Below are 57,323 nucleotides of genomic sequence, written 5' to 3' on the forward strand. Positions count from 1 at the left end.
CCGCGCCTGTCATCCGCATCCCAATCCGCGGTACACGTCATGACCCAAGGTAGGAGCCGTATGCGGTAGCTCCGCACGTACGGATCTGAGCGGGGGGCGCTGGGAAACCAGCGTCCCTACCGCGACCTATCAAAATCGCGCCCGGGCGACTCCAGGGCTTGTGAATTGACGTAGAAAGGCGCGGCGAGAGCGTGGCCACCCCCTCCGAAATTCATACCGATGGCACCCCCGCCGTTATGGCGAACGTATCAATGCACCCGGAATGATGGTCGTGCCGACCACTCTCGCGAGGCGCACATTGCTCCATGCCAGAACGTTGAGCACTCCAGTTCTGACAGCCGCTATACGGAAGCCAGGGGCTCCACCCGGAGCAGCGAAATAGCAATTGGTGAACGCGACATTGGTTGTCGTGCCGGGACTTGCGAAGATGAAAACAGTGCGATCGCCGTTCCAGAAAATGCAGTTGTTGTAAGTTACAGTTCCCGAGAAATTATCAGCCCACTGCATACAATCTGAACTGACAAAGCCAGGCTGAGGCTCGTTATCATTGTAGCACTTGAAGCTACAATTGGTGAAGTTGACCGTCGCGTTGTCTCCCAGGTACGGGTACGCTTGGAATGCGTCAGAGTGATCGCCGACCTTAGCGACACAATTAAAGAAGCACTGGTCCATATTCGTGATGCCGCCGCCGTTCTGGCGGGGACCTTCACGCCAATCGATTCGGCACTGGACAAAGTTGCTTACAAGAGAGCCGCTCGATTGGATCGCAAAGCACGCATCGCCATTCTTGTAATTGGGACTGTCGATCCAATCTTTGTTGGCTTGCGTACCAGACGAGAATGGACCGCCGGGTCCTGGAACATTGCCGGCGAACCTCGCGTCGCTGAGTGACATCGGGATCGTGATTTCAGACGGTGGCGGCGCGGCCGCCGCTGATGGACGAATAACGCAGGGACCCGCAATAATCAGTCCCGAGGCTCTCTTTATAAATTTCCTGCGATCCATGTTTGGCCTTGCCTCCGGCTTGTACGTCATGACGCAGCACGCCCAATCGCCATTTGCGCCCCGCAATCGTACTTCCCCCGACCGAGAGATGGTAGCCGAGCCGCTCGAAGAGTGATTAGCCGTCGCCATGGGCGCCGGCATACGCGCTCAGCGGCCTCGGGAGGCCGCTCAGAGGGCCGTCTGGGGTTGGGCGGAGGGCCGATGCCTCGTCCGTGCCTATGGAGGGTTACGGCGGCCCCGCCCAGTCGTCCCCGACCATCGGCCGGTGCATCAACGGCGGGCTCGGCTGAGCGGAGCGCTCCATTGCTCCGCCGTCCACTCTACGCCGCCGCGTAATCATGTGAGGTTTGTGAAGACGGATAGTCGCCACATTTGCGTCGAGGCAGCCTGTCCCGGAAGCGCTAGGGACGCGGGTCTTGAAGTCCCGGCGTGCGCCGGAATTGAGCTAGGCCTGAGCGGGGGGGAATCGGATAATCTCGCTACGAACGTAACCTGCCGCTACGACTTGGCGCCGACTACGCCTGTATGCCCGCAAAGGGACGAACCGTGACCGAACGCTGCGCTTGCACGGCTATGGGTGGCGAGCTTTTTCATTTGGAAACGGCTGCCAAGCTATCGATATCATTAGAGGCCGTTTTCGACATTTTTTCCAAATGCACCTTGAAATCATTGAATAATCAAACTGATTTTGATTCCGCCATTCGGAGGTTCGATCCCTCCCGCCCCAGCCAGGTCAAAAAACATCAGTAAAATAATGGCTTACCGGTTCGAAATATCCGAAGATCGATTGCGTTGACGAAGTCGAACCTCAGAAACTCGAAAAGCGCTCGCCCTCGCTGTTTAAGTCGGCTGAAACCTCAATCACTGCGTACCCCTTCAGTGCGTGGTTTCACGTCGGGCCGTTGCTCGATGTAGCGCGCGATCTCGCTTCTCATCACCACCACCGAGTGGCCGTGTTTTCCTTGCTCTGAGATCGCCGCGTGCGATCACGCGGTCGAGTTTCGCAAGCGAAAGGATGCGATCGGCTAATCAAATTAGAAGCAGGGCCTTCTCGTTCGTGGCACCACCAGTTTTGATTCCTCAGCCGATAGGAAACTGGACTCAAAAAAGGGGCGGTCGTCCGACCGGTGTCGCGCGAGGGACGCGCGGAAATTGCCTTGGCGGTAGAGCGCTTCATCCCTAAAATCTTGCCACCGCCGCCAGGTGGTTCGGTAATTGAGCTCAGTCACTGCGGAGTAGAAGCTATGTCCAAGCCGGAAAGCTTCCCAATCGACAAGATTTACGTTCCCGTGAAGAGGAAGAAAGCACTCAAGCCTGAGCTCGTTCAAGAAATCGCGGAAAGTATTTTAGAAATCGGACAACAAGTCCCCATTCTCGTTCGGCCCGACGAAGGCCGGTTTGTTCTGGTCGAGGGACTGCATCGGTTCGAAGCCTGCAAGGCTCTTGGCGAAGGAACTGTCATCGGGGTCCTGGTCTCGGCTGAGATCGTGCACCAAAAGACGCTTTTGTCGGACAGCGCCGAAGCAGAAGCAGAGCGCGACAAGATGGCGCGATTGAAAAAACTGCGCCTCGAAAAGGAGGCTGCCGCGCGATTAGCCGCTGCTTCGGAGGCCGCCATAGAGACGCAGTCTGCAGAGCTTTTGCGAAAACCTTCGGAGAAGGGTATCCGGAACGTTCCCAAGGCATCACGAAGCCAATTAGATCGCAAGACTTCAGGATCGACACCAAGAACGTTGTCGGAATGGCTCACGCAACAAAAGAGCAATGGCGGTCGTTATTAACCGCCAGCTCCGCCGCGACCCACCGGCCTCGAGCAAGCTTGGGCTAGTGGCCATCTACGCAATCGTCTTGAGGTAAAGGCTCGGGTCGAAATATTTGTTGGCCGGGGTGAAATCCTTGATGCCGGCGTTCGCCATGAAGAAATCGGTGGATTGCTGCAGCCAGTTCGTAATCGTGTTGTCGGAGTATCGGTACAGCCGATCTCGAAGCATCCAAGCTTCTTGAAATTCCGCTTGGTTCTCCGGTCGCGGAGGTGCGGCGGGTCTTCAACACCGCTAGCGATCGCGTCATTTACCTCGGCGAAGTGACCTATCGCGGCGACTTCATTCGCATCGATATGGATCGATCGAGCAAACGCAAAGCCAAGCGTCGCGTCGGCAGGCTTAGGCGATGACTTTGCCGGGATTCATGAGATTGTGGGGATCGAAGGCTTGCTTCAGGAGCCTCAGCGCGTTCAGCTCTGCTGGTGATTTGTAGCGGAGCATCTCCGATCGACGGAGTTGGCCCACGCCGTGTTCTGCGCTGATCGAACCGCCGAGATCGGCGACGATGTCGTGCACAATCCGGTTGATTTCGCTCCGACGTTCATTGAACTGACTGGAGCTAATGCCCAGCGGCGGCATCGGATTATAATGAATATTGCCGTCGCCGAGATGGCCGAACGCAAAGGGACGGATGCCCGGGATTGCGTCCGCCAGCGCAGCGTCGGCACGCGCGATGAACTCAGGCACCTGCGACACCGGGACCGAGACGTCGTGCTTGATGCCGGCGCCACCCGCTTTCTGTGCTTCGGCCTGGCCTTCGCGAAGGGCCCAGAGACGGCGGCGCTGCGCCTCCGAATCCGCAAGCACGCCGTCGATCACCAGGCCTTTTTCCAGCGCCTCGGACAGCATTTGCTCGATCGGATCACGCAGCGAACCCGGCTCGCCCTGGCCGGCAGCCTCGATGAGCACATACCATGGATGTTCCTCGGCAAAGGGTGAAGTCTGTCCCGGCAATGCCACCAAGACCCACTTCATGCATTCGCGCCGCATCAGCTCAAACGCGCTCAGGCTCTCGCCGACGTGGCTGCGGGCAAGGTGGAGGAGATCAAGTGCCGCCGCCGGCGTCGGGACAGCAACGAAAGCCGTGACGATGTCTCGCGGTCTCGAAAACAGCCGCAGTGTGGCGGCCGTGATGATGCCGAGCGTGCCCTCGGCTCCGATAAAGAGTTGTTTGAGATCATAGCCGGTCGAGTCCTTGCGCAAGCCCCGCAGCCCGCTCCACATGCTGCCGTCGGGAAGTACGACTTCGAGCCCGAGCGTCAGAGCGCGCATGTTGCCGTAGCGCAGGACCTGCGTTCCTGCCGCGTTGGTCGAAAGGTTGCCGCCGATCTGGCAGGATCCTTCGGAGGCGAGGCTGAGCGGAAACAACCGGTCGACATCGGCTGCGTGCGCCTGCACCTCTGCGAGCGTCATCCCAGCCTCGACCGTTATGGTGTCGTTCTGCGCGTCGACCGCGCGTAGGGCGCGCATCCGCTCCAGCGAAATGATCACGCTGCGGGGATCGATTGGCTGAGCACCGCCCGCCAGGCCGGTGTTGCCCCCCTGAGGTACCATCGAAATGCCTGCCTTTCGGCATGCGGTCACAACGGCAGAAACTTGGGCGGTGGAGGAGGGGCGCGCGACATATTGCGCGGGTCCCCGGAACGCGCCGTCGAAAGAAACACAATAGCGCTCGAACTCAGCATTCGGCTCGGCCAGGCCTTGGGGCCCAAGAATTGCGCGCAGTCGGTCGCCAAGGTCGTTCGTCAGCATGTCTCCCGTCGCGATGATGTGCACAACGCCGTCTCCCCTTCAGTCAGGTAAAGTCAAAGGCGCCGCGGTGGCGGCGTGTGAGTTGCGCGAGCGCGTCGAGCGATGGTGCGCCGAGCTGTCCCATCGCGGTCTCCAGCTCTTCCTTCAAGAGTCCGGCGACATAGACTGCGCCTCTTTCCCCGAGTCCGCCGAGCCCGAGCAGGAATGCGCGCCCCGCAAATGTACCGCTGGCGCCGAGCGCGATAGCGCGCGCGACGTCAAGGCCCGATCGTATGCCGCTGTCGAACAGGATGGTGGCTCTGGTCCCGACCCTTGCAGCGATAGCGGGCAGGACGTCGATCGCAGCAGGCGCAGCATCGAACTGGCGACCACCATGATTGGAGACCAGGATGCCATCCACTCCCGCTGCAAGCGCCTGTTCGGCATCCTCGGGATGCATGACACCTTTCACGACCAGCGCGCCTGACCAGGCATCCCGCATCCGCTTGATGACATCCCAGGAAAACGTGCCCTTGATCTGGCTCTGTACAAAGCCGGCGGTGTTCGCCAGCGTCGCCGGCTTTTCGACGTAACGCTCCATGTTGCGAAAGGCCGGCGTACCCGCCGTGGCGAGCGCAAGCAGCCACGGCGGCGACAGAGCCACATCCAGGATGGTTCTTGGCGTGGGACGGAATGGGACCACCAGGCCGTTGCGCAGATCACGAGGACGCTTGGAGCGAACCGGCGCATCCAGCGTCGCCGCCAGCACCCGCACGCCGGCCGCGCCCGCCCGCTTGATCAGATCGAAGGTGACGGCGTGGTCGTCGGCCGGCAGTCCGTAGAGCTGAAACCAGGCATAGGGACCGGCAAGCTCGGCGACATCCTCGATCGTGGCGGTGGCGAGCGTGCCGGCAATGTAGGGAATCCTTGCCTTGCCGGCTGCGCTTGCGAACATCCGCGTGGCGCCGGGCCAGATGATGCCGTCGACTCCCACAGGAGAGATGCCGATCGGCGCCGCGCAACGGACGCCGAACAGCTCAACCTCAGTGCTAACGGGACCAGGCTTGCCGTAGCGGGGGACCAGCTCCACCGCATCGAGCGCCAGTCGATTGCGCCGGGTGTTCAGATCGTCACCCGTTCCGCCGTCGAGAAAATCGAAGGCAAAGCGCGGGATGCGGCGACGGGCGCGGCGCTCGATGTCATCCAGCGTGGGCAAACGCTGACGCAAGCGAGCCTCGGGGCTTGTTCCGCTGCCGGCACCCCAGGCTTGCGTGCGCGGTGAGGAGCGGCGAAGATCGCCGGTCATGAGAAAGCGTCCTTGGTTGCGTGACCCCCGCTTCTCATAGGATGCGTCTCGTCATCACCGCAAATAATTAGAGATGATGACCGCGATAGCTTCTGATGATTGCCGGCAGGATGGCTACCGCGACGTGGTGCGCCGTATAGCCCGGCGCCTTCCGGTATCTCCGGAAGCCGGCTGCACATAGTTGCTTGCCGATGTCGCGGCCTCGAGCAGGTCGTGGCGGATGATGTCCAGCACGGCTCTGGCGGCGGCGGACACCATTCGGCGCGGATGATGAACCCAGGCGATCGATCGGACGATGCGCGGTTCGGCAAAGCGGTGCGCTCTCACCCTGCCGTCCGCAAGCGACTGTTGAAGTGCAATCGTAGGCAGCACGGTCACGAGATTGGTGGTGGCGATCACGTCGCACACCGCGGGTAGCGTGTCGAGCTCCAGCCTCGGCTTCAATTCGATGCCGGCCGTGGTGGCGTGCTCCTCGAGGATCATGCGCAGGCCGTGCCGTTTCGATGGCATGACCAGGTCGAACTCGGCGAGATGCCCGAAACGCAGGTTGGTCGGTGGCTTGATCGGCGCATCCTTTCGGCAGGCGAACACCATCTCTTCGTCCATTACATGGTGCGTGGCGAGCGAAACCCGCCGGCGCGGCACGTTGATCAGCGCAAAGTCGAGTTGCCCGGAATTCACCCAGTCGGTCAAGGTTTCCGTGTATCCCTCGCAGGCCGAAAGCGTGATCTCCGGATAGAGATGCGCAACGGTTGCGGACGAACTCGCCATCGTGCTCTGCGCCACCGAGGTAATCAGTCCGACCGACACCCGGCCGGAAATACGGCCGTTGAGCCGCGCCATTTCCTGCTTGGCATATTCGACGTCGCGCACGATGGGAAACACGAGCCGGGAGAACGCTTCGCCGGCGACCGTCAGCGTCATTCCGTTGATGCTCCGCTCGAACAGCTTTTGGCCAAGCTCGGCCTCAAGTTTGGCGATCTGCATGCTGAGTGCCGGCTGTACGATGTTGAGCTGACGGGCTGCACGGGTCACGTTCCTCTCTTCCGCCAGGCAAAGGAAGTATTGCATCTGCCTGAGTTCCATTGGTTTTTTCCTTCCTGTCCTCGACGACGCGCCGGTGCTGTAGGCTGCCGCTGGGCATCATTTTGGATGATTGAGTTTATCATCAATCATTATTTGTACTGATCTTAGCTTGCCTCTACTGTCCGTTCAAACAGCTTGACGCGCCTGCAGCCCGAAATCGGGGCACCGCACCGTCCAGGCAAACAACATTCATTTCGATGGCCGCGACGCCTGGCGTCACTTGCGTCGCGGCAGCAGGGAGCAGAAGCGAAACGTCATGCAGGATCGGACGCCCTCACGGCTGATTATCGGCATCTCCGGAGCCTCCGGCGTCGTCTACGGCGTGCGCTTGCTGCAATTGCTCCGCAACGCCGGTGTCGAAACGCACCTGGTGATGTCGAAGACGGCGGAGCAGACCTTCGCCTATGAAACCGACCTGAAGATCGCCGAGGTGAAGGTGCTGGCCGATTTCAGCCACGCCATCGACGACATGGCGGCTTCGATCTCCAGTGGCTCGTTCCGCACGGCTGGCATGATCATCGCGCCCTGTTCGATGCGATCAATGTCGGAGATCGCGTCCGGCGTCACCACCACGCTCCTGACCAGGGCCGCCGACGTTGTGCTCAAGGAGCGTCGCCGGCTGGTGTTGATGGTGCGCGAGACGCCGCTGCACACCGGCCATCTGCGTACCATGACCGCGCTTTCAGAGATGGGAGCGATCATCGCGCCGCCGGTGCCGGCGTTCTATGCCAAGCCCGACAGCCTGGACGACATGGTCGAGCATACGGTCGGGCGCGTGCTCGACCTGTTCGACATCGACATCGGCGTGGTGCGCCGCTGGGGCGAGGACGAGGCATTGAAGCGTCGTTCGCCGCGAAAAATTGCTCCCTATGCTTGAAGAAGACCACGGAAAGGATCGCCATATGCGGACCGAGAACCTGGCCAGAGCCGCTGCGGCGGAGGCGCCGAAAGACTTGCGATCATGGCTCGCTCACCTCGCCGAGCGCGGCAAGCTCGCCGTCGCCCGCGAGGGAGTGGGGCTTGCCGATGAGCTCGCTGCCGTTTCGAAAGGGCTGGAGCGTGACCGCGCGGTGTTGTTTCCAAAGCCCGGCGGGCACGACATTCCGGTGGTCTCAAATCTGTTCGCGGCTCGCGACTGGGTCGCCGATTCCATCGGCGTCGGCGAGGAGCAATTGCTGACGCGTTTCCTCGCGGCGGCGCGCAATCCGCTGCCGAGCCGTGAAGTGGCAAGCGGGCCGGTGCAGGAGGTTGTCCACAACGAGGTCGATCTCCTCCGGCAGCTGCCGATCCCGAAACATAATGAGCGCGACAGCGGGCCCTACATCACGGCGGGGCTGTTGATAGCGCGCAATCCGCGCAACGGCATTCAGAACGTCTCGATCCATCGCTGCCAGATCAGCGGTCCGAACCGGATCGGCGTTCTGTTGTTGCCACGGCACACGCTGTCCTATTTCCGCATGGCTGAGGAAGCTGGTGAGGCACTCGAAATCGCCATCGTCATTGGGGTTCATCCGGCCCTGCTCCTGGCGTCGCAGGCGATTGCTGCGCTGGACGAAGACGAGATGGCGATTGCCGGCGCGCTGCTCGGTCACCCCGTCGATGTCGTGAAATGCAAGACCAACTCGGTCCGCGTTCCCACCCATGCGGAGATAGTGATCGAGGGACGAATTCTTCCCCGCGTGCGGGAGCCAGAGGGGCCGTTCGGCGAATTTCCCCAGTACTACGGGCCGCGTGCGGATCGCGAGGTGATCGAGGTCGACATGGTCACTCACCGCGCTCAGCCAATCTACCATACCATCGTCGGCGGTGGTTACGAGCATCTCATTCTCGGCGGCGTACCGCGCGAGGCGACGCTGGTGCAGCATCTGCGGCGCAGTTTCCCGAACGTGCTCGATGTACGTCTCACCCGGGGTGGCACCTGTCGGTATCATCTTGCGGTCAAGATCGACAAGATTGCCGACGGCGAGCCGAAGAACATCATCATGGCTGCCTTCGGCGCTCACTATGACATCAAGCAGGTCATAGTCGTCGACAAGGATGTCGACATTGGTGATTCCGAGGAGATCGAATGGGCGGTCGCCACCCGCTTCCAGGCCGACCGCGATCTCCTGGTCGTGTCCGGCGCGCTCGGCTCCAAGCTCGATCCGACAACCGACAAAGGGATCAGCGCCAAGATGGGGCTCGACGCGACCGTGCCGGTCGATGCGCCCGAGCTCGATTTCAAGCGCATCCATGTCAAGGGCGAAGAAGAGGTCGACCTCGCGACGGTCTTGCAAAAAGATCCGAATGCCGCCTTCTCCCGCGTTCTTGCACGAGCGCGATAGGCAAGGGGCTGATCCGAACACGTTAACAACGCAGCGCGCCCGCAAGAGTGCGGTCGCAGGTAACATTGGGAGGTGATTGATGCTCTCTAGGATGATCCGTGCGAGTTTGGTTTTCAGTGCTGTGGCGGCATCGAGCTTGGTGCCCACGTGGGCGAAAGCGGCCGATGACGTCAAGGTCGCCATCAACAACGTGGTCAGCGATGTTGTCTTTCACCTTGCCGCCGAACGCGGGTTCTTTGCCGAACAGAATCTCAACGTCACCCTGGTCAGCTTCGATTCCGGACCGAAGATGATTGCGCCACTGGGTGCGGGCCAGATCGACGTTGGCGCAGGCGCATCTTCCGCAGGGCTCTACAATGCGGTGGCGCGCGGCATCAATGTGAAGGTCGTAGCCGATAAGGGCTCGACGCCACGCTCTTACGATTACATGCCGCTGCTCGTCCGCAAGGCGCTGGTCGACAACGGCACCGTCAAGACCGTTGCAGACCTGAAAGGAATGAAATTCGGCGAGGTTGGTCCGGGAGCCGCGACCAATGCAAAGCTCAGCCACATCCTTGGTGGTGCAGGGCTGACCTACAAGGACGTTACGCACAACTATATCAACTATCCCCAGCAGATCGCAGCCTTCACCACCGGTGCAATCGACGCGGCGATCACGACGGAGCCGTCGGTCACGCAGGCGATCAATAGCGGCGTCGCCGTGAAGTTCGTGGCGGATGGCTATCCGGATCAGCAGGTTGCCGTGCTGCTCTATGGCGGTGACTTCATCGCCAAGCGTCCGGCCGTCGCCGAGCGGTTCATGGTCGCCTACCTCAAGGCGGCGCGCATCTACAACGATGCCACCGCTGGCGGAAAATTCACGGGCAAGGGCGTCGACCAGGTGATTCAGACCATCATGAAAAGCACCGGCCTGAAGGATCCGGAGCTGTTTAAGAAGATGGTGCCGAACGGGATTGATCCGGATGGCAAGGTTAACGTGAAGAGCATGGCGGACGATCTGAAGTTCTTTGCCGACAACGGCTATCTGGAGCGGCCGGGCAAGGTCGAGGACGTCGTCGACGCCTCGTTTGCTGACAAGGCGGTGCAGAAGCTCGGCTCCTACAAGCCTGCCGAAAACTGACGGCAAAGAAGGATACGTCATGGCTATTGCGAACGTGTTGAATAAGCAGGGGCGACCGGAACTGGTGCCGTCGACGCCGCAACTGTCCCTTTCGGGTGTCAGCAAATATTTCGGATCGTCGGGTTTCGTAGCCCTCGACGGCATCACCATCGATATTCCGCAAGGGCAGTTCTTCGTGATCGTCGGCCCGAGCGGCTGTGGCAAGACCACACTGCTGCGCATCCTTGCCGGGCTCGATACTCAGAGTTCAGGCACCGTCGCCGTCAACAGGACCGATGAGAAACGCCCGGTCAATTCCATGATCTTCCAGGGCGACTCGCTGTTCCCCTGGATGACGGTGTTCGATAATGCCGCCTACGGCCTGCGTATGCGGCGTGTCCCTGAGGCGCAGGTGTCCGACACGGTCCGCACGTGGCTCGAGCGGATCGGCCTGTGGCGGTTTCGCGACCGCTATCCCAACCAGCTATCGGGTGGCATGCGTCAGCGTGTGTCGATCGTGCGAGCCTTCGCGAATGATCCGGAAATCCTGTTCATGGACGAACCGTTCTCGGCGCTGGACGAGCAGAACAAGCTGCTGCTTCATGAGGAATTGCTGCGGATCTGGGAAGCGACCAAGAAGACGGTCGTATTCATCACCCACAGCGTCGACGAAGCAGTCACGCTCGGTGACCGCATCATGATCATGACCGCCAATCCCGGGCGCGCCAAGGCCGTGCTCGATGTGCCGTTTCCGCGTCCGCGGAATGTGCTGGAACTCCGGCAAAAACCTTCCTATGGCGATCTCGTGTTCCATATCTGGGAGCAATTGCGCGAGGAGGTACAGCGCGCGCGTCAAAACGCGGAAGGAGAGAAGGCATGAGCGCCGAGGTCAAAGGCCGTGACAGGGTAGTCGGTGTCCTCACGCCCATCGTGCTGTTGGGCCTCTGGGAGCTCGCGGCCCGATTTGGGCTTCTCGATGCGCGCTTCTTTCCGCCGCCATCGGCCATCGTTCATCAGTTTGCCGCGTTGGTCGCTTCCGGCGAGCTTGGCGCCAATGTCCTCGCAAGTCTCAAACGCCTCGCGCTCGGCATGCTGCTCGGCGGCGTGCCCGCGTTGTTCCTTGGTCTTGCCATGGGCATATCGCGGCCGCTGCGTGCAGCGATCGATCCCTTGATCTCGGCCACCTATCCGATCCCGAAGAGCGCCATCCTCCCGCTGGTGCTCTTGATCTTCGGTCTCGGCGAAATGTCGAAGGTGGTCATGGTCGCGCTGGGTGCGTTCTACCCGATCATCATCAATACGGTGGTCGGCGTCGCCAACATCGACAAGATCTATCTCGATGTCGGGCATAATTACCGGGCCAACCGGTGGCAGGTGTTTCGGACCATCGCCTTGCCCGGAGCGTTGCCTTCGATCATGGCCGGTGTCAAACTGGCGGTCGGCATGGGGCTGATCCTGATCGCGATTTCCGAGATGGTCGCCGCCAATGACGGCGTCGGCTACATGATCTGGAATGCCTGGCAGGTGCTGACGGTCGATACGATGTATGTCGGGCTTCTCGTGATCGCGGTGCTCGGATTCCTGTTCTCGATCGTGCTCGATGAGATCGAACATCGTCTCATTCCCTGGAAACGAAGGGCATGATCGATGGCCAGCTTTCTGTCATCAAGCAATCGTCGGGTGAGCAACGATCGATGTTGACGACCTCAGGCCCGCGCAGCGGTGGCGAAATCCTCATCGATACGCTGAAGATCCACGGCGTCGACACGGTATTCTGCCTGCCGGGGGAAAGCTTTCTGGCCGCAATCGATGCGCTGGCCGGTGACGGCAACGCGATCCGGACCGTCGTGACGCGTCATGAGGCTGGCGCGGCTCACATGGCCGAGGCCTATGGAAAGCTGACCGGGCAGCCCGGTATCTGCTTCGTGACACGAGGGCCCGGCGCAAGCCACGCCGCGATCGGCGTGCATACGGCTTCGCAGGATTCGACGCCGATGATCCTGTTCATCGGGCAGGTTGCCCGCGGCATGCTGGGACGCGAAGCGTGGCAGGAAGTCGATTTCCGCCAGATGTTCGGCGGCATGGCGAAGTGGGTCGTGGAGATCGACCGCGCCGAGCGCATTCCGGAATTGGTCAGCCGCGCTTTTCATGTCGCGGTCTCGGGACGCCCGGGTCCGGTCGTGGTCTCGCTGCCGGAGGATATGCTGGCCGAGGAGGTCGTGGCTGCGGATGCCAGGCCGTATCGGCGATCTGCGGCGCATCCGAGTGCTGATCAGCTCTCGCGGCTCGTCGAGATGGTAGCGGATGCGGAGCGGCCGCTTGTTATTGTCGGCGGCGGCGGGTGGAACGCGCGAGCCTGCGAGGACCTCAAGACCTTCATCGAGCTGTTCGATCTGCCCGTTGTCGCGGGCTTCCGGCGGCAGGATATCTTGGATAACCGCCATCCAAACTACACCGGCCACGCCGGGCTTGGACCGAGTGCAGCATTGGTCCGGCGCATTCGCAGTGCTGATCTCATCATCGCGATCGGCGGACGGCTCGGCGAGACGACGACGTCCGGATACACCTTGTTCGAAGTGCCCCGGCCGTCGCAGCGCTTCGTTCACGTGCATGCCGATCCGAACGAGCTCGGCCGTGTCTATCAAGCCGATCTCCTGGTCAACGCTGGCATGCCGGAGTTTGCCGCGGCCGTCGCGCGACTGCAGCCGTCCGACGGATCGCAGGCAACCAGGAGCCTGCAACGGAAGGCCTGGGTTGCGGCAGGCCGTGCCGAATTCGTCTCCGACCAGACGCTGGGATCAATGCCGGGCCCGGTTGATCTGGGCGCAGTGATGCTGCATTTGCGCGAGGTGCTCCCCGCGGATGCGATCATCTCGAATGGTGCCGGCAACTATGCCATCTGGGTGCACAAATTTCACCGTTATGGCGGCTTCAGGACCCAGCTTGCGCCGACCTCTGGATCGATGGGTTATGGCCTGCCGGCGGCAATCGCCGCCAAGCTGGCGCATCCCGAGCGCACTGCTGTCTGCTTTGCGGGCGACGGCTGCTTTCTGATGAGCGCGAACGAGCTCGCCACGGCGGCGCGACACGGCCTCGGCGTCATCGCGATCATCATCAACAACAGCATGTACGGCTCGATCCGCATGCACCAGGAGAAGGAATATCCCGGACGGGTACATGCGACGGCGCTGGACAATCCGGATTTCGCAGCGCTCGCGCGGGCTTTTGGCGGCTATGGTGAACTTGTGCTGGAAACCGATGCCTTTGCCGCAGCGTTTGCGCGGGCCCGGGCCTTCGCCGATGAAAAAAGCAAACCCGCGATACTGGAGCTCAGGATCGATCCGGAAGCGATTACGCCCACTGCAACGCTGACGCAATTACGCGAGCGTGCGCTCGCTGCGCGCGATGTTGCTCCGCAACGATGATGGCGTGCCGTGGCTGCTCTCGGATTGACAGATCATTCGACTTGTGCTGACGGGAAAGGAAGCAACAACGACGTCTGAAGGGAGGCCTTGATGTCGACAGCTCTGCGCATCGCTCATGGCGCCTTCGGCAGGGTCGCGCTGCTGGATATGGATCGTTCCCTGGTGCGCCATGCGCATCCGCATTGCCATGTCCTGCTGAAGGTCGAAGGCGCCGATACACAGTTCCTGGTGGGAGATAGGGTCTATCCGCTGACTGACACATGCGCCGTGCTCGTCGACGGCTGGAAGCCGCACGCCTATGTTCACGATCCCGCGCGGCCGCGGACCCTCATTCTGGCGCTTTATATTGAACCTGAATGGTTGAAGGAGTTCCGGCCCGGATGGGCCGCGAGCGGCGCGCCGGGTTTCTTCGATCAGCCGTCCGGGGAGGTCTCGCCGCGGATCCGGCAACTCACGATGCATCTTGCCACCGACATGATGTCGCATCCGGACTGCGTCCGTGCCCATGAGCAGACCCTCTCGGACCTGATGATCGCGGTGATCGAACGCTTCACACCGTGGCGGAGCTTTCCCAATTCCATCCGCGGCATGAACGCGATGTCGTGCGACTGGCGGATCCGGCGCGCGACGGAAGTGATTCGCGCGCAGGAGGGAGCCCACGCCAATGTCGATCAGTTCGCGAAGGGCGCAGGGCTGTCGCGGGCGCAGTTCTTCCGCCTGTTTGAATCCTCGCTCGGGGTTTCGCCCAAGATCTATCTGAACGTCGTGCGGATGGAGCGGGCGCTTGATGCCGTGATCCACCAGGATACGTCGGTCACTGATCTCAGTGAGCGCTTCGGCTTTCCGGAGCCGGCGCATTTCACCCGCTTCTTCCGCGATCACGCCGGAGTCGGCCCGCGCGAATTTCGCAACGTCTCGCGGCTTGCAAGTTGATATTGCGGCGCACACTCCGAAATGAGACGATTTGGTAGGTCGTGAGATCGGGCGGTATGGCCCGCATGGCTGACATTCTGACAACTGCTCCACGTCGCGTCAGAGAGCGCGATGGAGAGGAGCGTCGGAATGGCGGAGGCCGCGGTTCAGTCCGCATCATCGGTTGATCAGAATACGGCTAAAGACCGGCCTTGGGTCGGCCGTTCGATCGAACGCGTCGAGGATGCCGCGCTGCTCACCGGGCGCGGGCGCTTCATCGACGATCTCGGCACTCCACCGGGGACGCTGCATGCTGCCATCCTGCGCTCCCCACATGCCCATGCCGATATTGTCTCTGTTGACGCTGAGGCGGCGCGGCATGCGCCGGGCGTCGCCGCTGTCCTCACCGGCGAGCAGGTCAAGGCGCTGACGTCGAGCCTCGTCGTTGGCGTGAAGGCGCCGGTGGAATGCTGGCCGATTGCGACCGAGCGGGTTCGCTATGTCGGCGAGCCCGTCGCTGTGGTCGTCGCGAGCGATCGCGCCCGGGCAGAAGATGCGATCGAACTGATCAACGTCGAGTACCGGCCGCGCGCTGCGGTGGTCGATCCGTTGGCGGCGCTCGCTGCCGATGCGCCTGTCCTGCACGATGGTTTTCCCGGCAATCTCGCCAGCGACCGCAGTTTTTCCTATGGCAATCCCGAGCAGGCATTTGCCGAAGCAACGCATCGCTTTTCAATCGACATCCGCTATCCGCGCAATTCCTGCACGCCGATCGAAACCTATGGCGTCGTCGCCACCTACGATGCGGCTGAGAATGCCTATGACATCCTCGCCAATTTCCAGGGTCCTTTCAGCATTCATACCGTGATCTCGCGTGCGCTGAAGGTGCCGGGCAATCGGGTGCGGCTGCGCACGCCACCGGATTCCGGCGGCAGCTTTGGCGTCAAGCAGGGCGTCTTTCCCTATATCGTTTTGATCAGCGCGGCCTCTCGCGCTGTCGGGCGCCCCGTGAAGTGGATCGAAGACCGCCTTGAGCACCTGACGGCCTCGGTCTCGGCGACCAACCGCGCCACGACGCTTTCAGCCGCGGTCACCGCGGACGGCAGGATCCTCGCGCTCGATTGGGACCAGGTCGAGGATTGCGGCGCCCACCTGCGCGCACCCGAACCCGCAACGCTCTACCGCATGCATGGCAATCTCACTGGCGCCTACGACATCCGCCACGTGAAGGTGCGCAACCGCGTCGTTGTCACCAACAAGACGCCGACCGGCCTCAACCGCGGCTTTGGCGGACCGCAAGTCTATTTCGCGCTCGAGCGCCTGGTGCAGCGGATTGCGATCGGCCTCCGTCTTGATCCGCTCGACGTGATCCGGCGCAATCTCGTTCCGGCGAACGCCTTTCCTTATCGCACGGCGACCGGTGCGCTGCTGGACTCCGGAAACTATCAGGAGGCGATCGCCAGAGCTGTCGAGCAGGGCCAACTCGCGGAACTCAAGGCGCGACGCGATGAGGCGCGCGCGCAAGGCCGCCTTTATGGCATCGGCTTTACGGCTGTCGTTGAGCCCAGCGTCTCCAACATGGGCTATATCACGACGGTGCTTACGGCGGCGGAACGTCGCAAGGCCGGACCGAAGAATGGCGCGCAGGCAACCGCAACGGTTGCGCTTGATCCCGTCGGGGGTGTCACGGTCCATGTCGCATCCGTGCCACAAGGGCAGGGTCATCGCACGGTGCTGTCGCAGGTGGTGGCCGATGTGTTCGGCCTCAAGCCGCAGGATGTTCGCGTCAATACGGAGATCGATACCGCCAAGGATGCCTGGTCGATCGCCTCCGGAAACTATGCGAGCCGGTTTGCGGCCGCCGTAGCCGGGACCGCGAAGTTGGCGGCTGAGCGGATCGCGGTCCGTCTTGCGCGCATCGCTGCGAGCCAGCTGAATGTTGAGCCTGCAGATATCATGTTCGCCGGCGGCTTCGTCGCGTCGAAGCGCAATCCGGAGAACCGCATCGCTTTTTCCAGAGTCGCGGCGCTCTGTCATTGGTCGCCGGGTTCATTGCCTGATGATGCCGGCCAGACCATTCGCGAAACCGTGTTCTGGACGCCGCCGGAGCTGACCCCGCCGGACGATCAGGATCGCATCAATTCCTCGCTCTGCCACGGCTTCATCTTCGATTTTTGCGGCGTCGAGATCGACCGCACGACGTTTGAGACCCGTATCGATCGCTACGTGACCATGCACGATTGCGGCACCATCCTGCATCCGGGCATGGTGAACGGGCAGATCCGCGGCGGCTTTACGCAAGCGCTCGGGGCGGCGCTCTATGAAGAATATGCTTATGCGGCGGACGGCAGCTTTCTGACCGGAACGTTTGCGGACTATTTGCTGCCGACGACGACCGAAGTCCCCGAGCCGCAGATCATCCATATCGAGACACCGTCGCCCTTCACCCCGCTCGGGGCAAAGGGCGTCGGCGAAGGCAACTGCATGTCGACGCCGGCGTGCATCGCCAATGCCGTTGCCGACGCGCTGGGCCTTGCCGACGTCACGCTGCCGCTGGTGCCGGCGAAGCTCGCCGATTTGGTGCGTGGTCCGGAGCCCCAACCGCCGACGGGACAATCGAAGGCGGCGCCTGCACGCGAAGCAGACCGCCGGCTGCGCGGCGAGGGCCGTGCGTCCGTCAACGGGGCGCCGGAGCAGGTGTGGACGATGCTGCTCGATCCCCAGACGCTGCAGGCTGTGATCCCCGGATGCGAGCAGGTCCACAAGGTTTCCGACACGCATTTCCGCGCCCACGTGACGCTCGGCATCGGTCCTGTCAGCGGACGTTATCGTGCTGACGTCCAATTGTTTGATCTCGACCCGCCCCGCGCAGTCACGCTGCGCGGAAAAGCGGAGGGGGCACTCGGTTTCGGAAACGCCGAAGGTCGCATCACGCTCGAGCCCGACGGCAAAGGCGGCACACAGCTCAGCTACAGCTATGACGCAGCGATCGGCGGCAAGGTCGCGAGCATCGGCGGCCGCCTGCTCGACGGCGCCACGCGCGTGATCATCGGACAGTTCTTTGCGGCACTTGCGCGCCAGGCCGGCGGTGGGGCGCCGGCGGGCGGCACCTCGATGTTTGCGCTGCTCGCCAAGCTCGCAAGCCTGTTTGGAGGGCGACGATGAAACCAGCCGCCTTCGACTATGTCCGCGCCGAATCCGTCAACGAAGTCCTCGAGGGACTTTCGAAAGAGGGCGGCAATGCCCGCGTGCTCGCCGGCGGCCAATCGCTGATGGCAATGCTCAATATGCGCCTCGCCAAGCCGAGACTCCTGATCGACATCATGCGGCTGAAGGAGCTCAACCGCATCGAGGAGCAAGCGGGAGTGGTGACGATCGGCGCCGGCGTGCGCCAGGCCGCCTTGCTCGCATGGCCGGAACTGGCGCGGACTCAGCCGCTTCTTGCGCGGGCGTTGCCCTGGGTCGGCCATGTCCAGACGCGCAGCCGCGGCACCATCTGCGGCTCGATCGCACATGCCGACCCGAGCGCCGAGATGCCGCTCGCGCTGATCGCCCTCGGCGGCGAGGTGCATCTGCGCAATGCGCGACGGCGCCGACGGGTTGCAGCGACCGAGTTCTTTCTTGGCATGATGGCCACTGCGCGGGCGGAAGACGAACTCATTGAAGCCGTATCGTTTCCCGCTCGGGCCGGCGAGCGATGCGCGTTCCGCGAAGTCGCCCGCCGTCACGGTGATTTCGCCATCGTGGCCTGCGCGGCGGTTGCGACCTCGAAAGGTGTCCGCTTTGCCGTTGGCGGCGTCGCCGATGTTCCGCAGGCGCGGGACTGGCCGCGCCTGGACGGAAGTGCGCTCGACGACGCGCTGAACGGCTTTGCCTATGAGCTCGACGCGCGCGATGACGTGCACGCGACCGCGCGCTATCGCCGCGATCTGGTGCGGATCATCGGCCGCGATCTGGTGCGCGAGGTGCTGCAATGACCCGTCTCAGCGCCGATGGCCGTCATCCGGTTCGCTTCAAGCTGAACGGCAGGCCGGTTGAAGCCGAAGCCGAGCCGCGCACGCTGCTGTCCGACTTCCTGCGCCAGCAGATTGGCGCAACCGGAACCCATGTCGGCTGCGAGCATGGGGTTTGCGGTGCCTGCACGGTCATTATCGACGGCATGCTCACGCGTTCCTGCCTGACGCTGGCGGCACAGGCCGATGGTTGCGAGGTCCAAACCGTCGAGGGGCTTGCCCCGTCGCCCGACCGGCTCGGCATCCTGCAACAAGCGTTCCGCCGCAACCACGCCTTGCAATGCGGCTTCTGCACCGCCGGCATCCTGATGTCGCTCGACCATTACCTGCGCCGGCATCCGGGGCCAAGCGAAGCCGATATCCGCGATCTCCTGAGCGGCCATCTCTGCCGCTGCACCGGCTACACCCCGATCGTAAAGGCGGCGCTGGAAGCGGCCGCCGAGTTCGCCACCACCACCCAAGAGAAGTCAGATGCTTGATCTCGGCAGCAGTTTCATTGCAAGCGTCGCGCGTGATCCGGATGCGCTTGCGATCGTCGACGGCGAGCTTCGCCTTACCTATCGGCAGTGGTACGGCAAGATCTCGGCGCTCGTAGCATCGTTCGATCGCATCGGGCTGAAGCCCGGCGATCACGTCGTCACCGTGCTGCAGAACCGCTGGGAGGCTGCGACCCTGCACTGGGCTTGCCAGTTTGCAGGGCTCGTCATCACGCCGATCAACTGGCGTGCCAAGGCCGACGACCTCGATTTCTGCATCGAGAATGCGGAGGCCTGCGCGGTCTTCTATCAGGATGTCTCCGCCGACGCCGTGAGAAATTCCACGCGCGCGGCCGGCTTGCAACGCATTGCGGTCGGTATGAATGCCGACGGAGATCTGGCTTTCGCGGACATGGTGGAAGGCGACGCTCCTGATGCCCAGCCTCGGGTCGGCGCCGATGCATGGTCGATCATGCTCTACACGTCGGGCACGACATCGAGACCAAAGGGCGTGCCGCGCCATCATCGTGCCGAGCGCGCGGCGGCAATCGCGCATGTCGCGCAAAACCTCTATGGCCGCAACGAGCGTACGCTCGGCGTGATGCCGCTCTATCACACCATGGGTGTGCGCTCCTTGCTCGCGATGTCGCTGATCGGCGGCACCTTCATTTGCCTGCCGCGCTATGACAGCCGCCAGGCGCTGGCTCTTATCGAGAGCGAGAAGATCAGCAATCTTTATCTGGTGCCAACGCTCTACCACGATCTCGTTCACCACGAGGCGTTCTCGGCGACCGACGTATCGAGCGTGCGAAAGCTCGGATTTGCCGGCGCCTCGATGACGGATGGATTGCTCAAGAAGTTGAGCGAAGTGTTCAAGCCGGACCTGTTCGTCAATCATTACGGCAGCTCCGAGATCTACACCTTCACGATCGATCAGAACGCGCCGGCCAAGCCCGGCTCGGCCGGCAAGGCCGGCATCAACCAGCACATCAGGGTGGTACGGATCAACGCTCGTTCGATTGCCGAACTTGCCGCACCGGGCGAAGAGGGCGAGATCATCGCCTCGCTCGCCGGCGACGAAGCATTCGAAGGCTACTGGCGGCGGCCCGAGGCCGATGCCAAGGCGTTGCGCGAGGGCTGGTATTTTACCGGAGATACCGGGTTCATCGATTCCGACGGCGACCTGTTCGTGACCGGCCGCGTCGATGACATGATCATCACCGGCGGCGAGAATGTGTCGCCGGTGGAAATCGAAAGCTGCCTCTCGCTGCATCCCGCTGTCTCTGAAGTGGCAGTCGTCGGTCTCGCCGACGAGAAATGGGGCAAGATCGTCGCCGCCTTCGTCAAGCGCAACCGATCGGTCTCCGAGGCGGAGCTCGAGCAGTTCTGCCGTACCTCCGGTCTTGCCAATTTCAAGCGCCCGCGACGCTACGTCTTTGTCGATGCCATTCCAAAATCGCCGGTCGGTAAACTTCTCCGGCGTCTGCTCGTCGCAGGAGAATACGAAGCCGAGCGCCTGCCGCCCTCGGATGCCGCCTGATCACACGACACCAACGAAAGGAAAACCACATGCCATCCCCGTACACCTTTGCCGATCCCCGTCTCGCCAAGCTCGATGGGTTCAAGGTCGAGATCGACGAGGCGCATGAGCGCGCCGACATCATACTCGGGCGGCCGCCCTATAACGTCGTCTCGATGCCGCAGCGCGATCAGCTACGACTGACCTTCGAGACGCTCGACGAAGATCCGCGTGTTCGCGTCATCGTGTTGCGGGGCGAGGGCGACCATTTCTCCAGTGGCGGCAATATCGGCGGCTTCATGGAAGCGAGCCCCGAGCACGTATCAAAACTGGCCTGGAATATCGCGGCGCCCGCACGTTGCGCCAAGCCGGTGATTGTCGCCAATCGCGGCTATTGCTTCGGCGTCGGATTCGAGCTGTCGCTCGCCTGCGACTTCCGCATCGCTTCCGAAACCACGCAATACGCCTTGCCGGAGCAGAAGCTCGGACAGATCCCGGGATCGGGAGGATCGGCACGTCTGCAGAAAATGGTCGGTATCACCCGCACCAAGGACATCGTGATGCGCTCCAAGCGGATCTCGGCGAAGCAGGCGCTGGAGTGGGGGATTGCGACCGAATGCGTGCCGGACGCCGAGCTTGAGAAGGCGACGGACCGGCTGGTCGACGAGCTGCGCACCTTCTCGCCTTTGGCGCAGCGTACCGCGAAGAAGCTCCTGAACGACACCGAAGACTCGACGCTCACGATCGCGATCGAGCTCGAGGGCCATTGCTACAGCCGGCTGCGTCAGTCCGAGGACTTCAAGGAAGGCGTCGAAGCCTTCAACGCCAAGCGTCCGCCCAAGTTCGTCGGGCGCTGACGACAAGGAAGACGACTAACAACGCCGCGGACGGCGGTCAGCCGCCGCGGCAATCTTCGACGGGGAGGGAAATATGGTTGAGATGGACGTGTCCGTCGCGAATGTGCGGACGTCGGCAGACAATCGACAGATGGTCAACGCGATCATTGCCTCGGTGCTCGGCTGGGCGCTCGATCTTTTTGATTTGTTCATTCTGCTCTATGTCGCGCCGGTTGTCGGCGCATTGTTCTTTCCATCGAGCAATACGGCGCTGTCGCTGGCCGCAGTGTATGGATCGTTCGCCGTCACGCTCCTGATGCGGCCGCTCGGCTCGGCCGTCTTCGGCCATTATGCCGATGTGCACGGACGCAAGCGCGCCATGCTGGTCGCAATTTTCGGTGTCGGCATCAGCACGGCTGCCTTCGGCTTGCTGCCGACGATCGCCCAGGTCGGCGTGATCGCGCCAATCATCTTCCTGATCCTGCGCCTGGTGCAGGGCGTCTTCGTCGGCGGAGTGGTGGCGTCGACCCATACCATCGGCACGGAATCTGTGCCGGCAAATTGGCGCGGGGCGATGTCCGGCCTGGTGGGTGGCGGCGGCGCCGGGATCGGCGCGTTGCTGGCGTCGTTCGTGTTCCTGATCACCTCCTCGATCTTTCCCGGTGAAGCCTTCGCGGAGTGGGGCTGGCGCGTGATGTTCTTCTCCGGCCTGCTGAGCTCTTTGCTCGGCTGGTTCATCTTCAAGAACCTCGAGGAATCGCCTTACTTCAAGGAGCTGAAGCGGCAGCAGAAGACACGTAAGGCAGAGGCGTCCAAGGCTCCGGTTAAGGAGATTTTTTCAGGAGAGTACCGCAGGATCCTGCTGCTCAATATCCTGATCACGTTCGGCGGCGGAGCGGGCTATTATCTGACCTCCGGATATCTTCCGAGCTTCTTGAAGATCATCAACGCGGTCCCGAACCAGACCTCGTCGCTGATTCTGATGGGCGCCAGCGTCTCGTCGTTCTTCTCGGCGGTTCTGATCGGATCGCTGAGCGACAAGATCGGGCGGAAGAAGACCTTTCTCCTGGTCGGGGCAGGTGCCATCGTGCTGCTTCCGCTGTGCTATCTGGGCCTTGCCGCGACGAAGGACATCACGCAGATCACGCTCTATGCGCTGGCGATCGCCTTCATCGGCAATGCCGGCTATGCACCGGTGCTGATCTTCCTGAACGAGCGCTTCCCGACGGCTGTGCGCGCGAGCGGTACAGGGCTGTCCTGGAACATCGGCTTTGCGCTCGGCGGCATGATGCCGACCTTCGTGTCGCTGGTGAGTGCCGGCGCCGCGCAGATTCCGACATCGCTCGCCATCTTCTCGGTTGCGGTCTTCGCGATCTACCTGATCGGGGCAATCGTGATCCCAGAGACCAAGGGCGACTTCAAGTGAGGACTAGTGGCGGCGCGGTCGGGCCGCGCCGCCACGATCGAAAGTTAGGTTCGGATATTATGTCTCTTCATGCTCTCAATCTGATCGACGGCGTCTGGCAACCGGCATCCTCCGGTGAAACGGTGCCGAGCATTGATCCTTCCAATCAGGCGGTGGTCGGCCGCGTCGAGGCCGGCGGAAAGAAAGACGCGGAAGCGGCGGTATCGGCCGCACGCGGCGCTTTCGAGCGCGCGGGCTGGTCGCACAATCCGCGGCTTCGCCAGCTGGTCATGCTGAGATGGGCGGACCGGATGGAGCAGCGCGGCGCGGAACTGGCGCGCCTTCTCACGCTGGAGAACGGAAAGCCGCTTGCGCAGTCGCGCGGCGAGATCGAGGGCAGCGTTTCGGAGATACGTTACTACGCGGGATTGACGCGTCATATCCCCGGACACGTTCTCGAGGTCGAACCGGGTACGTTCTCCACGATGCTGAAAGAGCCGGCAGGCGTCGCCGGCCTGATCATCCCGTGGAACGCACCCGCGGTGTTGCTTATCCGCGCATTGACGCCGGCCCTTGCCGCCGGGTGCACGGCGGTGATCAAGCCCGCGCCGCAGACGGCATTGGTTACTGCCGAGATCATCAAGTGCCTTAGCGACGTCGAGCAGCTTCCTGCCGGCGTCGTCAATCTCGTCAACGAGCAGGGGCACGAGGTGGCGGAATATCTCGTCACTTCGCCCGAAGTCGACGTGCTCAGCTTTACCGGCTCGAACGCGACCGGGCAACGCATCATGGCTGCGGCTGCGCCGACCATGAAGAAACTGTCGCTTGAGCTCGGCGGGAAGTCGGCCTGTCTCGTCTTTGAAGATGCAGATATCGCGACCGTGGCACCAAAGCTCGCTGCCGCTGCGACCATCATCTCCGGACAGCAATGTACGGCGGCGCGGCGTGTTCTGGTACATGCGTCGCGTTATGAGGAGATGAAGGCAGCGCTGCGGTCCTCTCTCACAAACCTGAAAATCGGCTCCGGCCTGTCGGCAGAGACGAACATGGGTCCGTTGATCGATGCGGCGTCGCTTGCCGCAGTCTCGCACAGGATCGACGATGCGATGGCTGCAGCGGACGAGGTTGTCCTGCGTGGCGGACGGCCGAACGGAGATCTGGCCAAGGGATTCTTTCTGACGCCGACGCTGGTTGCGCATCGCGATACTTCGGGATTCTTCGTGCAGGAGGAGATCTTCGGCCCGTTTGTCGTTCTGGAGAGGTTCGAGGATGAGCAGGAGGCGGTTGTCCGCGCCAATCACAGCGAATACGGCCTCTCTGCCAGCGTCTGGACCCACGATGGCGCGCGCGCGATGCGCGTCGCACGCGCTTTGCGCAATGGCACGGTGTGGATTAACGACCATAACAGGCTGTTTGCCGAAGCGGAAACCGGTGGATACCGCCGTAGCGGACTAGGCCGGCTGCACGGTTACGATGGGCTGATCGACTTCCTTGAGATCAAGCACATCTATCAGAACTGCGGCACTGTCTCGCTAGCGGCCGCTACTGACGCCTATCGGTGACCGGCAGGCAGCGCGTCACGCGATAGGTGAACAGGGCCGGATTCCGGATCGGTCGGATGGTCAGCGTGTGATCAAAAAAAGTGCAGTGCGCCCTGTTTTCACTTGATTCTGGCGATGGTGATTTCCGCTCGCTGGTCGAAGCCGTACAGCGCCGTGGCGTGCGCGTGACAGTTGTATCCACCATCAAGAGTTATCCGTCCATGGTCGCTGACGAGCTGCGTCGTCAGGCTGACGTTTTTCAGGACCTTGATGCGATGCGAGCATTGATCGGTCGCGACTAGTACGAGCGCCCCGCTCAACGGAAGCCCGCGGAGCGAGCGGCCCAGTCCGATCGATTCCGATCAACCGAGAGAGTCAGTTTACACGGCGCTCGCGGTTGTCCCAGAACGGCTTGCGCAGCTCGCGCTTCAGCACCTTGCCGGCGCCGGAAAGCGGCAGAGGCGCCTCGGTGATCGCGATGCTTCGCGGGCATTTGTAGCCCGCGATCAGCGTCTTGGTGAACTCGATCAGCTCGCCGGCGGAGACTTCGACGCCGCTGCGCTTGACCACGACCGCATGGACCTGCTCGCCCCACAGTTCGCTGGGGATGCCGATGACCGCGCATTGCAGCACCGAGGGATGCTGCGCCAGCGCATTCTCGACCTCGATCGAATAGACGTTCTCGCCGCCGGAGATGATCATGTCCTTCACGCGGTCGACCACATAGATGAAGCCGTCCTCGTCCACATAGCCGCCGTCGCCGGTGTGCATCCAGCCATCGACGATGGCTCGCGCGGTCTCCTCGGGCCGTTCCCAATAGCCCATCATCACGTTGTCGCCGCGCACGACGATCTCGCCGACATTGCCCGAGGGCACCGGCCGGTCGTTCTCGTCGACGATACGCACTTCGCAGCCAAGGGTGGCGCGGCCCGGCAGCGGTGGCGACCCTTCTTGCGTCCCTCGCCGATATGCTCCTTCCAGTGCAGAAGCGTCGCGATCGGCGACAGTTCGGTCATGCCGTAGGCCTGCGTGAACTGAACATGCGGCAGCGCCCGCGCGGCGCGGTCAAGCACCGCCTCGCTGATCGGCGATGCGCCATAGACGATGTTCTTGGATCCTTGCTCTCGCGCATGCTGTCGGCGACCGGCTCGCTCCTCGCGATGACGGCCTCATAGCTCTCGGTGCCCAATGGCGCATCGCCATCGTCGGCAAAGATCAGCTTTAGTCCCGGGATCGCCTTCGCGAGCTGCGCGCCGGTTGGCGCAAACGCCTTGTCGACGAACAGGACGCTGGCGCGGCAGTCGCGCAGCGCATCCTCATTCTCCAGCGCGCTCCAGCGGATGTTGAGCGGCACGATCACCGCGCCGGCCCAGCCGACCGCGAGATAGAGTTCGAGATAGCGGTCGGAATTGAGCGACAGCACCGCGACGCGATCGCCATCGGCGACGCCGCGCGCCCGCAAGCCTCCGGCGAGGCGCGCGACCCGTTCTCCCACGACGCGCCAGGTGCGTCGTCGCTCGCGGCATACAGTGGCCAGTCCATTCGGGTTGATCTGCAGCGCCCGCCGCAATCCGTGGGTGATGTTCATTAAGACGCTCCTCCTGTGCGTTTCTTCCCTGGCGCCTTGCGCCTTGTTTCGCGCCGCAAGGGCGCGCTCGGCGTTTTTTGTTTTGAGTTGTGATTGGGAGCACGGCATTGCCAGGACGGTGCGGATCGCCGCACAGGCCATGACAACCGACGCGACCGCCGCGGCCGCAGCAAAGAATAGCAACGAACCGCTCATTGGCGCTAAAGGAGCGCCAATCATCGGCCCCCGGAATGTCGAGCGGGAGCAGCAAAACCCCGATATTCTCCGCCCGCCGTCCACCGATCACGGCTCGATACCAAATCTGCGCTTCTCCTTCGCAGACGCACACATGAAAATTCGAGAAGGCGGCTGGTCTCGCGAGGTAACGGTAAGGGAGTTGCCGGTAGCGACCACCATGGCCGGTGTTAACATGCGTTTAAAGTCGGGCGCGGTGCGCGAGCTGCACTGGCACAAGCCGGCAGAATGGGCATTCATGCTCGCCGGCCGAGCCAGGATCACCGCTGTCGATAATGACGGGCATAACTTCATCTCCGATGTGAAGGCGGGAGATCTCTGGTATTTTCCGTCAGGCATTCCCCACTCCATTCAGGGCTTGCCGGAAGATGGCTGTGAATTCCTGCTGGCCTTTCCTGACGGAAGCTTCTCCGAAGACAGCACTTTCGCGATTACTGATCTGTTTGCTCATACGGACCGGGGCGTGCTTGCGAAGAACCTGAAGCTGGACGTAAAGCAACTGGATCAGATTCCGACAGAGGAACTGTTCATCTTCCAGTCCGATCCACCTCCACCAATTGACGCCGACCGTATCGAAGATTCCCTCGGAGGTGTCCCGCAGGACATGGCGTTCAGGTTAATGGAGCAGCAGCCCACGATCTCCCCGGGAGGGCGAGTGCGGATCGCTGACACGCGCAACTTCCCGATCTCCACAGATGTTGCCGCGGCGCATGTAGAAGTCGACCCAGGTCGCATGAGGGAGATACACTGGCATCCCAACGCGGACGAGTGGCAGTTCTACATCTCCGGTAAAGCGCGGATGACGGTCTTCGCTGCCGAGGGCAATGCGCGCACCTTCGATTATCAGGCCGGCGATGTCGGATATGTGCCCAAGTCGATGAGCCACTTCGTCGAGAACACCGGCGGTGAGCCCCTGCAGTTCCTCGAGCTGTTTAGGTCGCCGAGATTCATGGATGTATCTCTGGCTCAGTGGATGGCCCTGACGCCGCATGAGTTGGTCGAAGCGCACCTCAAGATCGATCGTTCGGCTCTCGAGGCAATTCGCAAGGACAAGCAGCCGGTGATCTGAAGGCGCGGAGCATCAAAGCCAGGGCAAAGTTATCGTTGCCTTCTTGCGAGGTACGAGCGAGACAATGGCGTAGGGGCGGCCATGCGCAACAATGTGTGTGGCTCTACCTGACCTGCGATTGAAATTGGCGGTGCTTGAACGCCGTCAGCCCGACGACGATCGCACAGCACAGCGCGTTGAAGCCATTGGTCAAGGCCATGGTGATGTCTCCGAGATTGGACAAGGAGTAGACGGCCGTTGATCCGTTCGCTGCAATCCAGAGAAACCACGTCGAATAGGAAATGGCTGAGGCGCCATTGGTATCTTGCGCGATTTTGTAGATCTGCGGCAGATAAGAAATGAGCCGCAAAGCGTTGAAGATGGCGAACAGGTAGTACGCTATATCCGAAGACGTCATTCGTGCACCCGGCTCTTGTTCGATCTCAACGAGAGCTCTTCATGAACGCTCGGCCCCGCTTTGCGGTGCGCCGCTCGTCGATCGCTGTACTTTCGAAATTTTAGCCAACTCTGCTACCGGATCATGACGTGCTGCAGACTGAGCGGCTACATCGGTAACCGAGACGCACCGCCGCTTAAGGTGCGCGATACATCCTGCGCGCAGCGGCGTCGCGCTAGCCGTCTTCAAGGCCGCAGATGCCGGGGTGGAATGCGCTTGACATAACAAAACTATGCCGTATCATTTTTGGGGATCTGGGATGATGAGCGGAGCTTCCCGCCCAATCGGCTTGGCGCTCCTTGCTAAGCTCACGCGGTCTTTACCCATAACCAGTGGATAGTTGAAGCCGAATTCAGCCAGCACATGGTCAACTGCGATATTGAGCTGGTTCGTACAGTCACGTCGGTGACCAGGTCACGAGAACCGCTGAATGATTACCTGCATTCTCCTCAACAATAGCCGCCGCGCATGAGACTCGGAATTCCATTGCCGTTTTCGGTGCTGCTCCTTGTTTTGCTTTCTCTCCAGGAGGCCATCGCGCACGCCATCGTGGTCAAGTCGTCGCCCGCGGCTGACGCGGTTGTGCCTGCTGGCAATGTGCCTGTTCATCTGCAGTTCAATAGTCGGATTGATCGCGATCGTTCGAAAGTGATGCTGATCGGCGCTGGTGGGACAGAGCAGCGGCTCGCACCGGCGGCCGACTCGCCACCCGACGCGCTGGATGCGGAGGCAAAAGGTCTCAGCCCTGGTGCTTGGCGTCTGCGCTGGCAGGTGCTGAGCGTCGACGGGCACATCACGCGCGGCGATATTCGGTTCACCGTGCGATAGCCGTGTCGCTCTTTCTCGACATATTCGGCTACCTGTCCGTCGTTCTGCGGGGTCTGATTCTCACGAGCCAGACTTTCACGCTCGGCACGCTTGCGTTCCTGCTTGTGCTGCTGCAACCGCTCCAGCCCTGGCTTTCCGTCGAGAGCGCCAAGATTGGCAGCCGCTGCCGGACTTTTCTTGTTATCAGCTCCTTCCTCCTGGGCATCTTCACGCTTTGCTCGCTCGTACTTAACGCGCTCGCGCTTGTCGGCACGCTCGAGCTGTCGTGGGCGGAGGCGGCCGGGGCCGGTTTCGTACGAGCGGACCTCGTGATCGCCGCTTGCGCCTTCCTCATTGCTCTCCTCGCAAGGAGGTCGTGGACAACGTCACGACTTCTCTTTCTTGTCGGCCTCGCCGCCGTGATCTTGATCGCGCAGCTTTCGGTCACTCACGCGGCGAGTCGTCTCGAACTGCGATGGCCCTACCTCGTCGCGGGCGGGCTGCACATGCTCGGTGCCGCGGTCTGGATCGGAGGCCTGCCTTGCTTCCTGATTGCGCTCAACCTCTGTCAAGATCCGGTTGACTGGAAGCTGATCGGGCGGCGCTATTCGGTGATGTCGATGGCATCAGTGGGCGCCATCCTCGTCGGCGGCACCGTGATGTCGATCGGCTATATCGGCTCCTTCGAGGCGATCTACGGCACCGCCTATGGCGTCATGACAAGCGCGAAGGTCTGTCTGCTGCTGATGCTGCTCGCCCTGGGCGCCTTCAACTTCTTCACCGTCGACCGGCTGCGCCGCGATGCGTCAACGCCGATCCTCCGACTGAAGCGGTTCGCCGAAGTGGAAATCGGCATCGGTGCGGCTGTGCTCTTTGCCGCCGCCTCCCTGACGTCGCTGCCGCCGGGCATCGATCTGGCGCAGGACCGGGTGAGCTGGTCCGAGATCGTCGAGCGGTTCACGCCGCAATTCCCGATCCGCCTGTCAAGCCCTGATTACGACAAGCTCACCGTCGCGGAATTGCAGGCGAAAATTGCTGCGGCTGATGCGCAGCGGACAACGGCACCGCTGGCCTATGTCCCAGGCGAAGGCACGATCCTGCCCCGCAATGCCGCGGATGTCGCCTGGTCGGAATTCAACCACCATTGGGCGGGGATTTTCGTCGTCCTCATCGGCCTTCTCGCCCTGATCCAGCATTTTCGTTGGGGCCGGTGGGCAAGGCACTGGCCGTTGCTTTTTCTGGCGATGGCAACGTTTCTGTTCTTCCGCGCCGACGAGGCGGCGTGGCCGCTTGGACAGTTCGGCTTTTTCGAATCGCTGCGTGATCCCGAGATCGCACAGCATCGCATCTTCGTGTTGCTGATCGTCGTGTTTGGTCTGTTCGAGTGGCGCGTGCAGGTCGGCGGGCTCAGGAACAGCAAGGCGGCGCTGGTGTTTCCGCTGACCACCGCGATCGGCGGCGCACTGCTGCTCACCCATTCCCATGCCATCGCTAACATCAAGGACCAGCTCCTGATCGAGATGAGCCACACGCCGCTGGCGCTATGCGGAATCCTCGCCGGATGGGCGCGCTGGCTAGAGCTCCGTCTCGACGGCAAGGCAAGCCGCATCGCCTCCTGGATCTGGCCCGTGGCATTCATCCTGGTCGGGCTGATCCTGCTCGATTATCGGGAGGCTTGACCCAAACGTCGGTTAACGTTTCGCGGCCATCGGTTGCTTGGCAAGGCGCCGTGTTCGAATAGACTAGACCTAACTAAGATGACTTGACGCCGCAGCATCGGCCGGGGAGTTGTCTTGCAAACTGGGTCTCGCGGGACGGAGCCGAGCCATATGAGTTTCCATTCGATCTACCGCCACGGCTTCGCCCGGGCCGCTGCCTGCGTCACGGTGTCCCGTGTCGCCGATCCGGCCGCCAACGCGACCGCGATCATCGAGGCGGCCCGCGCCTGCCACAAGCAGTCGGTGGCAGCAGCGGTATTTCCCGAACTGTGTCTCTGCGGCTACGCGATCGAAGATCTGATCATGCAGGATCCGCTCCTGGATGCGGTGGAGCGAGGGCTGGCGAGCGTCCGGGCGGCATCGGCCGAGCTGATGACCGTGCTGATCGTCGGCGCGCCGCTGCGTCATGGGGCGCGGATCTACAATTGCGCTGTTGTCATTCACCGTGGTCGCATTCTCGGCGTCGTTCCCAAGACGTACCTGCCGACCTATCGGGAGTTCTACGAAACCCGTCACTTTGCCTCCGGCGCGGGATTGACCGGGTTGGAGATCACAATTGGCGATGTTCGCGCTCCCTTCGGCGTCGACTTGCTCTTTGAGGCCGACGATGTTCCCGGACTGACCATCGGCGTCGAGATCTGCGAGGATATGTGGATCCCGGTGACGCCGGGATCGGAACTTGCCTTGGCCGGAGCGACCGTGCTCGCCAATCTCTCCGGCAGTCCGATCACGATCGGCCGGGCGCTGTCGCGTGATCTCTTATCGCGATCCTGCTCCGCACGCTGCCTTGCCGCCTATGTCTATGCCGCGGCGGGAATCGGGGAATCGACCACCGATCTGGCCTGGGATGGCCAGACCTCCATTTTCGAAAATGGCGTGCTGCTGGCGGAGGGTGAGCGTTTCCGGCAGGACGGACAGATCACGATCGCCGACATCGATCTGGATCTGCTGCGTCAGGAGCGCTCGCTGATGAGCACCTTCGACGACAATCGAAGGCAGAAGAGTGCCGGCTCCTATCGGAGGATCGGTTACGCGCTGCGGCCTCCGATGACGGATATCGGATTTGCGAGGGAGGTCGAGCGCTTCCCGTTCGTGCCCAGCGATCAGAGCCGCCTCAATCAGGATTGCTACGAGGCCTACAATATCCAGGTTGCGGGCCTGGTGCAGCGGCTGCGGGCCATCGGCACCAAGCGCGTCGTGATCGGCGTGTCCGGCGGGCTCGATTCCACGCACGCCCTGATCGTTGCCGCCAAGGCGATCGATCTTCTCGGATTGCCGAGATCGAACATTCTTGCCTACACGCTGCCGGGCTTTGCGACCGGCAGCGAAAGCAAGGCCAATGCTCTGGCCTTGATGCAGGCGCTGCAGGTGAGCGCCGGCGAGCTCGATATCCGCCCAGCCGCCACGCAGATGCTCCGCGACATCGATCATCCCGCAGGGCGGGGCGAGCCGGTCTATGACATCACCTTCGAGAATGTGCAGGCGGGGCTGCGCACCGACTATCTCTTCCGCCTCGCCAATTATCGCGGAGGGATCGTGATCGGCACCGGCGATCTCTCCGAGCTGGCGCTCGGATGGTGCACCTATGGTGTCGGCGACCAGATGGCGCATTATAACGTCAACGCCGGCGTGCCGAAGACGTTGATCCAGCACTTGATCCGCTGGGTCATCGCGACCGAACAGTTCGACGATGAAGTCGCAAAAACGTTGCGCGCCATTCTCGCCTCGGAGATCTCGCCCGAGCTGGTACCTGTTCAGGCCGGCGAAACCCCGCAGAGCACGGAAGCGGCCGTGGGGCCGTATGAGCTGCAGGACTTCAATCTGTTCTATACGCTTCGGTTCGGCTTCCGGCCGTCGAAGATCGCATTCCTCGCCTGGCATGCCTGGAACGACGTTGCCAAGGGCGAATGGCCAGCCGCGTTTCCCACTGACCGGCGCAAAGCCTATCCGCTTGCCGATATCAGGCGCTGGCTGGAGGTCTTCCTGCGGCGATTTTTCGCGTTCAGCCAGTTCAAGCGTTCCGCGATGCCAAACGGCCCCAAGGTTTCGGCCGGAGGGTCACTTTCGCCCCGCGGCGATTGGCGCGCGCCCTCGGACGCCAGCGCTGCGGCTTGGCTGGAGGATTTGGAACGAAACGTTCCGCCCGCCTGACAAGGACAGATCGATAGGCACCGCCGGAACTGATTTGCGTTGTTATTGACCAAGCTCAACGTCCCGATAGTGGAAATGCGCAGAATGAAGGTTTCCGCTCGGTAGACGTGGGCATGTTCTCGAGAAGGTCGACCAATGCCCAGGAACAAGCAACGCGGTTCCTCACGGAAAGCCGGTTTCTCGACTCGAATCGGGCCGGTAATGACGCCGGTCGCCAACAATGTCGCAGGTTCGGGTCGAAAATCCGTCAAGCCATCGCTCACCAAGCCTTTTCATGTTGCCGTCGATCGGCAACTGAAGTCCGAGCACGAAAGCTACGAGGCCGCCGAGAAGGCCGCGATCGAAATCAAGAAGCGACATCCGAAGCTTCATGTGACGGTGTTCGACGCCAAGGAGCAGCGGCACACGCCTATCGAGTTGCCGAACGGCCGGCATGGCTCCAATCACAACCGACACGGCAATGCAACGCCGCGCAAGGCTGCCGCGACTGGACGCCATCAGTGACGGGCAGCGCATCCAATGCGGTCGCGCCCTTCGGGGCCTGAGGCATCTCTCCGGACCTTGCTAGAGGGTTTTCGAGCGAAGCATGCCCTCGGACTTGATCCGAGGGTGGACACCGGTTCGCGTGAAGAAAACGCATCAAAACAAGAATCTAGAGCTTCAGTTCTGATGCTATCAGAACCGAAAATGCTCTAGAGCGGCTGCTCAAACTCCTCCGCGGAATGCCCGAATTGCGATAGGGCCTCTTCCAGATAGTCACCGAGTAACGGCATTCCCAAGAGATATTCCGCCGTGCGCTTGTTGTGCGCGTGCGCGGCCTCCGCGCGAAGGTCGTCCCACTCGTCGAGTTCGCCGTCGCCGCGGCCGAGCCATGTAAGCGTCACCAGGTCGACCTGTTCGTCCTCGTTCAGGCCGCGGATGATCGCCGTCAGTTCGCCGCCGACGGGATCGTCGCGATGATCCTCAAGGACCGAAAGCATGGCATCGTCACTCGCGTTGGAGGCGGGCTCCGGGTCGGTCACCGCATCCTTGACGTCGAACTGCCGTGCCTTCGCGAGGATCGCTGCGACCTTCGCGGAGGAAATGGTAATTTGGGGAATTTCGTTCATGGCAGACTCCACGCTGAGACCGCCAAGCTAACCGTTCTGTGATGGTACACCATTGATGCGGGTCAAACTCGGCGACGAACCGTGGGCGCGCCAGGGGCCATCAGTGTTTCGTCCGTCGCTCCGATGCTTGTCGCAAGGCGATTGCGAGAAATCGTGGAAACGCTGAAGGTTGAATTGGCAGGTGCGGTACGTCTATCCTTTTGCACCGGACCTGCCGTGCGCCGGCGCAGGATATTCAGATGGACCTTTGGCCAATCCTGCAATCGCTCGTGCTCTTGACCTTCGCTAACGGCACGCCGGTTATCGCCAAGAAGATATTCGGCTCCCGTTTGGCGTTTCCTTTGGATGCCGAGGTGCATTTCGTCGATGGCCGCCCGTTGCTGGGTCAGTCAAAGACGATCAGAGGTGTCGTCCTTTCCGTGGCCGCCACTGCGGCGGCCGCGCCAGTGCTTGGCGTGAGCGTCGCCACAGGCGCTCTGGTGGGATGCCTTGCCATGCTCGGCGATATCATCTCCAGCTTCATCAAGCGTCGTCTCAATTTGCCGTCCAGCGCCCAGGCGGTTGGGCTGGACCAGATTCCGGAATCGCTTCTGCCGCTGGTGGTTTGTCAGAACGCGCTAGCGCTGACATGGGTCGACATCATCATCTGTGTCGGCATTTTTCTGGTAGGGGAGCTGATGATCTCCCGCGTGTTATACATGCTGCACATCCGCGATCAGCCTTATTGAGGCGCGAGGTCGCTAGATGCCGTCCCTGCCAATGACCTTGCGGCGCAATTGTTCGCAGAACTCCTCCAGCAACCGCTGGGTTTCTTCCATTGTCGCAAGCAGGCGGGTTGCCTGCGATCGATTGGCCGGATCGGATCGTGGGTCGTTCAATTTGCTTCTGAGATGCTCGAGACGTTTGCGGCCGGCCAGTGCTCGATCCTCCGCGAACTGAAGCTGCTCCAGGTCATGGCTCAGCTTGAGCTGCTCCTCGATCAGCAATTTGGTAATGGTGGAGCGTTTTTCAGGCGTCAGGTTGCCGTCCCACAGGGCCTTCAGGAAGTGATCGATATTGGCGCGAACGACGAACCTGTCGGTTGGTGTCTCGTAAGCGCGATGCGCTTCGGAAATCCGTCGCTCGATGAATTCCCGCTCGGCATCGCTCAACTGGGTCTTCAGGAGCCGGCGGTACAATCAAGGCGACCGCGCCGATGCGGTGTTCAACATCATAAGCGGGGTCGTCACCGCGTATCGGATGCTTGCCGACGAACCGCCCGTCATGTCCTTTCTCTATCCCGGCGATCTCTTCGGTTTGACCGAGGAGGCGCGGTACACCAACACGGCGAGGGCCACGACACCCGTCATCGCCTACAAGATGCCGCTGCAGTCGGTGCAGAGGATTCTGAGCAGCAGCGCCAATCTCGACGTGCAGATCATTGTGAAGCTCTGCGACGAATTGCGTCAGGCGCAGCATCATGCGGTTCTCCTTGTCCAGAAAAGAGCGGTCAAGAGGCTCGCCATGTTCCTTGAGCTCCAGGAGCACCTGCAGATTGCGCGGAACGAGCCGATCTCGGAAATATATCTGCCGATGGATCGTTCGAGCATCGCCGATTATCTCGGCATTACCCTTCCGGCGCTCAGCCGCGCATTCCGGGCGCTCGTCGTGAAGAAGATCATAACCACGCGAGGCCGACACCACGTCAAGGTTCTTGACCGTGAGGCCTTCAAGAAGATGGCCGATGCGTGAGCCGTCGAGGCTTTGATGAGTCAGACCGCGCCGGGCACCAGAAGGCATGGCCGCCGATATCGCTGATGTGACCGATCGTGATGCCGCCATACCTTGGTACGATGGCGGCCCCAGCGCACTTCATGGGATGAGAGCGGGCGACAAGTTCATCGGAGTAAACGCGATGCGTACTTTCTTGGCCTTAGGCCTGTTGATCACCCTGTCTGCATCTGCCAGTGCGGCCTCCCTCCATCACTTCAGGCCGGAGCATGTCATCATTCCACCCGGCCCGGTCTACGCGGTTCCGCGCTGGGAGTTCGCAGCACCTCGGCCGCTGATGCACTACGACGACACGCCGAGCTACAACGATCCGTCCAAGTTTGGCGGCGGCACGGCGCTATAACTGCCGCGTCTAGCGTCTGATAAGATGAGGTCGAATCGTGTCCGCGATGGGCGCTGCGTCTCTTCACCTCGCCCGTAGGGAGAGGTCGGCGTGTAACGCGGGGTGAGGGGATTTGCTCTATCGAGGGACCGTAACCCCTCACCCGCGCCTTCGGGACGACCTCTCCCTCCGGGAGAGGTGAACTTGCGGCGAAGCGGCGTTTCAACCAAAAGACATTGCGCTCTAGTTGCTCTTCTGGAGCGCGGCCGTCTGCTTGGCGAGCTGCCTGTCGAAATCCTGTTCGAGGCCTGCCGCGTAGGCTGCGAGCTCGCCGGGCTTGACGAACGGGTTGGGCGCGCCGTCCTTCATTTGCGCGCGCTTCTGTTGCATGCCGTACACTTCCGGATGCGGGCCGAGCAGCACGTCGATCTTCATCGCCTTGGCCTTGCCGAATGTCGATCGATAGTCGTCGGCGATGCCGGGATAGGTCGGGTTGCCGACCAGCCTGTTGAGCGCCACTGTTCCGCTGCAGAAGAACAGCACATCGCGATCCTGACCGCCCTCCTTGACGGTCATCTCCCAGCTCGTGCAGCCGGGTGAGTGGCCGGGCGTCGCATGCGCCGTCAGCGTGGTGTCGCCGAGCGTGACCTTGTCGCCTTCCTTGACGGCGCGGTCCACCCTCACGGGCGGGAAGCCGAGATCGGCGTTCTTCTCATCGCCGGGATAATATCCACCTTCCAGCAGGGGCTTGTCACGTTCGCCTGCGACGAGCTGCGCGCCGGTCTCCTGCTTGATTTCGGCAAAGCCGCCGGTGTGATCGAAATGCGCATGCGTGTTCAGGATGTATTTGATGTCGCCGAGCTTGAAGCCGAGTTTGGCGATGTTGTCCTTGATCATGCTGGTGGACTGCGGAAGCGCGGTGTCCATGAGGATCAAACCCTCAGACGTCTTGATCACGTAGACGGCGATGCCGTCGGTGCCGACGTAGTAGATGTTGCCGATCAGTTGAAACGGCTCGAACGGCGTGGTCCATTTCTTGGTGACCTGCGCCAGGAAATCCTTGACGGTTTGCGCCTGCGCGCCGGTTGCGAACAGCGCCAAGGCGCACAGCACGGCTGTGAGCGTCCTCATGATTGCCTCCCTTTTGTTTTTTATGGTGCGCAATAAGGGCATTGATGCGCGATTTGAGCCGCCAGCTCAAGCATCATTCGCGTGCGTTAGCGGCGAGCGCCGAAGGCAAACGGAGAAGCGCCCGGTAGCAAGGACGAATTGATGTCGCTGTCGATGCGCCCCGACTGTTGGGTGTAGCCGACGCCAAATGACAGGCTGAGATTCGACGCCGGCTGGATTTCGATGCCCGCATGCGCGCTATAGCCGGGCAGGGTGCCGGACACGGAGTCGAAGGGAGCGAAGGGGCTACCGATGCCTGTATTATATTTCAAGGTGTCGAAACCGGCATAGACCGTGAGCGGCAGCCCGCCCGCGTTCTTGAAGCTGTAGCCGAACTGCACGCCCTCAGTATAGAGCGAGCCGAAATTGCCAAAGGCTGCATGCTGGTTGATGCCGCTCAAGCTCGTGGCACCGCGTTCGCTGCCGACGAACCAGCCGTTCGGGAAATTGTAGCGCGTATAGGAAAAGCGGCCGCCGCGAGCGTCACTGGCGTCAAAGCTCGGAAAGTTGCCGTATGTGTTCGAACTCTGGTCGACCGTCATATTGTCAAAGCCGATGGGCCAGCCTGGAGTCCAATATGTCATGGGAACAACTTGGCCCTGGGCCGTTTGCCCGCCCAGACAGAGCGCTGCTAAAGTGACCGCGAGACTTAATCTGCCTGAGAAAACTGACATTCCGCACTACCGCCAAGTCTCCCGCAACTATACGCTCCGGATATCAAGAACACCAGTGCGACGCCGCTTGCCGTCGCATCATCAGATTTCGCCGCGATACGTCCGGTTTGGCACTGCGCATTTGTGTCGTTACCAGTGCGAAAATCACGGCCTCACCACGTGGAAGACGGTCCTGCGAACGGCCGGCCCCAGAAAAGCTGACGGTCGCGTGCGCGGGCATAGGGATACTCGCTCGCCGGAGCGCGTCGTCGCATCTTGATTCCTCCCTGCGGCTCGCCGCTCATGAGGACCACGAATTCCGTTCCTTTGCTGGTTTCAGAGCTCAACCCCTCGTCGGTGATGATCAACGACGAGCGCGGCGTTATCCCGGCGATGCGATCCATCACGTCCTGCGGAATGACGATCCGGTCGAGCGCAGCCATTGCGCTGGCCGGCTCCGTCTTCTTTGGCTCGACCTCCCGAGCTCTGTGGCCGCGCGCCGGATCGTGAGGTTCTGCCGCGCCGCCGTGCGGATGGCTGCTTTCCAGCGAAACAACGCTCCATCGAATGCCGTTTCCGCCATCGGTCGGCTCCATGGCGGTGAAGACATGTGTGCCGATCGGGCGATCGGGGTCCTGGATGGTGACCGGGCTGTCCAGGATAGGCTCAAATGCCCGCCGGACATACAGCCGCTGGGTTTTGCGGCTGATCAGCACTGATACCGGCTCGAGCTCGCGCGCCGCCTGGCGTGCGGCGTCGACTGCCGCAATCCGCGCATTCTCCGCGGCGAGCGCGGCCTCACGCGCGGCGGCGACGGCATCGAGCTTGGGTTGCAGCTCCGCCTTTGCCGCCGTCCATTGTTCCTGCAACTCGGCTACTCGGGTGACCGCCTGCGCCTTGGTGCGCTCGGCCTGTTCTTTTGCCTCGGGCGAGGCGGCGGAGCCAAGCGCGGCCTCGGCGGCGGCCAGTTGCGTCTCGGCCCTGCGCTTCAGATTGTCCGCAACGCGCACCGGCATCGATGCCTGTGTGGATTCCCGGTAAGCCTTCGCGGCGGCGCGCCTTGCCTGATCCGCCTTCGCGGCCGCCTCATCGGCTTCTGCCCGACGGGCAGCGGCCGAAGCGATGGCGCCCGGCTTCGGCTGTAGCAGAGCCGGATGGGCAATCTCGATCGGCGCCACATCGGTTGGTGCCACGATCACCCGCAAGCCGATCCGCGTGTCCTCGAACAGGCGCGCCGCGAAATCGAAAGGCATCCGCACGCAGCCATGGGATGCGGCATAGCCGGGCAGGGGGCCGCCATGGAGTGCGATGCCCGACCAAGTGATGCGCTGCATGTGGGGCATGTACGCATCGTCATACAGGTTCGAGTAGTGCTCGGCTTCCTTCTGGATAATGCTGAAGATCCCGGCTGGCGTTTCGCGTCCTCTCTGGCCGCTCGACACCGGCGCGCGCAGGATCCAGCCATTGGCGTCGTAAACGGTGATCCGCTGGTCCTGGAGCGAAACGACGGCCATCACCGGTTCGCCGGCGATGCGCGACTGGACGGATTCGACCGAGCGCTCGCTCCGAGCCCCCCTAGCGTCCGCAGGGTCTCCGGCCGCGATAAGTGCGGCGAAAGCGGCGATGATAAGATATGCTGGCTGCCGCCGCGTCTGTTTGCGTTGCCGTCTCACAAACCGCGAAATCATGCGCACACCATCTGCGGCGCCAGTCGCCCCGATCCAAACTCGTATGGTTCTTGAGACATTCGCGCGGCGCAATTAAGGAATTTGGCAGAGCTTGCTCGCGTCGTTGGAGCGCATGCTTGAAATACGGTTAGATCGTTCTCCCCTTCGACGCTCTTGCGTTTTTTGTGCGTTTCGCCGCGCCGCGATCGGCGCGCATAACCAGTTTGGTGTGCTTTTTCGTGTTCGCCTCCGCGTGGCGAACCTTCGTTCCGCCGTGGTGAGAGGCATATTCTCTGCCGTCGATCGGTGCCACATGCGGCGGATCTCGATCGAGATACGGTCGCCCGATGCCGAACTCCTTCCCGTGTGCATCGACCCATTTCCAGAGGGCTTCACTGGCAATCCACCGCTGCCCCCGTGTCGTGCCTTTGACGCTCACGATGTCGGCCGCGAGCCCGTGGCCATAGCCGCCGCGCAAGCTTCCGCCATGATATGACCTGTTGCTTGCCGCCTTCAGGCCGCTTGCGATTGCTTGACGGTAGTCATCGCGGAACGCGCTGGTGATGCCCGGCGACAGTCCGGCTTGCTCCGCCGCGTGAAGCGCATGAAACAGCTTCAGCTTGAAGCCCCGATCCATGCCTCCGATCACGTAGTCCATCATCGGCATGCCGGCTCTTTCCGCCGCCTTCGGATCCTTCCAGGTAAAGTCGGCATCGACGAGCCTTGTAAAGGTTCTGGTGACGGTCCTCGTCTTGCCTCTCTTCCTGATTGTCACTTTCCTCTGCTCGGACACCTTGTTGGTGTCTTCCTTGGGCGTGCGTTGGTAGAGCGCCCACAGGTATCGGTCGACGCAGATGTCCACCACCAGGCATTCGTCGAGAATTTCGATGCGGTTTGCCGCCTCCGTGCCGTCGTCGTTCAGGACCGGGTCAGGCGTGTTCGCTGTCGCCACCTGCATGGGTGGTGTTTCGGCCGGCAGCGTCGGCGACGAATCCGGCAGCGCGGCTTCGACGATCGGTTCCGCCGCAACCGAGGCCGCCGGCGCATCGGCAACGATGCCCTTCACCGACTCGACGGCGGCTGCCACATCGGCGGACGCGACGATAGTGGCGCTTCCCGCCGCGGCTGCCTGTGGTGCATCCGCGGGCTCGGCGTTGGTGGAAAGAGAGGGTGCGGGGTGGTCTTCGATCGGCAGCGCGCCGGAGTGCTCGATGCTGGCGGAACCTAAGCCGCCGAGCGATGCAACGACCCAACCTGCGAGAACGATCGTTCCGCACAGCGCCGGCGCCACCGTCGCAAATTGCCGCGGGTTCATGTCCCGTAGCCTCCAAAGGGCTCCACTTGAGCCGAGTTACACAGCCAAGCATGCGACAGCGCTGATCTTTCGGATCGAGTTGTGGACGCACAATGGCGAAAAGTGCCGGTTGACACTTTTTCCTGGGACTGTTGCCCGGGTGCAACGCGCTGCTGACGCGGCAAGCGATTTCGTCTGGTTGGCAGGCAGAACGCCGCGCTTTCAGACAAATACAAATTGAATTGTAGCCAATCGAAGCAGGGGAAGGGCAGCAACGCACTCACCTGTTACGGGGCAACGGCCCGCGCTTCCGCAAGGAATGGCTGGAGCGCCGGATTGAGATTGCTTGGCCGCCAGGCGACCACGTGCTCGATGGTCGGCGCTTTTTCAAGCTTACGGTGGACCAAATTCGCAATGCCCAGTTGCCCCATGGATTGCGGCACCAGAGCAATGCCAAGGTTCTCCGCTACGAGATTCACGATCGTCTGCTGAAGTGCGACCTCTAATCTGAACGTGGGCTCAAACCCGCCGGAACGACAATAGGCGACAATGGCCTCGCGCAGCTTCGGTGCGACATCGGTGGGGACAGCGATCAGGGGCTCGCCATTGAGTTGCTTGGCGCGGATCACTGCATGGTTGGCGAGAGGATGGCTGGCGTGCATGGCTAGGCACAGCCGCTCGCGATAAATCGTCTGCGTCTCGAGGCCTCGAATGGGGCCAGGGTTGAACATGATGGCGGCATCGAACTGCCCGGCCAGCACAGCATCAGCCAAAGTGGCGGGAACGATCTCTCGCAATTCGACGCGCACCCCGGGATGATTGGCCATGTAACGCCGCGCCAGCCCCGGCAGGACGGTGTAGGCCGCGTGCATCATGAAGCCGATGGAAAGCTCGCCCAGCTCGCCGCGCTCGGCCAGGCGCGCGTTGCGACAGGCCTGATCGAAGCTGATCAGGACCGCGCGTGCATCTTCCAAAAAGCGCCGACCGGCATGGGTCAGCGTCGCACGCCTTGAGTGACGCTCGAACAGGCGGACGCCGAGCTCCTTTTCCAGGGCTGCGATCTGCCGGCTCAGCGGCGGTTGGCTGATGTGAAGGCGCTCGGCCGCGCGCCCGAAGTGGAGCGTCTCGGCCAAGGCCAGGAAATAGCGCATCTGCCTGATGTCGATCATGATACCGAAAAGGTATGGATAGGGGCGTGAATTGGTATTGGATGATATCAGAACGGCTGGATAGAGCTAACCGGCAATTTCAAAGTCAGGCTCTCCAATGCTCTCGACCCTCACCACCGTCCTCCCCATTTTCGCACTGATCTTCGCGGGCTGGCTCGCTCGCCGGCTCGGCGTCCTCGGCCCCCACGCGTCTACGGAGTTGAACCGCTTCGTCGTGCACCTCGCGCTCCCGGCCCTGCTTTTCGACGTCATCGCGCACGCCCAATGGGCCGATGTCTGGCAGCCGGGCTTTATCGCGGCATTCGGCATCGGCGCGGCGCTGGTCTTCTGCCTCACGATTGCCGTTCGTCTACGCCACCCGCGGCACCTGGCCGACGCCGCCATCGACGGCCTGAATGCGGGCTACGCGAATGTTGGCTTTGTCGGTTTTCCGCTGGCGCTGGTGGCGCTTGGCCGCGGCGCGTTGGCCCCGACCCTCATTGCCACGATCATCACGGTCTGCATCCTCTTTGCCATTGCCATCGTGCTGATCGAGACTGGCCTGCAAACCGAAAAGCGACGCAAGCAGCTTCTCATCAAGGTGGGCGGCTCGCTGCTTCGCAATCCCTTGCTGGTCGCACCTGCTCTCGGCGCGATCGTTCCGCTCGCCGGTCTCAGTGTCCCTGCGCCGGCCGAAAGCTTCCTGAAACTATTGGGTGGCGCGGCTTCGCCGTGCGCGCTTGTTGCGCTCGGACTGTTCCTTGCAGCCAAGCGCGAGACCTCAGAGCAGGATATCGGATCGGCAGCTCTCCTCGTGAGCTTCAAGCTTGTCCTGCAGCCGGCCGTCACATGGATCATGGCGACCGCCGTGTTCGGCCTGTCACCGTTGCTCACTCACGTTGCGGTTCTGCTGGCCGCTCTTCCGACCGGGACGGGCCCGTTCATGCTGGCGGAGTTCTACCAGCGCGAGGCTGATATCACGTCCAACGTCATCCTTGCCTCCACTGCGGCATCGGTTCTGACCGTGAGCGGGTATCTCGCTTTGGCCGCTTAGGGTGTACCCATGACGGCGCAGAAGTCTGGAAAGCAGTAGTTCCTTGTATCACTACCACCTCACGATCCATCTGAAGTTTGGTTGTTAACCAAGGCGGTCGATTTAATACTCGCATGCGCGCAAGCTAAGCTAGCCTACTGGTGCGACGGGGGGCGCGGTCCAGAGGGTAGAGTGAAAGCGAGCGCAGCGCCGTCATGGCGCTATCTCACAGCGTGGTACGCCACGTCTGTCGGTCTGCTATTGCTTTTAGCAGCGTGGAGATTCGGCTTGCCAGTATGGCAATTGCCGCGTTCTCTGTGGCTGCCCTTCGCGTGTCTTGCGACTGCGTTTGTCGCCAGCGCCAGCATTGCCGCGCTGCTCCTGTCCGCCGGACGTTGGCAGACCCTGTGGTTGATAGTCGTATCGACGATCGCCATTTTCGGCGTGGTCTTCCTAGGTTTCATTGTCACCAAGAGTAATTTTCCGCGTACCATCACGGTTGCCACGTTCTTATCCGCCGTGGTGCTTGTTCCGGCGCCGTATCTAGTCGGAACCTCGCTGCTGCACCGAGCTATCGCGCTAGGCGCGCTGCTCGCCACGATCGTGGTTGGCCTGGTCGCACCGAGTCTGACAGCGCAGGTGTCGCTGCGGCAAACTGCAGCCGTGATCAGGACTGAGTACTATAATCTCAACGTCGAAACTTATTCGGGAGTTTTTCCGAAATCCGTGGTGCGCGGCGGAGGACTGGCGCGCATCGGCGATCGTTACCTGCAGTTGAGTGGGGATGGTCATCTCTACGTCTTCGGCTGGGAGGCAGAGACAGACCGTCTGAAGATCATCCCACTGCCCTATCGCGTTCCCATCAACGGCGATGAGTTTGCCGCGGCAGCCGGGCGCCCCTGGGCTGCTCCCCGAGACGAATGGCTGCCGCAGGAAGGCCAGCGGGTCGAGGCCGCAGGCGAGGTTCTCAATACCGAATGGTTTCGGACCTATGCTCTGCTGGTGCAGGAGACCGGCCCCGACGTGCGAGTGTTCGTCTCACATCCGTACTGGAAGGCAGCTCAGCAGTGCTGGGTCGAGCGGGTCTCGATGCTGCACTCAGATCGTACCACCATTCTACGCGGCGCGGCGGGTCCGGAATGGAAGATGCTTTACGAGACTACGCCGTGTCTGCCGGTCCGCGGAGAGGGCCGGCGTCACGGCATCGCGTTTGTCGGCTATTTCGGGGGCGGCCGGATGGCGCTGCTCGATACACAGACGCTGCTGCTTGCCGTCGGCGATTTCGGGTTCGACGGTGTCGCCTCGGTTGAAGCACAGGCGCAGAATTCTGCGACCTCGTACGGTAAGACCATCGCCATCAACATTGCCGATGGCCGCGCAGCGGTCTTCACGCTCGGTCACCGGAATCCGGAGGGCCTCTTCGTTGATCGGTCGGGAACCATATGGTCCACCGAGCACGGCCCGCAAGGCGGCGACGAACTCAACCGATTGGAGCGCGGCAAAAACTACGGCTGGCCGTACGCGACCGACGGGACGGATTATGGTTCATTTTCCTGGCCTCTGAACAAGCCTGACGCGCAGCAGCGCTATCAGACGCCGGTATTTGCCTGGGTCCCTTCGATCGCGACTTCAAACCTGTTGGTTGTCGAGGGCGGGCTGTTTCCGCAATGGCGCGGCGATCTGTTGATCGGCTCGCTCAAGGCCGGTACGCTATTTCGCGCGCGGGTGCGCGACGGCCATGTCGCTTATCTCGAGTCGATCGTCATCGGCAGTGGAATCCGCGACCTCATCGAGGGGCATGACGGTCGCGTCATCCTGTGGACAGACGCCGCAACCTTGGTCTCGGTGCGCCCGAAAGAAGGTAGCATCGGAGAGACACTGTTTGCGGAGAAGTGCAGCGGCTGCCACCAGTCAGCGCCAATCAGCGGCAATCGGATCGGCCCGAATCTGTTCGGCGTGGTTGGTCGGCGGGTCGCCTCGATCAGGAACTACCCGGATTACTCGCCCGCCTTGCGCCAACTGGGGGGAGTATGGACTGAAGCGCGATTGGACGAGTTCCTCAAGCGGCCCCGCGAGGCCTGCCCGGGGACCTCGATGGATTACACGGGCGTCAATGATGCCGAACGCGCTGCAATCATCGGTTATCTCGGAACGCTACAATAAACATCGACCGCATGTTATCTGCATTTGCATGCGTGGGGCGCCCGTTGGAGGCACGACGTCGAGCGGGAGTGGCTCGAAAGTGCCCTGATCCGTAGCTTCCCGATTTATGATGGGGGGACGCCCCGCCCGACGACATCGATGTGCCAAAGTGGAGGTGTTGAGCACCACTTAAGGGAGGCATCGGTGTCAGAGGTTATCACAATCGGTCTGGATATCGCCAGCTCCATCGCTGCATCGGAGGCCGGATGCGGGGCGTCCACAAATGAGTGCAGGCCCTGGTCGTAAGCATCGGGCAGCGCGTCGTCGCTTGGCGGCGTCAAAACGACCCGAACATGGTGCCGATCGCGATCACAGCGGCAAGAGCGATAACGGAGTTCACGATGCCGACCATCACAATGTCGAGGTAGCTTTCACGATGCGTCAGGCCGCAGATCGCGAGCAGGCTCACGACGGCGCCGTTGTGAGGCAGAATATCCAGCGTTCCCGCGCCGATCACTGCCACGCGATGCAAGATGCCGGGATCAATCCCGGCCTGCGCGGCAATTTCCATGTAGGTCTGACCCAGCGCATCGAGCGCGATCGTCAAGCCGCCGGAAGCCGACCCTGTCAACGCCGCAAGCAAGTTTGTGGCGACGGCAAGCGACACCAGCGGACCGCCCTCGATGCCGAGCACCCAGTCCCGCACCATGTCGAAGGCGGGGAGGGAGGCAACAACGGCGCCGAAGCCGACGAGGCTGGCGACACTCAAGGCGGGCAGGACGGACGCATTGGCCCCGGCATCCATGGTTTGCCGCAGTGCAGGCAGTCGCGTCCAGTTGCAGAGGATGACTGCCGCGATTGCTGCCGCCAAGGCGACGATGACCGACCAGACACCGGCAACGGCTGATAGCGACGTGTTCCCCCAGCGCTGCTCGGCCAGGAATGAGAAGTCGAGCCGCGGCAGGACAACGAGCGACATCACGAGATTGATAACGACAACGACGATCAAGGGAAGAATGGCGTTGAGAACTGGGGCCGCCACTTCGCTGTGGTGTCCGTGGTGGATCTCCGCGGGATCGAATTCCCGCGCGGTTGCAGCCCGCCCGCGCAATCGTTCATCATCGGCCGCAGATTCGGGAGTTGACGATGGCGCGTCGCCATAGCCCTCATTCGCGCGTCGCGCCGTTTTCTCGGCGCGATGCAGCCACCATAGCCCGATGCCCAGCATGATCATCGACGCGATAAGGCCGAGGCCTGGCGCCGCGAAGGGCGTCGTACCGAAGAAGGGCATCGGGATGGCGTTCTGAATCGACGGTGTGCCAGGCATCGCCGACATGGTGAAAGTCGAGGTGCCGAGAATGACCGCCGCAGGCACGAGGCGATGCGGAATCGCCGCCTTGCGAAACAGCGACTGAGCCATCGGAACGATCACGAAGAACGCGACGAACAGGCTGACGCCGCCGTAAGTGACCAATGCACCTGCGAGCACCACGGCAAGGATCACCCGGCGCTCGCCCAGACTGCGGGTAATGAAGTTCGCGACCGCGACCACCGCACCGCTGTCGTCCATCAGCTTCCCGAAGACGGCGCCAAGCAGAAAGATCGGGAAGAATTGTGCGAGAAATTCCGCCGCGCTACTCATGAACGTCTGCGTCCAGTTGGCGAGCAGCGGTTGACGATCGAAGGCTGCGGCGATCAGTGCGGCGATCGGCGCCAGCAGCAGGACACTCCAGCCGCGAAAAGCAAGCCAGATCAGCAGACCAAGCCCGACCAAAATGCCGAGAAGCCCCATGACCTCAGCACTCCGCCAGCAGGATATCGAGATCGGCGGTCGAACGCATGCCGAGATCGGCGCCGTGCATGTCGAGGAACTCGTTGGCGGCTCGCCGCCCTTCCTCGCGCAGCTTGGATACGAACGCCCATTCGGCGTTGAGCTTGGATGACGCGCCGAACGTCGCGAGCATGTCGCTCTTGATCCGGTGCGTCTTCATCCGCGCCCAACGGGCGCCCTCGCCAGTGCCGGGGTCAGCGACCTGACGAAGCAGCGCGATCATCCGCAGTTCCTTCGCAAGCGGCGAATTGAATGAAATCTCGTTGAGGCGGTTGAGGATTTCGGCAGCGGTGCGTGGCTGCTCCGGCCGCTCGGTCGGGTTGATCTGCACAATTATGGTGTCGTGCGCATCGGTCTCGCGAACCAGCGGCGTGATCGTCGGGTTGCCCGCGTAACCGCCGTCCCAATAGGGCTCGCCATCGATCTCGATGGCGCGGAACATCGTCGGCAGGCAGGCCGACGCCAGCAGGACATCCGCGTTGATCTCTGCGTTGCGGAAGATCCGTCCGCGACCGGTTCGCACCCGCGTGGCGGTGACGAAGAGCTTGATCGGCGCGCGGGCAAGACGATCGAAATCGATGGCGCCGGCCAGTATCTCCCGCAATGGATTGAAGCCGAGCGGATTGAGGTCGTAGGGCGACAGCATCCGCGACATCAAATCGGTGAAGAGATAGGCGGGAGAGGTGTCGAGCGACCATCGTCCCATGAGATGGTCGAGCGGCGAGCGTTGCAGCGGGCTGAATGCAGCGGCGCGCGAGACGCTGCGCCAATATTTGTCCAGGGCCTCACGTGCCCCGGCAGCGCCGTCCTCCGTCCAGCCGTCCGCCAGCACGGCAGCGTTCATCGCCCCGGCAGATGTCCCGGATATGCCCGCAATCTGAAACCATGGCTCTTCAAGCAGCCGGTCGAGGACGCCCCAGGTGAATGCACCATGCGAGCCTCCGCCTTGGAGGGCCAAGTCTATGAGCACCGGACTTCGGTTCATGAGCCTTGATTTCCGCAGCGTACGGGAGGCTCACTATGTCTTAGGTAGCGGGAACATGCGAGACAAACTTGTGGTCGATGTTCCCAGGCCGACTTCGCTCGGCTGCAGATCAGGCTGCGTCAGCACGCAACTTCGGTAGCGCAGGGCCAGTCCGCGTCGCCCTCACCGGGGGCTAGTTCGGCTCAATCCATTTGCGCCATTGGGTCGGATGAATGTCGGCGTGCATTCCGCCCGAACGATCGACCCAGTTGGTTCCGTCCCTGCGGCAAGGAAAGGGAAGCGCACGGACCATGCCATCATAATTCAATGTACAGATTTCCAGATCCTCGTCAGAGGGGGCTGTCGAAGCGGATTGCCATTCGGCTGAAACGGAATGCATGGTCAACCTCCAGCAATGTTGCAAGCGAGCACGTCACCATTTTCGCTCGGTCACGATGGCCAGATGCAGCTTCGCCCCTTCAAGCAGCAGTCGCCCGGTCCTCCGTCCGGCTGCGATATATGAACATAGCATGACAGAGCCGACGTTGAATGTGAACCGGTTCGCTATCATGCAGCCGAGCTTTCGGAAAAACCGTCGCAACTGATGCCTGGATCAGACCAGGGGAAGATTTATTCCGCCGGGCGAGGCAATGGATCGGCCGACCGCTGCGCCGAAGCCGCTCTGACCTGGCGCGGCGGTCCCATCAGGACCGGCTGGAACAGCACGGCAGCGGCCATTGTGCAGAGCAGCGCGAGCGCCATCATCTTGCCCATGCTCGACATGCCCGGATAGCTCGATGCCCACATGCTTCCGAACGCCACCCCGGTGGTCATGGCGCTGAAGATCACCGCCCGGGTCAGGCTGGATTGCAGCAAGCCCGTCTGCCCTTCGCGCCAGGCCATGATGTAGTAGATCTTGAACGCGACGCCGACGCCCAGCAGCAACGGCAGGGCGATGATGTTTGCAAAGTTCATCGCTGTGCCGGTCAGCGTGCATATCTCCAGCGTGACCGCGCCGGCCAGCAGCAAAGGTATCAGTGTCAACAGCATGTCCGTGACGCGGCGCAACGCGATCAGGAGCAGGATCGCGATGGCGCCAAGCGCGAGCGCACCCGCTTCGATGAAGGCGTCGATGACCGTTCGGCCCGATTGATAGAGGCTGATGGCGGGGCCGGTGGCCGACGGCTCCGCGGCCATGACCGCAGTCGCGAACCGCCGCATGACGCTGCTATCCTGGGCGTTGCCCTTTGGCAGCGCCTCAACGCGGGCCCTGCCGTCCGGCAACAGCCAGTCGCGAACAAGATCGGCGGGAAGATTCTCGATGGTCACCGGTTGCGGATCGAGGCTGTTCCGTAACTGGTTGAGATCGTGGTTCAGCGGCTGAACGAAGGCAGCTTCGGCGCGTGCGCGCGTCGCGGCGTCGGCTTGCGCGAGGCGCGTCAGCAAATCGGAAACGCGTCGCGCGGCCTCAGCGCCCGGGCCGGTCGCGGTGCCCGCGACTTTCGTAAGATGCTGCGCGGTCGCGCGAATGGCATCCACGGTGTCCTTGTCCGTCGGCGCCGGATCGCGCGGCGGATTGAGCGCGCCATGGAGGCGCGGCGCAGCGGCCTTGATGACGGCGATCTTCTGGTCCTGGTCATCGGGAACAAAGCTGTTGAGCGTGAGTGTGCGCGAGACCTCGGGCAGGGCCGCCAGCCGCTTTGCGATGCTGCCGGCTTCGCTCAGCGATGATGCTAGCACTTCGGCATCGTCGCCGCTGGTCAGTGGATTGCCCTGCAACTCGCGATAGGTCACGACGGACGCGGCGTGCGGGTTCTGCAGGTTGATCGGGTTGAAGTCGAACGGAAGGCGAGAGAGCAGCGGCGTTCCGGCGAGGACGACGAGGATGGTGCCGGCGATCACCGCGATGCGATGCCGCTGCAGGAAATCATCCAGTGGTGCGAGGCTGCTGAAACCGACCGGCGCCAGTTCTCCCGGCGGCTTCAGCAGCGTCAACATCGCCGGGAGAAGGGTGATGCTGCAGAAGAAGGCAATCAACATGCCGCATCCGGCAATGAGCCCCAGTTCGAAAAGGCCCCGATAGCTGGTCGGCAGGAATGAGAAGAAGGCCACGGCGGTGGCGCCGGCAGCCAGCGAGAGCGGCGCTCCCACCTTGCGCGCGGCCCGTCGCAGCGCTTCCCGCAAATCGCTGCACTCGTGCCGTTCGGAGCGGTAACGGACGCTGAACTGGATGCCGAAGTCAACGCCCAGCCCGATAAACAGGACGAAGAATGCAATCGAGATCAGGTTGAAGGCCCCGACCATGACGATGCCAAGGGCAGCGGTCACAGTGAGGCCGACGATCACGCTGAAAAACACCGCCGTGACGATCTTCCACGAACGCAGCGCCAGCCACAATATGATCAGCGTTCCGAACAAGGCCGTCAACGTGTCGCGCAGCGCGCTTTGCCGGATCACCGAGAACTGGTCGTCGTTCATGGGCACTGTGCCGGTGAGCTGTACGGTGGCGCCGAACGTCTCGCCCAATTTCAGATCGGTGGCGGCTCGACGGACGCCGTCCGTCGCCTTGCGGCCCGGCTGCAACGCGGAGAAATCCAGGACCGGCTCGACTTCTATGAAGTGGCGCAATTGGTCCGTCTGCGGCTGCGAGCCCTGCACCAGCGCCTGCCATGAAAATGTCGCCGGCTTGCCGGCAAGCACGTCATTCAGGGTCTTGTCGGCAAGCGAGAGCGGCCACACGAGCTGGTCGAGCTTGATGTCTCCGCCCTCGACACCATCGAGCGCATAGCCGAGCGCCTTCGCCACGCCGCGCAGGGTCGGATCGGCCGCCAGCGAGCCGATCAGAAAATCGGCGCTCGACAATCCCGTGATGGACTTCTTGACGCTGGGCAGCGGTTCGAACAGGAGGCCGTTGCGCTGGAAGAACTCGCCTCCGTCCGGCTGGACAACCGCGCGGAACAGATCTGGGTGTTTGGCGAGTTCCTGCGTCAGCGCGCTTGTCGCCGCTTCGGCATTTTCCGGCGTCGGTGCGGAGACCACGACCAGGATTCCCTTGTCCGGAAATGCCTCGGAAAACGCCGCCTGGCGCTGACGCCATGCAAGGTTGTTCGAGATCAGCTTGTCGGTGTCCGTCGTGATCGAGAAGCGCGTGACGTCATAGGCGAGCGCTGCGACCGCGAGCAGGATTCCGATAATGAGAACCCACCAGCGCCGCTGCGCACAGAAATCCACGGCTCCAACGATTGCTGATTTCAACATGATGAATCGGCTTTCCCAACGCGCGTATCGCCCTCGGTCACGAACTACGCGTCAATGCTGGATTGATCTTTGGCAGAAACTCGTTCGCGGCATGGTGCGGCTTCGGGCGAAGCGTGCACTGAAGGTTGCGCGACCAATTGAAATCCTGTCTTCCGAGGTTCGCATAAGCGTTTCAAATTCGCACGGTGCCCACGGATGCGGCTCAAGCTCCCAGCTACAGACAAAACAGGGGAACGAGAATTCAAACCTAGGTATGATCATTCTTGCGAGCAGACACGATAAAAGTCGGCCCTGGAACGGGGTTTGATGAGGATGACATGGCGGCCAACACTGGTCCAAAGCAGGGTAGTTTCAAGGCGATCAGCCGCCGGAGAGGTCAATTCGCGCTCGCGGCGGCCATCGTTGCGTCGGCGCTGATTTTCCTGGCGGATGCGTTAAGCCCGATCGATGGCGCCGTCGCGGTCCTGTACACGGGCGTGGTGCTGACGCTGGCGCCGCTCGGCCGCAGGTTCGTGATCGGCAGCGGCTGTATCACGGCCGTGCTCACGACGATCGCGTTCCTGATCGGGCACGCGGACGATCCCCTGGGAGGCGCCCTGCTGCGCTACATCGTAAGTCTTGTCGCGATCGCGATCACAGTATTGCTGTCGCTCAGGGACAGGTCCGCAAGAACCACTCTCGCTGAGCAAGCGAGAATCCTCGAACTCTCGCACGACACCGTCGTCGTCCGCGACCGATCGGACATCATCCGCTACTGGAATGAAGGCGCCGAGAGGCTCTATGGCTGGACGCGCGGCGAGGCGCTGGGCAGGCGTTGCAGCGACCTGCTCGAATCGATCGTTTCGGCAGAGGAAATAAGCGCCTCTCTCGAGCAGAATGGAACCTGGTCGGGCGAAATTATCCGAACGCGGCGAGATGGCACGCGGCTCATTCTGGCGAGCCGCTGGCTCGAGCGACGAGATCCGGACGGCCGGCCTGTCGGCATCATCGAAACCAGTGCCGATCTGACCGAGAGCCGCCGTGCCCTGGCGGAAAGACGGAGCTCCGAGCAGCGCTACAGCACCATCTTCAACTCGGCGGGGTTTGCCGCCCTGGAATGCGACCTGAGCAAGGCCATGCGGCTGATTCTGGACAGCAGAGGACCAAGCCAAGACTGCGAAGCGTGGCTATTGTCGAATCCGCAGATCTTGCGCGCGTCCGCCAACGAGATCGGGATCTACAACGCCAACAGCGCCGCGCTTGCAATGTTCGAAGCCGATACGGTCGCCGATCTGACCGACGGCAATGCACTGCTCGGACAATTGCCGGATTCCGACCCGGCCCTGGCGCACATCTTTGCCTCGTTAGTGGCTGGTTCTTCGCTCGCGGAGATCGAGACGCGGTGCGCGACTTTGCATGGGCGCATCATCGATGCGGTGCTGCGGGTGTCCGTCCTGCCGGACGGACAGGATTGGTCAAGGGTGCTGCTCATGGCCTTCGATGTCACCGAGCGAAACGAGGCGCGGGCGAAGATCGAGCAGACCTCCGTCGAACTCGCTCACGCCGGGCGCGTGGCTCTGCTGGGCCAGCTTGCCGGTTCGATCGTGCATGAGGTCAACCAACCCCTCGCGGCCATCATCAACTACGGCAAATCGGGCAAGCGTTGGCTTACCCGGCCAGATCCCGACCTCACGGAGGTGGCCGACTGCCTGGAGAAGATCGTCTCGAACGGCAACCGGGCTGCAGAGGTGGTCGGAAGGGTGCGCGGGCTCGCCAAGAAGACCGCGCCGCAGGTCAGCTCCGTCGATATGGGCGCCCTGGTGCAGGATGCGGTTTCCCTGCTGGCGCGGGAAGCGCGCGCTGCGGCGGCGACTATCCGGGTTGAGGAAGCCAATATCCCAGGCCCGATTATCTGTGACCGGGTGCAGGTGCAGCAGGTGATCGTCAACCTGTTGATGAACGCGCTCCATGCGACCAGGGGAATCGCCGACCGCCCGCACGAGATCCGCGTCAGGATCGACGGCACCGCCGAGAATTTCATCAAAGTGGCTGTCGAGGACAGCGGCACCGGGATCGAGGGCAACCCCGAGCGCATCTTTGAGCCGTTTTTCACCACCAAATCCGATGGAATGGGCCTTGGGCTGTCGATTTGCAGGACGATCATCGAAGGGCAGGGAGGCCGCGTTTCGGCGTCCAACAATGACGGATGGGGGGCAACCGTGGGGTTCACGCTGCCATTGAACATCCCGGCGGAGGCGCGGTGGTCGAAACCTAATATCTTGATATGATGGGAAAATGGACAGAAACCGGCCATACCGACGGAAACACCGGGCAAATTGCCCGGGAGGAGCTGTCTAGTGCCACAAGGATCCACCATCTGCATCGTTGACGATGACGACGACGTGCGGGAAAGCATATCGAGCTTTTTTCGCTCGGTAGGCCTGCGCGTGGAGAGTTTTGGCGCGGCCGAGAACTTCCTGGCGTCGGCCTCCGTCGCGAATGTCGACTGCGTCATCACTGACTTGCACATGCCGGGCATGGATGGCCTCGGCCTGCACAGGGAACTGCGGCGCCGGGGTGTCGGCGTCCCCGTGATCGTCATGACGGCCTATTCGACGCCGGAAGCGCGCGCCGAGGCAAAAAGTCTTGGAGCCGCGGCTTTTGTTGACAAGCCCGTCGATCCCGAGATTCTGCTCCACGACGTGGAGGCAATCCTGGGCGACTCTTCCCAGGGACCTCCCCCGATACTCCAATGACTTGGCCCTGGACAGCATGAGCGCATCACAGAGCTCGATCAGCACCGCCCTCATCTGCATCGTCGACGACGACACCGACGTGCGCAATTCGCTCAGCAGCCTGCTGCGTGCCGTCGGCTACTCCGTCGAGACGTTCGCGGGGCCCGGCGAGTTCCTGGCATCCGATGCCATCAACTCCGCGTCCTGCCTGATCCTGGATATCCGGTTGGGGGAAGTCGACGGGCTCGAATTCCAGGAGGAGCTGGTTGAGAGCGACGCCTCGATTCCGGTGATCCTGATCAGCGGCTACGGGGACATACCGATGACCGTCCGCGCCATGAAGGCCGGCGCCGTCAATTTCCTTCCCAAGCCGTTCGAAGAGGAAGCGCTTCTTGCGGCCGTCGAAGAGGCCGTCTCCCGCGATCAGCGGCGCCGCGCAGAAGCGCGGCGGGACGAAGACATCCGCCTGCGCTACGATTCGCTGACGCCCCGGGAACGGGAAGTCATGGGCCTTGTCACGGCAGGACTGATGAACAAGCAGGTTGCCTGGCGCCTGTCGCTGAGCGAGATCACGGTGAAGATTCACCGCGGCAACATGATGCGGAAGATGCAGGCCAAATCGCTCGCCGAGCTCGTGCGAATGGCCGATGTGCTTGGCGTTCGGCAGGCGTTGGCCAGTCAGCAGCCCGCCCGGGACAACTGAGGGCCGCGTCAGCGGCCTTCGGTGCGCGAGCCGTCTTTCACGGCTCTAGACAGTGATGCGGGCCTGATTTGCGTCCAGTCTTACAATGCGATCGTATTGCCGTTGCAAGACTGCCTTCGAGCAGCACTTCGTATCCAGAGAAAGCAACATGCTTTGTTTTACCAGCGAATTCAGGGGAGCTTGGTGAACGTGGCGTAGCGCAGCATCGTCCCTGCTCTCGATTCCAAACGAATGAGACGACGCGGGCAGCCACGACACCAGGAGAACCGCGAGGCGTCTGAGAATGAAATTTTTCAGTCGACGGTTCATGGCTTCCACAATCCCGATCGCCGGGTCACTGCAATGCTTCGATGTTGTGTTTTACGAAGGGTGCGGGATATCGTCGATTATACTGGTTGGTTAAGTCGCGCAGTTCTCGCGGCGTGCACGGTTAACACCAAGGTTTATGTCGAGTCGCCGGCTCGTCAGAGCGGCCGTGGTCCCTCGACGGTTCGCTCGTCAGCGCCAATTCGCCTGTATGACGGCAGCAGCGGCTCCGCCGGCCTGCCTTCCCTCCACTTCAAGGGCGTTTGTCCTACGATGCGCTTGAAGACGGTGGTGAAGTGCGCTTGGGTGCTGAACCCGACACTCAGTGCGATGTCGACGATCGATTTGTCGGTCGTTCGCAGCATGTCCTGCGCAGCGGAGACGCGCTGCTTCAGCAGATATTGATGCGGCGTCAGTCCGGTTGCGCGGAAGAACAGCGCGGCAAAATGCATTCGGCTCAGCCGGGCTGCACCGGCCATGTCCGCCAACGTCACTTTCTCATCGAGATGCGCGGCCACGTACTCCACGACGCGCTTGATGCGCCACTTTGACAGTCCGCCGTCCCGGTTGACCTGCACAGGCGAGGCCGGTTTCGTATCGGCGCTGATCATCCTCGCCACCGTGACGAGCCTGATCGCGTCCGCGTAGATCCCGCCGAACTCCGACTGATCTCGCTCCGCGGCGGCAAGCGCCTCGGAGAGCCGGCGCACCACCGGATCCTGGTCCATTCGCGCTTTCGGCATCTCCCGGATTGCCTTGCTCACGAGACCATCGAAGCTCAGTGACGCCTCGACATTCCTTCCCACGCCTGCGATTTGAAGGGCGCGCTCGGTCTCAGGCGCACCTGCATTCGGCACGACGCGTACAGAAACGCCGAGATGCTTGAGATCGATGCCAATGACCGGGGTATCCGGCCGTGCTGCGTGCTCTGCCGATTGCTGGACTGCAGAACGGTTATCCAAAAGTTCGGCAGCGGATATCGATACGGATCGTTCTCTAAGAAGCTGGGCGGGATGGCACGACATATCTGGCCTCCTGAAATCTCAAGCTCGACTGGCGTCGACTATCGGTGGCTAACAATATGGACCGCTTTGTCTCACGATGGTGTCATACATTGGTATGGACCGTGAGAAGTAACGAATGAGCAATCGGCGAGGTCTTCACGAAGAGCTGACGGACGCTAGCGCCGCAGCCGTCGATAGCAATCCAGTCAATACGGTCATTCGAAAATCGGAGCGATGATTTTTGTGCAGAGGCATTTTTGCAAAAGCGCACGTTGGCGAACGCCGCAGCCACTCGAACGCCGTTCGAGCTATCGGACGAGCAGAAAGCTGAGCCTCAGAACAGCAGAGCTTCGCTCAACGGGAGCGAAGGGAAGCCCAATCAAGGGTCGGCTGATTTGAACGAAGATAGAACGGGCCGAGGAGCGTCGACGCGTTGAGTGCCTCCGAATCATGCTCTGGTTCAGCGCGGCCACAACATTGTGAAGGACAGCGTCGTCACCGACGCATTCAACGATATTTGATGCCGGATGCGCTCGCTGAAATGTGTGCTGTAGCGTGCAATACTGTGCTCTATACCCCGCGGCCAGGGGGCGTCGGGAGTGACGCAAATGAATTTGAATGCCGCAATTGCCGCGGCTAACCGTAATGGTCGGCCCGAACGTAGTGAAGCAAACGGAGCCGGTGGAAACGGATCCGATCCGAACGTGCGGTCCGATCAGAACCCGAGTGCGGAGCGCGGCCAGCCGACCTGCCTCGTGGTCGAGGACGATCGCACCATGCGGCACCTCGTGATGAACTATCTCGAGGAGCACGACATTCGTGCGCTGTCCGCGTCGGGGCGGGACGAGGTCACTGGTCTCTTGGTTACGCGCGAACCTAATCTCGTCATCCTCGACCTGCGGCTTGGCCAGGAAGATGGTCTCGATCTATTGCGCGAAATCCGTTCACACTCCGACGTGCCGGTGATCATCACGACCGGCCATCGCCGCGACGAGATCGATCGCGTGGTCGGTTTGGAGCTCGGCGCCGACGATTACATCACGAAGCCATTTGGCCTGAGGGAGCTGCTGGCACGGATCCGCGCGGTGCTGCGCCGGCGCGAGACCGGACAGACCGCGCCGCGCGATCCGGAGAAAGGCCGTTATCGATTCGGCGGCTGGCAACTAGATCGGCGCAGCCGGCGTCTTTCCGATCCGAGCGGCACGCAGGTCGCGCTGACGAAGGGCGAATACGCGCTGCTGGTTGCCTTCCTCGACGCGCCGCAACGACCGCTCTCGCGCGAGCAGCTTTTGCAGGCCACCCGCGTGCACGAGGATGTCTTCGACCGCAGTATCGACGTGCAGGTCTTGCGTCTGCGCCGAAAGCTGGAAGGCGATCCGAGCACGCCGAAGGTCATCCTGACCGAACGCGGCGTCGGCTATGTGTTCGCGCTTTCGGTCGAGCGGCTCTGACGATGGCCAATCGCGCCGTGCGGCGGATGGTCGCAAGTTCTGCTTCGACGCATCTCGCAGTCGGGGCCGCGGGCGCAGCGGGTTCCATTACAATGGTAGCCCTTAATTCCGGGGCTGGAATGCTGTCGCAACATGCAAACGGCAATCTCTCGAGGGTGAAAAATCCTCGGGAGATGTCAATGAAGTTGGACAGGAAGAAGCTGCCCGCCAGCCGATGGCGGACCGACCGTCGCACGAGCGTCGTGCGCCGGTACCCGATGCGCGCGGTGACGACGCACGC

General features: G+C 62.0%; 49 protein-coding genes and 2 pseudogenes (1 of these 51 running past the window's edge). 32 read left to right on the forward strand and 19 right to left on the reverse strand.

The annotated features are described in order from the left end of the window. Positions 1 to 234: 234 nt before the first annotated feature. A complete protein-coding gene (locus tag ACZIRK_RS34290; protein ID WP_474418950.1) occupies positions 235 to 1,035 on the reverse strand; it encodes a hypothetical protein in 801 nt (266 codons plus the stop codon). Between the two features lie 1,214 nt (positions 1,036 to 2,249). Between ACZIRK_RS34290 and ACZIRK_RS34295 the strand changes: the two genes are divergently transcribed. Further along, a complete protein-coding gene (locus ACZIRK_RS34295) occupies positions 2,250 to 2,786 on the forward strand; it encodes a ParB N-terminal domain-containing protein (RefSeq protein ID WP_474418951.1) in 537 nt (178 codons plus the stop codon). A 54-nt stretch (positions 2,787 to 2,840) separates the two neighbouring features. On the opposite strand, the gene ACZIRK_RS34300 is transcribed toward ACZIRK_RS34295, so the two are convergent. After that, positions 2,841 to 2,996 carry a hypothetical protein gene (locus ACZIRK_RS34300; RefSeq protein WP_245474622.1) on the reverse strand — a complete coding sequence of 52 codons (156 nt, stop codon included), beginning with the start codon at positions 2,994 to 2,996 and terminating at the stop codon, positions 2,841 to 2,843. Positions 2,997 to 3,010: 14 nt separating this feature from the next. Here ACZIRK_RS34300 and ACZIRK_RS34305 point away from each other — a divergent pair, with 14 nt between their 5' ends. Then, positions 3,011 to 3,178, forward strand: a complete 168-nt coding sequence (locus tag ACZIRK_RS34305) for a hypothetical protein (RefSeq protein ID WP_474418987.1) — start codon at positions 3,011 to 3,013, stop codon at positions 3,176 to 3,178. Here ACZIRK_RS34305 and ACZIRK_RS34310 read toward each other — a convergent pair. From ACZIRK_RS34310 to ACZIRK_RS34320, 3 genes are all read right to left on the reverse strand, one after another. Beyond that, positions 3,168 to 4,580 carry an FAD-binding oxidoreductase gene (locus ACZIRK_RS34310; RefSeq protein ID WP_474418988.1) on the reverse strand — a complete coding sequence of 471 codons (1,413 nt, stop codon included), beginning with the start codon at positions 4,578 to 4,580 and terminating at the stop codon, positions 3,168 to 3,170. The genes ACZIRK_RS34305 and ACZIRK_RS34310 overlap by 11 nt on opposite strands. 43 nt (positions 4,581 to 4,623) lie before the next feature. Then, positions 4,624 to 5,865, reverse strand: a complete 1,242-nt coding sequence (locus ACZIRK_RS34315) for an alpha-hydroxy acid oxidase (protein WP_474418952.1) — start codon at positions 5,863 to 5,865, stop codon at positions 4,624 to 4,626. 114 nt (positions 5,866 to 5,979) lie between these two features. Continuing rightward, on the reverse strand, positions 5,980 to 6,951 hold the full coding sequence (locus ACZIRK_RS34320) for a LysR family transcriptional regulator (RefSeq protein WP_474418953.1): 972 nt from the start codon (positions 6,949 to 6,951) through the stop codon (positions 5,980 to 5,982). 256 nt (positions 6,952 to 7,207) lie between these two features. Between ACZIRK_RS34320 and ACZIRK_RS34325 the strand changes: the two genes are divergently transcribed. From ACZIRK_RS34325 to ACZIRK_RS34395, 15 genes and pseudogenes are all read left to right on the forward strand, one after another. After that, positions 7,208 to 7,828 (forward strand): UbiX family flavin prenyltransferase, encoded by a 621-nt coding sequence (locus tag ACZIRK_RS34325; protein WP_028165748.1) that lies wholly within the window; start codon positions 7,208 to 7,210, stop codon positions 7,826 to 7,828. A 25-nt stretch (positions 7,829 to 7,853) separates the two neighbouring features. Beyond that, on the forward strand, positions 7,854 to 9,275 hold the full coding sequence (locus tag ACZIRK_RS34330) for a UbiD family decarboxylase (protein WP_474418954.1): 1,422 nt from the start codon (positions 7,854 to 7,856) through the stop codon (positions 9,273 to 9,275). Positions 9,276 to 9,354: 79 nt separating this feature from the next. After that, positions 9,355 to 10,395, forward strand: coding sequence for an ABC transporter substrate-binding protein (locus ACZIRK_RS34335; protein WP_080663838.1), 1,041 nt, complete (start codon positions 9,355 to 9,357; stop codon positions 10,393 to 10,395). A gap of 19 nt (positions 10,396 to 10,414) precedes the next feature. After that, complete coding sequence (locus ACZIRK_RS34340; RefSeq protein ID WP_028165745.1) at positions 10,415 to 11,254, forward strand: ABC transporter ATP-binding protein; 840 nt, start codon at positions 10,415 to 10,417, stop codon at positions 11,252 to 11,254. Continuing rightward, positions 11,251 to 12,018: an ABC transporter permease gene (locus ACZIRK_RS34345; protein ID WP_028165744.1), complete on the forward strand. Its 768-nt coding sequence runs from the start codon at positions 11,251 to 11,253 to the stop codon at positions 12,016 to 12,018. The genes ACZIRK_RS34340 and ACZIRK_RS34345 overlap by 4 nt, the downstream gene beginning before the upstream one ends. Before the next feature lie 50 nt (positions 12,019 to 12,068). Continuing rightward, a complete protein-coding gene (locus ACZIRK_RS34350) occupies positions 12,069 to 13,799 on the forward strand; it encodes a thiamine pyrophosphate-binding protein (RefSeq protein ID WP_474418989.1) in 1,731 nt (576 codons plus the stop codon). Between the two features lie 90 nt (positions 13,800 to 13,889). Beyond that, positions 13,890 to 14,732, forward strand: coding sequence for an AraC family transcriptional regulator (locus ACZIRK_RS34355; protein ID WP_028165742.1), 843 nt, complete (start codon positions 13,890 to 13,892; stop codon positions 14,730 to 14,732). A gap of 129 nt (positions 14,733 to 14,861) precedes the next feature. Further along, complete coding sequence (locus ACZIRK_RS34360; protein WP_474418955.1) at positions 14,862 to 17,876, forward strand: xanthine dehydrogenase family protein molybdopterin-binding subunit; 3,015 nt, start codon at positions 14,862 to 14,864, stop codon at positions 17,874 to 17,876. Then, positions 17,873 to 18,688, forward strand: a complete 816-nt coding sequence (locus tag ACZIRK_RS34365; protein ID WP_474418956.1) for an FAD binding domain-containing protein — start codon at positions 17,873 to 17,875, stop codon at positions 18,686 to 18,688. The genes ACZIRK_RS34360 and ACZIRK_RS34365 overlap by 4 nt, the downstream gene beginning before the upstream one ends. Next, positions 18,685 to 19,203 carry a (2Fe-2S)-binding protein gene (locus ACZIRK_RS34370; RefSeq protein WP_474418957.1) on the forward strand — a complete coding sequence of 173 codons (519 nt, stop codon included), beginning with the start codon at positions 18,685 to 18,687 and terminating at the stop codon, positions 19,201 to 19,203. The genes ACZIRK_RS34365 and ACZIRK_RS34370 overlap by 4 nt, the downstream gene beginning before the upstream one ends. After that, positions 19,196 to 20,740 (forward strand): AMP-binding protein, encoded by a 1,545-nt coding sequence (locus tag ACZIRK_RS34375; RefSeq protein WP_474418958.1) that lies wholly within the window; start codon positions 19,196 to 19,198, stop codon positions 20,738 to 20,740. Before ACZIRK_RS34370 ends, ACZIRK_RS34375 begins: the two co-directional genes overlap by 8 nt. A gap of 29 nt (positions 20,741 to 20,769) precedes the next feature. Beyond that, a complete protein-coding gene (locus tag ACZIRK_RS34380; RefSeq protein ID WP_028165737.1) occupies positions 20,770 to 21,576 on the forward strand; it encodes an enoyl-CoA hydratase/isomerase family protein in 807 nt (268 codons plus the stop codon). 73 nt (positions 21,577 to 21,649) lie between these two features. Next, positions 21,650 to 22,981 carry an MFS transporter gene (locus tag ACZIRK_RS34385; protein ID WP_474418959.1) on the forward strand — a complete coding sequence of 444 codons (1,332 nt, stop codon included), beginning with the start codon at positions 21,650 to 21,652 and terminating at the stop codon, positions 22,979 to 22,981. Positions 22,982 to 23,040: 59 nt separating this feature from the next. Further along, positions 23,041 to 24,522, forward strand: coding sequence for an aldehyde dehydrogenase family protein (locus ACZIRK_RS34390; RefSeq protein ID WP_474418960.1), 1,482 nt, complete (start codon positions 23,041 to 23,043; stop codon positions 24,520 to 24,522). Positions 24,523 to 24,623: 101 nt separating this feature from the next. Beyond that, positions 24,624 to 24,800 (forward strand): annotated as a pseudogene (locus tag ACZIRK_RS34395) (NYN domain-containing protein); the annotation flags it as partial. A 76-nt stretch (positions 24,801 to 24,876) separates the two neighbouring features. Here ACZIRK_RS34395 and ACZIRK_RS34400 read toward each other — a convergent pair. After that, positions 24,877 to 26,089: pseudogene (locus ACZIRK_RS34400) on the reverse strand (AMP-binding protein). Positions 26,090 to 26,228: 139 nt separating this feature from the next. Here ACZIRK_RS34400 and ACZIRK_RS34405 point away from each other — a divergent pair. Beyond that, entirely contained in the window at positions 26,229 to 27,392 is a 1,164-nt protein-coding gene (locus ACZIRK_RS34405) for an oxalate decarboxylase family bicupin (protein ID WP_474418990.1), read from the forward strand. Between the two features lie 103 nt (positions 27,393 to 27,495). Here ACZIRK_RS34405 and ACZIRK_RS34410 read toward each other — a convergent pair whose 3' ends face one another. Then, positions 27,496 to 27,789: a hypothetical protein gene (locus ACZIRK_RS34410; RefSeq protein ID WP_456646411.1), complete on the reverse strand. Its 294-nt coding sequence runs from the start codon at positions 27,787 to 27,789 to the stop codon at positions 27,496 to 27,498. A 525-nt stretch (positions 27,790 to 28,314) separates the two neighbouring features. Between ACZIRK_RS34410 and ACZIRK_RS34415 the strand changes: the two genes are divergently transcribed. The 4 genes from ACZIRK_RS34415 to ACZIRK_RS34430 all read left to right on the forward strand — a co-directional run bounded on the left by ACZIRK_RS34415 (position 28,315) and on the right by ACZIRK_RS34430 (position 33,008). Then, positions 28,315 to 28,656, forward strand: coding sequence for a copper resistance CopC family protein (locus ACZIRK_RS34415; protein WP_474418961.1), 342 nt, complete (start codon positions 28,315 to 28,317; stop codon positions 28,654 to 28,656). A 2-nt stretch (positions 28,657 to 28,658) separates the two neighbouring features. Next, positions 28,659 to 30,314: a copper resistance D family protein gene (locus tag ACZIRK_RS34420; protein WP_474418962.1), complete on the forward strand. Its 1,656-nt coding sequence runs from the start codon at positions 28,659 to 28,661 to the stop codon at positions 30,312 to 30,314. A 150-nt stretch (positions 30,315 to 30,464) separates the two neighbouring features. After that, on the forward strand, positions 30,465 to 32,504 hold the full coding sequence (locus ACZIRK_RS34425; protein ID WP_474418963.1) for an NAD(+) synthase: 2,040 nt from the start codon (positions 30,465 to 30,467) through the stop codon (positions 32,502 to 32,504). Between the two features lie 135 nt (positions 32,505 to 32,639). Continuing rightward, a complete protein-coding gene (locus ACZIRK_RS34430) occupies positions 32,640 to 33,008 on the forward strand; it encodes a hypothetical protein (protein ID WP_456646407.1) in 369 nt (122 codons plus the stop codon). Positions 33,009 to 33,196: 188 nt separating this feature from the next. On the opposite strand, the gene ACZIRK_RS34435 is transcribed toward ACZIRK_RS34430, so the two are convergent. After that, positions 33,197 to 33,613 carry a DUF3775 domain-containing protein gene (locus ACZIRK_RS34435; protein ID WP_474418964.1) on the reverse strand — a complete coding sequence of 139 codons (417 nt, stop codon included), beginning with the start codon at positions 33,611 to 33,613 and terminating at the stop codon, positions 33,197 to 33,199. 269 nt (positions 33,614 to 33,882) lie between these two features. Between ACZIRK_RS34435 and ACZIRK_RS34440 the strand changes: the two genes are divergently transcribed. Further along, a complete protein-coding gene (locus ACZIRK_RS34440; RefSeq protein ID WP_474418965.1) occupies positions 33,883 to 34,341 on the forward strand; it encodes a CDP-archaeol synthase in 459 nt (152 codons plus the stop codon). A 12-nt stretch (positions 34,342 to 34,353) separates the two neighbouring features. Here ACZIRK_RS34440 and ACZIRK_RS34445 read toward each other — a convergent pair whose 3' ends face one another. Then, positions 34,354 to 34,764, reverse strand: a complete 411-nt coding sequence (locus ACZIRK_RS34445; protein WP_474418966.1) for a hypothetical protein — start codon at positions 34,762 to 34,764, stop codon at positions 34,354 to 34,356. Between ACZIRK_RS34445 and ACZIRK_RS34450 the strand changes: the two genes are divergently transcribed. Both ACZIRK_RS34450 and ACZIRK_RS34455 read left to right on the forward strand, forming a co-directional pair. After that, entirely contained in the window at positions 34,739 to 35,344 is a 606-nt protein-coding gene (locus tag ACZIRK_RS34450) for a Crp/Fnr family transcriptional regulator (RefSeq protein WP_474418967.1), read from the forward strand. The genes ACZIRK_RS34445 and ACZIRK_RS34450 overlap by 26 nt on opposite strands. A 46-nt stretch (positions 35,345 to 35,390) precedes the next feature. Beyond that, positions 35,391 to 35,726 carry a hypothetical protein gene (locus ACZIRK_RS34455; RefSeq protein WP_474418968.1) on the forward strand — a complete coding sequence of 112 codons (336 nt, stop codon included), beginning with the start codon at positions 35,391 to 35,393 and terminating at the stop codon, positions 35,724 to 35,726. A gap of 222 nt (positions 35,727 to 35,948) precedes the next feature. Here the strand turns inward: ACZIRK_RS34455 and blaBJP are convergent, their stop codons facing one another. From blaBJP to ACZIRK_RS34480, 5 genes are all read right to left on the reverse strand, one after another. Beyond that, positions 35,949 to 36,836: a BJP family subclass B3 metallo-beta-lactamase gene (blaBJP, locus tag ACZIRK_RS34460; protein WP_474418969.1), complete on the reverse strand. Its 888-nt coding sequence runs from the start codon at positions 36,834 to 36,836 to the stop codon at positions 35,949 to 35,951. A gap of 86 nt (positions 36,837 to 36,922) precedes the next feature. After that, a complete protein-coding gene (locus tag ACZIRK_RS34465) occupies positions 36,923 to 37,459 on the reverse strand; it encodes a hypothetical protein (RefSeq protein ID WP_474418970.1) in 537 nt (178 codons plus the stop codon). A gap of 242 nt (positions 37,460 to 37,701) precedes the next feature. Beyond that, the gene (locus ACZIRK_RS34470) at positions 37,702 to 39,216 is read right to left on the reverse strand and encodes a L,D-transpeptidase family protein (protein ID WP_474418971.1); all 1,515 of its coding nucleotides are present in this window, start codon (positions 39,214 to 39,216) and stop codon (positions 37,702 to 37,704) included. Positions 39,217 to 39,343: 127 nt separating this feature from the next. Beyond that, positions 39,344 to 40,510 carry a peptidase M15 gene (locus ACZIRK_RS34475; RefSeq protein WP_474418972.1) on the reverse strand — a complete coding sequence of 389 codons (1,167 nt, stop codon included), beginning with the start codon at positions 40,508 to 40,510 and terminating at the stop codon, positions 39,344 to 39,346. Positions 40,511 to 40,776: 266 nt separating this feature from the next. Next, on the reverse strand, positions 40,777 to 41,658 hold the full coding sequence (locus ACZIRK_RS34480) for a LysR substrate-binding domain-containing protein (protein ID WP_474418973.1): 882 nt from the start codon (positions 41,656 to 41,658) through the stop codon (positions 40,777 to 40,779). Between the two features lie 97 nt (positions 41,659 to 41,755). Between ACZIRK_RS34480 and ACZIRK_RS34485 the strand changes: the two genes are divergently transcribed. Next, positions 41,756 to 42,691, forward strand: a complete 936-nt coding sequence (locus ACZIRK_RS34485; protein WP_474418974.1) for an AEC family transporter — start codon at positions 41,756 to 41,758, stop codon at positions 42,689 to 42,691. An 81-nt stretch (positions 42,692 to 42,772) separates the two neighbouring features. Beyond that, positions 42,773 to 44,833, forward strand: coding sequence for a PQQ-dependent sugar dehydrogenase (locus tag ACZIRK_RS34490; RefSeq protein WP_474418975.1), 2,061 nt, complete (start codon positions 42,773 to 42,775; stop codon positions 44,831 to 44,833). Between the two features lie 316 nt (positions 44,834 to 45,149). Here the strand turns inward: ACZIRK_RS34490 and ACZIRK_RS34495 are convergent, their stop codons facing one another. The 4 genes from ACZIRK_RS34495 to hpnN form a co-directional block, all read right to left on the reverse strand. Next, complete coding sequence (locus ACZIRK_RS34495) at positions 45,150 to 46,604, reverse strand: GntP family permease (RefSeq protein ID WP_474418976.1); 1,455 nt, start codon at positions 46,602 to 46,604, stop codon at positions 45,150 to 45,152. Positions 46,605 to 46,608: 4 nt separating this feature from the next. Further along, positions 46,609 to 47,628, reverse strand: coding sequence for a patatin-like phospholipase family protein (locus ACZIRK_RS34500; RefSeq protein WP_474418977.1), 1,020 nt, complete (start codon positions 47,626 to 47,628; stop codon positions 46,609 to 46,611). A 172-nt stretch (positions 47,629 to 47,800) separates the two neighbouring features. After that, the gene (locus ACZIRK_RS34505) at positions 47,801 to 48,007 is read right to left on the reverse strand and encodes a hypothetical protein (protein ID WP_474418978.1); all 207 of its coding nucleotides are present in this window, start codon (positions 48,005 to 48,007) and stop codon (positions 47,801 to 47,803) included. A gap of 230 nt (positions 48,008 to 48,237) precedes the next feature. After that, positions 48,238 to 50,865, reverse strand: coding sequence for a hopanoid transporter HpnN (gene hpnN / locus ACZIRK_RS34510; RefSeq protein WP_474418979.1), 2,628 nt, complete (start codon positions 50,863 to 50,865; stop codon positions 48,238 to 48,240). Between the two features lie 317 nt (positions 50,866 to 51,182). Between hpnN and ACZIRK_RS34515 the strand changes: the two genes are divergently transcribed. From ACZIRK_RS34515 to ACZIRK_RS34525, 3 genes are all read left to right on the forward strand, one after another. After that, complete coding sequence (locus ACZIRK_RS34515; protein ID WP_474418980.1) at positions 51,183 to 53,132, forward strand: PAS domain-containing sensor histidine kinase; 1,950 nt, start codon at positions 51,183 to 51,185, stop codon at positions 53,130 to 53,132. A 69-nt stretch (positions 53,133 to 53,201) separates the two neighbouring features. Continuing rightward, entirely contained in the window at positions 53,202 to 53,600 is a 399-nt protein-coding gene (locus tag ACZIRK_RS34520) for a response regulator transcription factor (protein ID WP_456643936.1), read from the forward strand. A 16-nt stretch (positions 53,601 to 53,616) separates the two neighbouring features. Next, positions 53,617 to 54,282, forward strand: a complete 666-nt coding sequence (locus ACZIRK_RS34525; RefSeq protein WP_456643937.1) for a response regulator transcription factor — start codon at positions 53,617 to 53,619, stop codon at positions 54,280 to 54,282. A 464-nt stretch (positions 54,283 to 54,746) separates the two neighbouring features. Here the strand turns inward: ACZIRK_RS34525 and ACZIRK_RS34530 are convergent, their stop codons facing one another. Then, entirely contained in the window at positions 54,747 to 55,613 is an 867-nt protein-coding gene (locus ACZIRK_RS34530) for a helix-turn-helix domain-containing protein (RefSeq protein ID WP_474418981.1), read from the reverse strand. 683 nt (positions 55,614 to 56,296) lie between these two features. Here ACZIRK_RS34530 and ACZIRK_RS34535 point away from each other — a divergent pair. Both ACZIRK_RS34535 and ACZIRK_RS34540 read left to right on the forward strand, forming a co-directional pair. After that, on the forward strand, positions 56,297 to 57,043 hold the full coding sequence (locus tag ACZIRK_RS34535; RefSeq protein ID WP_282531312.1) for a response regulator: 747 nt from the start codon (positions 56,297 to 56,299) through the stop codon (positions 57,041 to 57,043). Between the two features lie 179 nt (positions 57,044 to 57,222). Further along, positions 57,223 to 57,323 carry the beginning of a hypothetical protein gene (locus tag ACZIRK_RS34540; protein ID WP_474418982.1) on the forward strand. Its footprint extends 325 nt past the window's final position, so 101 of the gene's 426 nt are visible here — the first part of the coding sequence; it begins with the start codon at positions 57,223 to 57,225; its stop codon lies beyond the right edge, outside the window.

This window comes from Bradyrhizobium sp. Leo114 (assembly GCF_055229415.2).

Excerpts from the sequence above, each read along its gene's own strand:
- ACZIRK_RS34370 (WP_474418957.1), top strand. The coding sequence starts at position 18,685 with ATGACCCGTCTCAGCGCCGATGGCCGTCATCCGGTTCGCTTCAAGCTG.
- ACZIRK_RS34330 (WP_474418954.1), top strand. The coding sequence starts at position 7,854 with ATGCGGACCGAGAACCTGGCCAGAGCCGCTGCGGCGGAGGCGCCGAAA.
- ACZIRK_RS34480 (WP_474418973.1), bottom strand. The coding sequence starts at position 41,658 with ATGATCGACATCAGGCAGATGCGCTATTTCCTGGCCTTGGCCGAGACG.
- ACZIRK_RS34450 (WP_474418967.1), top strand. The coding sequence starts at position 34,739 with ATGAATTCCCGCTCGGCATCGCTCAACTGGGTCTTCAGGAGCCGGCGG.
- ACZIRK_RS34380 (WP_028165737.1), top strand. The coding sequence starts at position 20,770 with ATGCCATCCCCGTACACCTTTGCCGATCCCCGTCTCGCCAAGCTCGAT.
- ACZIRK_RS34310 (WP_474418988.1), bottom strand. The coding sequence starts at position 4,580 with ATGCTGACGAACGACCTTGGCGACCGACTGCGCGCAATTCTTGGGCCC.
- ACZIRK_RS34390 (WP_474418960.1), top strand. The coding sequence starts at position 23,041 with ATGTCTCTTCATGCTCTCAATCTGATCGACGGCGTCTGGCAACCGGCA.
- ACZIRK_RS34505 (WP_474418978.1), bottom strand. The coding sequence starts at position 48,007 with ATGCATTCCGTTTCAGCCGAATGGCAATCCGCTTCGACAGCCCCCTCT.
- ACZIRK_RS34335 (WP_080663838.1), top strand. The coding sequence starts at position 9,355 with ATGCTCTCTAGGATGATCCGTGCGAGTTTGGTTTTCAGTGCTGTGGCG.
- ACZIRK_RS34360 (WP_474418955.1), top strand. The coding sequence starts at position 14,862 with ATGGCGGAGGCCGCGGTTCAGTCCGCATCATCGGTTGATCAGAATACG.
- ACZIRK_RS34365 (WP_474418956.1), top strand. The coding sequence starts at position 17,873 with ATGAAACCAGCCGCCTTCGACTATGTCCGCGCCGAATCCGTCAACGAA.
- ACZIRK_RS34385 (WP_474418959.1), top strand. The coding sequence starts at position 21,650 with ATGGTTGAGATGGACGTGTCCGTCGCGAATGTGCGGACGTCGGCAGAC.
- ACZIRK_RS34295 (WP_474418951.1), top strand. The coding sequence starts at position 2,250 with ATGTCCAAGCCGGAAAGCTTCCCAATCGACAAGATTTACGTTCCCGTG.
- ACZIRK_RS34530 (WP_474418981.1), bottom strand. The coding sequence starts at position 55,613 with ATGTCGTGCCATCCCGCCCAGCTTCTTAGAGAACGATCCGTATCGATA.
- hpnN (WP_474418979.1), bottom strand. The coding sequence starts at position 50,865 with ATGTTGAAATCAGCAATCGTTGGAGCCGTGGATTTCTGTGCGCAGCGG.
- blaBJP (WP_474418969.1), bottom strand. The coding sequence starts at position 36,836 with ATGAGGACGCTCACAGCCGTGCTGTGCGCCTTGGCGCTGTTCGCAACC.
- ACZIRK_RS34495 (WP_474418976.1), bottom strand. The coding sequence starts at position 46,604 with ATGGGGCTTCTCGGCATTTTGGTCGGGCTTGGTCTGCTGATCTGGCTT.
- ACZIRK_RS34325 (WP_028165748.1), top strand. The coding sequence starts at position 7,208 with ATGCAGGATCGGACGCCCTCACGGCTGATTATCGGCATCTCCGGAGCC.
- ACZIRK_RS34455 (WP_474418968.1), top strand. The coding sequence starts at position 35,391 with ATGGCCGCCGATATCGCTGATGTGACCGATCGTGATGCCGCCATACCT.
- ACZIRK_RS34515 (WP_474418980.1), top strand. The coding sequence starts at position 51,183 with ATGGCGGCCAACACTGGTCCAAAGCAGGGTAGTTTCAAGGCGATCAGC.
- ACZIRK_RS34375 (WP_474418958.1), top strand. The coding sequence starts at position 19,196 with ATGCTTGATCTCGGCAGCAGTTTCATTGCAAGCGTCGCGCGTGATCCG.
- ACZIRK_RS34350 (WP_474418989.1), top strand. The coding sequence starts at position 12,069 with ATGTTGACGACCTCAGGCCCGCGCAGCGGTGGCGAAATCCTCATCGAT.
- ACZIRK_RS34410 (WP_456646411.1), bottom strand. The coding sequence starts at position 27,789 with ATGACGTCTTCGGATATAGCGTACTACCTGTTCGCCATCTTCAACGCT.
- ACZIRK_RS34465 (WP_474418970.1), bottom strand. The coding sequence starts at position 37,459 with ATGACATATTGGACTCCAGGCTGGCCCATCGGCTTTGACAATATGACG.
- ACZIRK_RS34320 (WP_474418953.1), bottom strand. The coding sequence starts at position 6,951 with ATGGAACTCAGGCAGATGCAATACTTCCTTTGCCTGGCGGAAGAGAGG.
- ACZIRK_RS34525 (WP_456643937.1), top strand. The coding sequence starts at position 53,617 with ATGAGCGCATCACAGAGCTCGATCAGCACCGCCCTCATCTGCATCGTC.
- ACZIRK_RS34355 (WP_028165742.1), top strand. The coding sequence starts at position 13,890 with ATGTCGACAGCTCTGCGCATCGCTCATGGCGCCTTCGGCAGGGTCGCG.
- ACZIRK_RS34500 (WP_474418977.1), bottom strand. The coding sequence starts at position 47,628 with ATGAACCGAAGTCCGGTGCTCATAGACTTGGCCCTCCAAGGCGGAGGC.
- ACZIRK_RS34315 (WP_474418952.1), bottom strand. The coding sequence starts at position 5,865 with ATGACCGGCGATCTTCGCCGCTCCTCACCGCGCACGCAAGCCTGGGGT.
- ACZIRK_RS34430 (WP_456646407.1), top strand. The coding sequence starts at position 32,640 with ATGCCCAGGAACAAGCAACGCGGTTCCTCACGGAAAGCCGGTTTCTCG.
- ACZIRK_RS34405 (WP_474418990.1), top strand. The coding sequence starts at position 26,229 with ATGACAACCGACGCGACCGCCGCGGCCGCAGCAAAGAATAGCAACGAA.
- ACZIRK_RS34300 (WP_245474622.1), bottom strand. The coding sequence starts at position 2,996 with ATGCTTCGAGATCGGCTGTACCGATACTCCGACAACACGATTACGAAC.
- ACZIRK_RS34425 (WP_474418963.1), top strand. The coding sequence starts at position 30,465 with ATGAGTTTCCATTCGATCTACCGCCACGGCTTCGCCCGGGCCGCTGCC.
- ACZIRK_RS34340 (WP_028165745.1), top strand. The coding sequence starts at position 10,415 with ATGGCTATTGCGAACGTGTTGAATAAGCAGGGGCGACCGGAACTGGTG.
- ACZIRK_RS34475 (WP_474418972.1), bottom strand. The coding sequence starts at position 40,510 with ATGAACCCGCGGCAATTTGCGACGGTGGCGCCGGCGCTGTGCGGAACG.
- ACZIRK_RS34435 (WP_474418964.1), bottom strand. The coding sequence starts at position 33,613 with ATGAACGAAATTCCCCAAATTACCATTTCCTCCGCGAAGGTCGCAGCG.
- ACZIRK_RS34470 (WP_474418971.1), bottom strand. The coding sequence starts at position 39,216 with ATGATTTCGCGGTTTGTGAGACGGCAACGCAAACAGACGCGGCGGCAG.
- ACZIRK_RS34485 (WP_474418974.1), top strand. The coding sequence starts at position 41,756 with ATGCTCTCGACCCTCACCACCGTCCTCCCCATTTTCGCACTGATCTTC.
- ACZIRK_RS34290 (WP_474418950.1), bottom strand. The coding sequence starts at position 1,035 with ATGACGTACAAGCCGGAGGCAAGGCCAAACATGGATCGCAGGAAATTT.
- ACZIRK_RS34345 (WP_028165744.1), top strand. The coding sequence starts at position 11,251 with ATGAGCGCCGAGGTCAAAGGCCGTGACAGGGTAGTCGGTGTCCTCACG.